Origin of the sequence: Streptomyces sp. NPDC094034 (assembly GCF_040303865.1) — a bacterium.
Taxonomy (GTDB): domain Bacteria; phylum Actinomycetota; class Actinomycetes; order Streptomycetales; family Streptomycetaceae; genus Streptomyces.
Genome location: NZ_JBEOUD010000005.1, coordinates 113,523 through 169,781 on the forward strand (window position 1 = coordinate 113,523; position 56,259 = coordinate 169,781).

The window sequence follows — 56,259 nt, forward strand, 5'->3', positions numbered from 1 at the left end:
TTCCCGGTCAGCAGATCCAGCGCGATGAGCAGCAGGAGCAGTCCGCCGGCGATCATCAACGCCGGTATGGAGACATGCAGGTAGTCCAGGATCTGCTGGCCCAGCAGCCCGAAGACGGCGATCACACCGAAGGCGACGGCCACCGCCTGCCAGGCCATGGCGCGCTGGACCTTGACGGGCCGGCCGGAGGTGAGGGCGAGGAAGATCGGGGTGATCCCGGGAGGGTCCATGATCACGAAGAGCGTGAGGAAGAGGGAGCCGAAGACGGCGAAGTCGAACACAGTGAGACCTAGCGGGACGTAGAGACGAGGGAACAGGACGGTCGCGCACGGGCGCGACGAGGCGCGGTCGCGAACGCGCCCTCGGCATGAGGAAGCCATAGGGCAGCGGACCATTGGGCAGCGGAACGGATACGGCGTCGGTACGGGTACGGCTGGGCTTACGCGCGTCCGCCCGCGCCCGGCACCGGGAACGCGCCCGAGGCACGCCGGGTGATCTCGCCGTAGATCTCCGGGTCGGTGGTACAGGCGCCGAGCTCCACGAACTTACGGCTGCCGTGGTAGTCGCTGGATCCGGTGGTCAGCAGGCCCAGTTCGGCGGCCAGTGCGCGCAGCCGGGCCCGGGTCGGCGCGTCGTGATCCATGTGGTCGACCTCGATGCCGTCGAGACCGGCCGCGGAGAGCCGGGCGATGGCGGACTCGGGCACGACCCGGCCCCGCTTGACGGCCTGCGGATGCGCGAACACGGAGACCCCGCCGGCGGCCTTGACCAGGCGGATCGCCTCGAAGGGATCGAGCTCGTGCTTCTCCGCGTAGGCGCGTCCGCCGTCCGCGAGCCACTCCTGGGTGAAGGCGTCGGAGACGGTCTCGACGACGCCGAGTTCGACGAGGGCGGTGGCGATGTGCGGGCGGCCGAGGGAGGCGTCGCCCGCGATACGCGCCACCTGTTCCCAGGTGATCGGGACGCCCAGCTCCTGGAGTTTGCGGACCATCGTCCGCGCGCGCGGGACGCGGTCGTCCCGTACCAGCTCCCGCTCGCGCAGCAGGTCCGGTTCGTCCGGGTCGAAGAGATACGCCAGCAGATGCAGGCTGATGCCGTCGTACCGGCAGGAGAGCTCGGCGCCCGTGACGAGGGTGAGGTCCCGGTCGAGGCCCGGGAGCGCGGCGATCGCCTCGGCGTGCCCACGGGTGGTGTCGTGATCGGTCAGCGCGATGACGTCGAGCCCGCCGGCGGCGGCGTTGCGCACCAGCTCGGCCGGGGTGTCCGTACCGTCCGAGGCCGTGGAGTGGGTGTGCAGATCGATACGCACGACGCGTCACTCCGGAGGTGGGGCGCGGACAGGGGACGCTCAAAGGATAGCGGCACACCGGGAAGGCACCGGACGCGTCGCACAGGCCCTCGCAGGCCCGGACGAGCGACCCCAACCCCAAGCCCGGCCCGTCAGCCCGCCATCAGAGACCTGGCCCGAGGGACCCGGCCCGAGGACCCGGCCCGAGGGACCTCGACCGAAGACCCGGCCCGAGGACCCGGCCCGCGATGGGCGACCCGTCGGTCAGGAGAGCAGCCGGGGCGACAGGGCTCCGCAGGGCAGCAGCTCCATCTCCGCGCCCACGTCCCGCAGATCGGTCAGCACTACCTCGTCGTAGAGCAACAGCCCCGACTGCTCGGGCCAGACGATGGCCCACAGCCACAGCCCGAGCGCCTCGCCCGCGAAGACCGCCCTGTCCTCCGGGGCGTCGGCGACATGCCAGAGCGGAGTGGGCCTCCCGGCCGCGAGCAGCTTCGTCGGTGGTGGCTTGTCGACGCATATGGCCGGGCCCGGGTCCGGGCCGTCGATCCCCGCGTAGCGCGCGCCGAGCCCCACGCCCAGCTCCTCGGCGACGAGCAGCAGCTCTCCCATGCCGCCGAGCGGCCCCGGCCCTGAGCAGGCGACGGCGGTGGCGCGTCCGCCGCTGCGGTCGTCGCCCGCGTACGCGACGCCGGTGAAGAGCCAGCCGACGGGCAGCGGCCAGGGCATCCACACCGGCACCCGGGCACGGTGCACCACGACGCCAAGGGCCTCGACGCTGGGCGGTATCACGGGCTGCAGCGGGTGCACCGTGCCATGTACATCGCACTGCCAGGAGTCGGCGAAGAGGCCGGGCGCCCTGACTCGGCCACCGCACTTCGGGCAACTGGGTTCGCCCCTCATAGCGCCCCACGCTCCTCCCCGGCCGACGCCGCGTCAAGGACGATCACCCTTCCGGTCAGAGTCCGGACGCCAAGAAACAGATCCGGTCACCATTCATTAGCTTGCCTAACTTATTGGGTGCGCGCTCGGCCGGTGGCGAGCGCGGGCGACCACTTCGTCCGCTGGTTCGCCGCGGCTTCCGGACCGTTCGTACCGTTCCGCAACGGTCCGGAACGGTACGAACGGTCCGGAACAGCCGGTCAGTCCAGGGGCACGGAGGAGCGCAGCGGGTCACGCAGATCCGTGCCCCGCGCGAGCCAGCGCTCCTCAAGCTCCCGCGCGCCCCTGACCCGTTTCCACGCCGCCTCATTGGGCGTCATCGGCAGCAGCGGCAGAAACCGCACCGGCTCCAGCGGCGCGTCCAGCTCCAGATCCGCCACCAGCCCACCGGGCTCACCGACCAGTACGGAGCTGAAGGGCGCCCCCGGCCACAGCGGCTCACCGAGGTCGAGCGAACTGCCGGGCGCCACGATCACGCCCTCGACCTGCGGAGAAGCGGCCAGCACCGCCAGCGGGCGGAGCACCCGATCGGTGTCGGCGAGCCCGGCGCGCAGCGACAGCACCAGCTCGGCCCGCGGCCCCTTCACCGGGTCGGCGAGCAGCGCCGACGGATCGGCCATCGGCTGCGCCGACATCCCGAGCGTGGCGTACCGCACCACATCGGAGCCGCTCTGGGAGTCCAGGAAGCGCAGCACCTCGAAGCGGTCCGTCCCGAGGAACGTCACCGCGGCCCGCGCGTCCGGCTCACCCAGCGCCGTACGGAGCCGGGCCTCGACCTGATCAAGAATTTCTCCCATCCGGCGAGCATAGGTCGCGTAAGGATTGGGCAAGGGACGGAGTTGGCCCCCAGTCTGCTGATAGTCTTGGCCGCTGGTCGGGACAGCACACGCGGAAAGCGTTGGTCTCTTGTCCCGACGACACGTCATCCCCCACGGGGGACCGACCGGAGGAGGTGGGGCTGCGGTGGATCGAAGTCACCCGGCCAGTACCAGCCGCTCTTCCGTACGGACCTCTCGTCCGGTGATCTGACGCCCCGTCCCCCGGGCCCACGGCATCGCGCACGACGGAAGAGCACGTCTCTCAGTACCTGAGCAGTACCTGAGTTCTCTCCCTCTGTCTGTAGCGAACGCCGTCACCGCGACCCCGCGGTGCCGCCCGCTTTGCGGACGTATGCGTCACGTCCCCATTCCGGGCTGCGCCACGCCTCGCCGACGGCCTCTCCGTGAAGGAGCCCGCCATGTCGATGATCCGTGACCTGCGCGCAGCCGTCCGTCCGGCCCTGCGCAAGACCAAGCCCGCGTACAGCAAGTACGACACGTACGACGCCACCCGTGACCCCTCCGCGTCGAGCGCGGTGGTCGACTGCGCGGTCTACCGCGACGGCCGACGGGTCACCGAGAACCCCTGTGTCACCCCGCACGAGGCGATGCTGCGGGTGCGCGACGGCGGCGGCTTCGCCTGGATCGGCCTGCACGAGCCGACCGAGGAGGAATTCGCCGGTATCGCGGCCGAGTTCGGGCTGCACCCGCTGGCGGTGGAGGACGCCGTGCACGCGCACCAGCGGCCCAAGCTGGAGCGGTACGACGACACCCTGTTCACCGTGTTCAAGACCATCCACTACGTCGAGCACGCCGAGCTGACCGCGACCAGCGAGGTGGTCGACACCGGCGAGGTCATGTGCTTCACCGGCCGGGACTTCGTGATCACCGTCCGGCACGGCGGCCAGGGCTCGCTGCGCGCGCTGCGCCACCGGCTGGAGGGCGACGCCGAACTCCTCACCAAAGGGCCCTCGGCCGTGCTGCACTCCATCGCCGACCATGTCGTCGACGGCTATGTCGCGGTCGCGGCGGCCGTCCAGGACGACATCGACGAGGTCGAGATCGATGTGTTCTCGGCGCCGACGAAGGGCAGTCCGCGCGGCTCGGACGCCGGGCGGATCTACCAGCTCAAGCGCGAGGTGCTGGAGTTCAAGCGGGCCGTGTCCCCGCTGCTGCGGCCGATGGAGCTGCTCAGCGAGCGGCCGATGCGGCTGGTCGACCCGGACATCCAGAAGTACTTCCGCGATGTCGCCGACCATCTGGCCCGGGTGCATGAGCAGGTCACCGGCTTCGACGAGCTGCTGAACTCGATCCTCCAGGCGAATCTGGCGCAGGCGACGGTCGCGCAGAACGAGGACATGCGCAAGATCACGTCCTGGGCGGCGATCATCGCCGTACCGACGGCCGTGTGCGGTGTCTACGGCATGAACTTCGACCACATGCCGGAGCTGGGGTGGAAGTACGGCTATCCCATGGTGCTCGCCGCGATCGCCACCATCTGTGTGACGATCCACCGCACCCTCAAGCGGAACGGCTGGCTCTAGTCCCTGGCTCTAGTCTCTGGCTCTAGTCTTCTGAGTCAGGAGAGACCGGCCGCCCTCCCCGGCGGCTGGATAGGCTGCGGGCATGACAGATCCAGACCTCGGGCACGGCCCCGGGCCCGACCTCGGCCAGGTCCTCGTCGAAGAGGCCACCAAGAAGTCGGGCCTCATCTGGGTGCGCGGCTCGGGCCCCGACCGCGCGCTGTGGCACGTATGGCACGAGGGCGCGGCGCTGCTGGTCGGGGACGGCCCCGGGGAGCAGCCACTGCCGGGGCTCGTGGACGGCTCCGCCGCCGAGGTGACCGTACGCAGCAAGGACAAGGGCGGCCGGCTCGTCGCCTGGACGGCGGCCGTCGCGGAGCTGGCGCCGCACTCGGAGGGCTGGGAGACGGCCGTCGCCGAGCTCAAGGGCAAGCGGCTGAACGCGCCCGACGCCGAGGTGATGACGGAGCGCTGGGCGCGCGAGTGCCGGGTGCTGCGGCTGACACCGCGGGCCGCGACCACCGACCTGCCGGACTCCTCGCTGGCGGCGGCGCCGCTGCCGACCGCGGCGACGACCCGTCGGCCGCTGCCCGCCCCGCTCGGCCGCCTGCTGCTCAAGCGCGACAAGGGCCGTGGCAAGGACAGGACCTAGTCGCTGGTGGCCGGGAGGCGGCTGCCGTAGTCGAGGGTCTCGCCCTTGGCCGGCGGCGTCAGTTCGAAGTCGCGGCCCCAGTCGCCGAGCGAGAGCGTCCCCGCGCCGCCCGCACGCACCAGTTGCAGCGGGTAGGGGGTGCCCTCCAGCGAGACGTCCAGCGTCCCGCCGTCGCCCTCACTGCCATTGATCTTGATGGTCCGCACACCGCCGATGCGGTCGCGGGCGCCCTTGTTCAGCTTGCCGTGCAGCGTCAGTATCCCGGCGAGCAGCACCTTCATGTCGGTGAAGCCGCTCAGCTGCTTGTACGAGGGGTCGTCCTCCGGGACCTTCACATACTTGTCCTGGAGCTTGTCGGCGGCCTCGGCGTCCGAACTGCTCGGCTTGGTGGTCTCCTTGCCGTCCTCGCCGCCCGCGTGGCTCCAGAAACCGGCGTCGGCCTTCAGGAAAAGCGCGTCCTCGATGCGCAGCAACTGGAAGGTGCTGTTCTTCGAGGTGACGGTGCCGGTTCCGCCGTTCGTCTTGAGCCGCATATTGAGCTTGAAGGTCTCCCCCTGGGTCACCAGCGTGCCGGAGAGCCTGACCGCGCCGGCGGCGTTCGCCGACGTCCGCGCCTTTCTCTCGATCTCGGTGGCGGAGAGCTTGCCGACCCCGTTCGTGCCCTCGTCCGGGTCTTCACCGCATGCCGTGAGAACCGCGGCCAGCCCCACGCAGAACGCGACGGGGAGAGCGACCCGGCGGGCACGGCCGGACGACAGGAGAACGGACACAGACGCACTGCCTCTCAAACGCGGCTGGGGGTGGCAGACCGCAGCGTACCCGGGCCGGAGGCACGCCTCGACAGGGAGCCGCACCGTCGTCGGAGGAAGGCCGTACGGACGGATCCGTCAGGGCATAGGGCAGCGGTACGGGCTAGCCTGAACCCGTTATCCCGCCGGGCAGAAGGACAACCGAGGGTGAAGGAGGCGCTGGGAAATGGCGGCAGGCGCCCCCCGGATCTTCGTCTCGCACATCGCCGGTGTGGCCGTCTTCGATCCGGCCGGCGACCAGGTGGGCCGGGTCCGCGATCTCGTCGCGATGCTGCGGGTCGGCGGCCGTCCGCCCCGGCTGCTCGGGCTGGTCGTCGAAGTACTCAGCCGGCGCCGGATCTTTCTGCCCATGACCCGGGTGACGGGCGTCGAGTCGGGCCAGGTGATCAGCACGGGCGTGCTCAACATGCGCCGATTCGAGCAGCGGCCCACCGAGCGCCTCGTACTCGGCGAACTGCTCGACCGCCGGGTGCGGCTCGTGGAGAGCGGCGAGGAGGTGATGGTCCTCGATGTCGCCATCCGTCAGCTGCCGGCCCGCCGCGACTGGGAGATCGACAAGGTCTTCGTACGGCGTGGCAGGAAGGGCGGCGCCCTGCGGCGGCGGGGGGAGACCCTGACCGTCGACTGGTCCGCGGTCACGGGCTTCTCGCTGGAGGAGGAGGGCCAGGGCGCGGAGAATCTGGTCGCCACCTTCGAACGGCTGCGCCCGGTCGAAGTCGCCAATGTGCTGCACCATCTGACGCCGAAGCGACGGGGCGAGGTGGCCGTCGCCCTCGATGACGACCGGCTCGCCGATGTGATGGAGGAGCTGCCCGAGGACGACCAGGTGGAGATCCTCGGCAAGCTCAAGGAGGAGCGCGCGGCCGATGTCCTGGAGGCGATGGATCCGGACGACGCGGCCGACCTTCTCTCCGAACTGCCCGAGAGCGACAAGGAGCGGCTGCTCACGCTGATGCGGCCGGACGACGCCGCCGATGTGCGGCGGCTGATGTCGTACGAGGAGCGCACGGCGGGCGGTTTGATGACGACCGACCCGATCGTGCTGCGGCCCGACGCGACGGTGGCGGACGCGCTGGCGCGGGTACGGCTCCCGGACCTCTCCCCCGCGCTCGCGGCGCAGGTCTATGTCTGCCGGCCGCCGGACGAGACGCCGACCGGCAAGTATCTGGGCACGGTGCACTTCCAGCGGCTGCTGCGGGATCCGCCGTACACGCTGGTCAGCTCGATCGTCGACAGCGATCTGCCGCCGCTCGCGCCCGACACCACGCTGCCCGCGATCACCAGCCATCTCGCCGCGTACAACATGGTCTCGGCGCCGGTGGTGGACGAGGGCGGATCGCTGCTCGGCGCCGTGACCGTCGATGACGTACTCGACCACCTGCTGCCCGACGACTGGCGGGAGACCGGTTACCACGGGCTGGACGGGGCGGCCCGTGGTGAATGAGCGGCCCGACAGGGAGGCAGGCCGGGAGCGCGCGCGGACCGGCTCCGGGGCCGGGTCGACCGCGCTGCTGCGAGGTGGCCGGATCAGACTCGACCAGCCGGCCCCGCCGCGGCGCAGACTGCTGCCCGAGTACGATCCCGAGGCTTTCGGGGTGCTTTCGGAGCGTATCGCCCGCTTCTTGGGGACGGGGCGCTTCATCGTCTGGATGACGCTGATCATCATCGTCTGGCTGGTCTGGAACGTCACGGCCCCGCGCGAACTGCGCTTCGACCCCTACCCGTTCATCTTTCTGACGCTGATGCTCTCCCTCCAGGCCTCGTACGCCGCGCCGCTGATCCTGCTGGCGCAGAACCGCCAGGACGACCGGGACCGGGTCACACAGGAGCAGGAGCGCAAGCAGAACGAGCGCTCGATCGCGGACACCGAATATCTGACGCGCGAGATCGCGGCGCTGCGGATCGGTCTGGGCGAGGTCGCCACCCGCGACTGGATCCGGTCGGAGCTCCAGGATCTGGTACGGGACATGACCGAGCAGCGCCCACCGCCCCCGGCGGAAGCCGGGCGCGAGGAAACCGACCGCTGACGGGTTTTCCTGAGCCGGTGTTTTCCTGAGCCGGTACGGATCGCCGTACCATCTCGGTATGGCTACCGACACGTACGGAACCGCCGCTCCCGCGGAAGAAGCGGTGCGCGAAGCGCTTGCGACGGTGAACGACCCCGAGATCCATCGGCCGATCACCGACCTGGGCATGGTCAAATCGGTGGATATCGGTGCGGACGGCGCGGTGGCCGTCACGGTCTATCTGACGGTGTCCGGCTGCCCGATGCGCGACACGATCACCCGCAGCGTGACCGAAGCGGTCGCCCGGGTCGCGGGTGTCACGCGCGTGGACGTCACGCTGGACGTGATGGGCGACGAGCAGCGGCGCGAGCTGGCGGCCTCCCTGCGCGGCGGCACCGCCGAGCGCGAGGTGCCGTTCGCCCAGCCGGGGTCCCTGACCCGGGTGTACGCGGTGGCGTCGGGCAAGGGCGGGGTCGGCAAGTCCTCGGTGACGGTCAACCTGGCCGCCGCGATGGCGGCCGACGGGCTGAAGGTCGGTGTGGTCGACGCGGACATCTACGGGCACAGCGTGCCGCGGATGCTCGGCGCCGACGGCAAGCCCACCCAGGTCGAGAACATGATCATGCCGCCGTCGGCGAACGGGGTGAAGGTGATCTCCATCGGGATGTTCACCCCGGGCAACACGCCGGTCGTCTGGCGCGGCCCGATGCTGCACCGCGCGCTCCAGCAGTTCCTCTCGGACGTCTACTGGGGCGATCTGGATGTGCTGCTGCTCGACCTGCCGCCGGGGACCGGCGATATCGCCATCTCCGTGGCGCAGCTCGTGCCGAACGCCGAGATCCTGGTGGTCACCACCCCGCAGCAGGCCGCGGCCGAGGTCGCCGAGCGGGCCGGTTCCATCGCCGTACAGACCCATCAGAAGATCGTCGGTGTGGTCGAGAACATGTCGGGTCTGCCGTGCCCGCACTGCGACGAGATGATCGACGTCTTCGGCACCGGCGGCGGCAAGCTGGTCGCCGAGGGGCTGACGAGGACGACCGGCGCCGAGGTGCCGGTGCTCGGGGCGATCCCGATCGATGTACGGCTGCGGGAGGGCGGCGACGAGGGCAAGCCCATCGTGCTCTCCGACCCCGACTCGCCGGCCGCCGCCGCGCTGCGCGGGATCGCCGGCAAGCTGGGCAGCCGGCAGCGCGGCCTGTCGGGCATGTCGCTGGGGATCACCCCGCGCAACAAGTTCTGAGCCGGGCCTGACTGCTCGTCGGCTCGCCGCTCCACCGCTCAACCGCTCAACGGGTAAGGGGCGGCCGCCTGTCGCGGCCGCCCCTTAGCTGTTCCGTCGTCCTCCGTCGTCCTCCGTCGTCCTCCGTCGTCCCGTTCAGACGTCGTTCCCGGGGGTTCGGTGGCTTCCAGGGCCTCTAGGGCCTCTAGGGCGCGTACGTCCTGATGTCCTCGATCACCGAGAAGCCGAGGCCATAGGGGCTCATCCCGCGCCCGTACGCCCCGAGATGCACCCCGCGGCGCGTCGACCCGGCCAGCACCCAGCCGAACTCGGACTCGCGGTAGTGGAACGGCGTCGGCTCCGCGTCGACCGGCAGCGAGAGCGCCGTCCACTCCGGCCCGTCCAGATCGTCGGCCAGCTCGAACGCCGCCTCCGTCTGCTGATCCAGCCAGTTGTCACGCAGCGCGTGGTCCAGCTGCGGGGGCCAGGTGAAGGCCAGCAGCCCCGAACCGGCCAGCCAGGCCGCGGAGGAGGCCGTGGTGGCGTCCAGGTGGCCCGTGCCGTCACCGGTGCGCCGTTCGGGGCTCGTGGCCACCGTCACGACCACCGCGAAGCGTTCCCTGGCGGCGGCCGGAGCCTCCGGTCTTATCGACGGCTCTTCACCATGGCCCGTGGCGCCGTGCCGTACCGCTCCGTCCGCCGTCGCGCCGACCTGCATGAGCCAGCGCGGGCCCTTGAAGGCACCGTCCAGTCCGTACCAGGGGAAAGGCGCCCGCAGATAGCCTTCGACCGTACGCAGGGCGGCTGGCACCCCTCCGGCCTTGGCTGAGCCGGCCGCGTCCCGCGTACCTGCCCGACTCGTCGTCTCCATCTGCCGGCGCCTCCTCGATCGTGAGCGTCCGGAGCGGCCCGCCGCCGACGGGCGCCTCACTGCCGGACAGATGGAGGATAGCCACCAGGTCCCGACTCATCGGGTTAGTCATACTCAGGTGGCGTCTGCGTCGAAGGGCGGACGCGCGGGCTGAGCGGGCTTCTCGGGCTTCTTGAGCAGGTCGGGGATGGTGGAGGAGCCCTTAGCGGACGACCCGATCGCAGCGGAGCCATTCGTGGAGACCGGCGTCGCGGGGACATCCGCGTCGGACGCGCTCTCATGACCGTTCACCGCGTCCGCGACCTCGTTCATCTCCTTGCGGAGGTCGAAGCTGCTGCGGATCTCGTTCAGTCCCAGATCGTCGTTGTCCATCAACTGCTTACGGACGAACGTCTTGGGGTTGAGGTCCTCGAATTCGAAGTCCTTGAACTCCGGGCCGAGCTCGGAGCGGATGTCTTCCTTGGCACTCTCGGAGAACTCGCGGACCTTTCTTATGAAACCGGAGACGTCCTGAATGACCTTGGGCAGCTTCTCGGGTCCGAAGACGATCACGGCGAGAACCGCGAGCGCGATCACCTCAAGGGCGCCAATGTCATTGAACACGTGCTGCTCCTCGGGGTGGATCGAAGGTTGGGCGAGGTCCGGGCCGCTCCACGGTACCTGCCGGAACTGTCCGGGCGGTACCTTCTGGTGGCCGTCAGGTGCCGCCCGCGGAGCCGAGAGTCAACTTCATGGTCCGCTCTTTACCTCCGCGGGTCAGCGTCAGCTCCAGCTGGTCGCCTGGGCGGTGGGCGCGGATCTTGATGATCAGCTCCTCGCCGCTGTGCACCCGCCGGCCGTTCACTTCCGTGATGACGTCCCCCGGCTTGATGCCGGCCTTGGCCCCGGGGCCGCCCGCGGTCACCGCGGGACCCCCGTCGGCGTCCTCGTCACCGACCCGGGCGCCGTCGCCCGCATACTCCATGTCGAGGCTGACGCCGATCACGGGGTGCGTGGCCTTCCCCGTGTTGATCAGTTCCTCGGCGACGCGCTTGCCCTGGTTGATCGGTATCGCGAAGCCGAGGCCGATGGAGCCCGACTGGCCGCCGGTGAGGCCGGTGCCGCTGTCCGCGGCGCGGATCGCGCTGTTGATGCCGATGACCCGGGCCCGGGTGTCCACCAGCGGCCCTCCGGAGTTGCCGGGGTTGATCGGGGCGTCGGTCTGGAGCGCGTCCACATAGCTGATGTCGCTGCCGTCGCCCTTCTCACCGCCCGCGGTGATGGGGCGTTGCTTCGCGCTGATGATCCCGGAGGTCACGGTGTTGGACAGATCGAAGGGGGCGCCGATGGCCACGACCGGATCGCCGACCTGGACACTGTCGGAGTTGCCCAGCGGGAGCGGCTTGAGCCCGGATACGCCGGTGACCTTGACGACGGCGAGGTCGTAGCCGGTGTCCTTGCCGATGAGCTCGGCCCTGGCGGTCTGGCCGCCGCTGAACGTGACCGATATCTCGCCGGAGGAGCCGGCCGGATCGACGACATGGTTGTTCGTCAGGATGTGGCCCTGCCGGTCGAGGACGAAGCCCGTGCCGGTGCCCTGCTCGTCGCTGCCGCTGACGTGCAGGGTGACGACGCTGGGCAGTGCACTGGCGGCGATGCCCGCGACGCTGTCGGGGGCGCGGCCGCCGGCCTCCGCGTCGGCCTGCGGGAGTTCGACGGCGGTGAAACCGCCGTTGCGTTCGATGTACGCGCCGACCGCGCCACCGAGAACACAGGCGGCGAGGGCCAGCGCCCCGGCGGCGACGAGCCCGGCCCGCCGGCCGCGCCGCTTGCGCGGCTCGCCGTACTGGGTCAGGGGCTGCTGCCCGGGCGCGTTCCAGGGGTCGTACCGCAGCCACTGCGACGCCTCGGGCAGGCCGGGCGCCTGGCCATGTGCCTGGGAGGGCGGGGGCAGAGGGGACGGCGGGGCCAGGGGCTGATGTCCCGGCTGGTGGTGCGGCGGCTGGTGCGACTGCCGCGGCTGCGCGTGTGGCTGCTGCGGGATATGGACCCCCGGCGGCATCTGGTGCGCGGGCGGCGGCATCGGCGTGCCGTGGGCCGGGGTGGGGCGCTGTACGGGCGGAGCGAGCGCCCAGGGGCCGGGGCCGCCGTAGGGCGGCGTGCTGTACGCGTCGGGCTCGTGCAGCGGCTGCGGACGCCCCTGAGGCACCGGAGCGGCGTCAAAGGGCGCCGAAGGCGGGTCGACGGGCGCCGGAGCCGAGTCAGCGGTCACGGGGGCCGCGTCGACGGGCACCGGAGGCACATCGGCGGGCGCGGGTGTCGTGTCGGCGGGCGCGGGGGCCGGGGCGGCCGCCCCTGACGGTTCGTCAGCGACGGGGGGAAGCTGCGCCGTCACCTCGTCACTCCGCGCCGGCGGCACCCCGGGCCCCTGCGGTATCGCGCCCTCCGCGGAGGGACGGCTCCACCACTTCGCCTTGGGTCCGGTCGGCTTCCCGTCGTCCATGCTCTCCCCGCAACCGCTGTTCCACGCCCGTGACGGGCACCCCTGCCAAGGATTCAATCAGGTTTACGGATTTTCGCGCAGGGGGCCGCTCAGCGCCGGGCGGAAAGCGGTGCGCCGGGCAGTGTCGGCGCGGCCATCTGAGTCGGGTTGGGCGTGGCCGTGGGGCTGATCCCGGACGCCTCGTCGATCTGGAAAGCCGAGCCCGTGGGCTGGATCAGCAGCGCCGGTACCGGACCGGCCAGGGCGCCCGGCGAGTACGGCCGCTCGGAGAGCGTCTGCGTCTGGAACACACCGGGAGGGGCCGCGGGGGTCGGACGCTCGGCGGACCGCGACAGCGCTCCGCCGCCGCTCTGACGCCGGGAGGACTCACCGCCCACAGCGGCGGGGCCCGAAGTGCCGGGGGCCCGCATGGGTGTCACATTGTTGCCCGCGCCCCGGGGCAGGGCATCGGCGGCCGTGCCGAGCGGCATCGTCCCGCCGAGGGCCATCGCGGCGAACGACACCGCGCTGGCGGCGGCGAAGGCGAACCGCTTGCCGCGCCATGGCGACCGCTCGGCCTCCTGGCGTCCGACCTCATGGATCCGGAAGCCGGAGCCGCTGGGCAGTACCGCGGCATGCGCGCCCGCCGGGACATAACCGAAGCCATCGGTGCGGACGCCGAAAACGCCCTCACCAAAGCGCCCCCCGTCGAAGAGCCCCTTTCCGTTGTCGTCATCACCGCCTCCGGAGCCGGGAAGGCCGCCCGGCAGTCCCTGGAGTCTGGCGAGCAGCCCGGCGGAGGGCGGCGGCGGAGCGGACTGGGCGAACACACTCTTCAGCCGGCGCTGGGCATCGGCCTCCGCCTTGCACTTGGCGCAGGTGGCGAGATGGGCCAGCACGCGTTCACGCGCGTCATGGTCCAGTTCTCCGTCCACCAAGGCGGCGAGTCTGTCCCCCAAGTGCTGCTCGGCGGGGGTGGGGCTGGTGCCACTCACGCCGCTCCGCCCTCCCCGGCCACACTCACGAAGGCGCGCTGCTCGGCCCTGGCCTCGGGGGAACGGTGCTGAAGAGCCTTGCGCAGATGCGAACGCCCGCGGTGGATCCGGCTGCGTACGGTGCCGAGCTTGACACCGAGTGTGGCCGCGATCTCCTCGTACGAAAGCCCCTCGATGTCACAGAGCACCACGGCGGCCCGGAATTCGGGCGCGAGGGTGTCCAGCGCCTGCTGGACATCCGCGTCGAAGTGCGTGTCGTGAAAGACCTGCTGCGGCGACGGCTCACGGCTGGGCAGCCGCTCCGCCGCGTCGTCACCGAGCGCGTCGAACCGGATCCGCTGCTTGCGCCGGACCATGTCGAGGAAGAGGTTGGTGGTGATGCGGTGCAGCCAGCCCTCGAAGGTGCCGGGGGTGTAGGTCGACAGCGAGCGGAAGACCCGGACGAAGACCTCTTGGGTCAGGTCCTCGGCGTCGTGCTGATTGCCCGTGAGGCGGTAGGCGAGGCGGTAGACACGTCCGCTGTGCGTGCTGACGATCTCCTCCCAGCTGGGAGGCGTCCACGCCTGCGATTCCGCATCCGATGCGAAGGTCGCGGTAACTGCGGAGTCGGTGGAGCGAGAACGGTCAGCGATGTTGGTCACGGATTTCGGCTTGCCGGCCGACCTGAGAAAGCGCGTCAGCACTCCTCCCCGATCCACAGGCTCAGCCGCACCTCCCCTATCGGCTCTGGTGGTGTCCAGTGGAGCCCCTACCATAGCCACTCCGCCCGTTAGCTCCGGATAAGAATCTTTACGTGAAATTAGGCCCGGTCGCAGGTCTTGATCCAGGTGTTCCCCGCTTCTTCTTAACGCCCGGTCCCATCTGCGGGTTCCCGGGCGCAGCGGATACAGTCACCGTTGCGCCGCCAACGGGGACAAGGAGAGGGTCATTACCGCCAACCGGCAGACGAGCTGGGCGTTCGCCGACGCCTTTGTCGCCGAGGACGAGGCACTGCTCTGGGCCCGGGACCGGGCCCGGGAGGCAGGGCTCCGCTCGGTGTCACCAGGCACCGGCGCCGCGCTGCGTCTGCTCGCTGCCACTCTGGACGCGAAGGCGGTCGCCGAGATCGGCACCGGTACCGGCGTCTCGGGTACGTATCTGCTCCAGGGCATGCGGCCGGACGGCGTCCTGACCACGGTCGACACGGAGCCCGAGCGCCAGCAGTTCGCCCGGCAGGCCTTCCGGGCCGCGGGCTTCGCCGGCAATCGCGCGCGGTTCATCCCCGGCGGTGCCCTGGATGTGCTGCCCCGGCTCGCGGACGGCGGTTACGACCTCGTCTTCTGCGACGGTGACCGGCTGGAGTGCCTCGACTATCTCGCTGAATCGTTGCGGCTGCTGCGCCCCGGCGGCCTGGTCTGTTTCGAGGGCGTCTTCGCGGGCGGCAGGACGGTGGACTCGGCGGCCCAGCCCGCGGAGGTGCTGAGGCTGCGGGAGCTGCTGCGGACCGTACGGGAGAGCCAGGAGCTCCAGTCGACGCTGCTGCCGGTGGGCGACGGCCTGCTCTGCGCGATGCGCCGCGGCTGAGCCCGGGATACGCGGGCTCCCCGGACTGACGGCGGGGGCGGGATCAACAGGACGCCCCGCCGAAGGGGCCACCGTAGAGCACAAGACAGAACGGGCCGCCGGAACTCGGACCGAACAGGACTCTGCCCCGGCACGGACATATCCGTACCGGGGCAGAGTGATGTCTGTCCAGAGGTGACCGAACACCCCGGAGACTGTGAGCGCTCCGCTCAGCCGACGACCTTCTTCAGAGCGTCGCCGAGCGCATCCGCCTCGTCCGGAGTCAGCTCGACCACAAGCCGACCGCCGCCTTCGAGCGGAACGCGCATGACGATGCCCCGCCCCTCCTTGGTCACCTCGAGCGGGCCGTCGCCCGTTCGCGGCTTCATGGCCGCCATGCTCGTTCCCCTTCCTGAAACCAGCTCATCGCAGCCGGCGGCCCCATGACAGGCGCTGTGTCACCGGCATCGAACACATTGCTTCCAGCCCATTATCCCGCATGGCGGGACCCGATGACCAACATCGGACGGCATCGCTTGCGCAACGCGCTCTCGCAAAACCCCTCAATTCGGCGATCCGCCTGCGATACTTCGCCGCCGTGCGCTCCACCGGGGCACGACTTTCTTAGACGCAGGTCACATGCCCGGCGCCGGCGATCTCCGCCATGCTGGGGCCGGACAGGACTGCCCGAGCCGCGAAGGGGACCGATCATGGCCGACACCGTGCTGTACGAGGTGCGCGACGGACTCGCAACGATCACGATCAACCGGCCCGAGGCCATGAACGCGATGAACGTCGCCGCCAAGGTCGCGCTCCGGGACGCGCTGCTGGCCTCCGCCGCCGACCCGGAGGTGCGCAGTGTGCTGCTGACCGCCGCGGGCGACCGGGCGTTCTGCGTCGGGCAGGACCTCAAGGAGCACACCGCGCTGCTCGAAGCGGACCGGGCCGCGGGCACCGGCGACACGATGAGCACCGTACGCGAGCACTACAACCCGATCCTGCGGGCGATCACGGACATGCCCAAGCCGGTGGTGGCGGGCGTCAACGGGGTCGCGGCCGGCGCGGGCCTCGGGTTCGTCCTCGCCGCGGACTACCGGATCGTGGCGGACACGGCCGCGTTCAACACGTCCTTCGCGGGGGTCGCGCTGACCGCGGACTCCGGGGTCTCGTGGACCCTGCCGCGGCTGGTGGGCCGGAGCCGGGCGACGGATCTGCTGCTCTTCCCGCGCTCGGTGCCGGCCACCGAGGCGCGGGAATGGGGTCTGGTGCACCGCCTGGTGCCGGCCGCCGAGCTGGCGGCCGAGTCCGCCGCCGTGGCCCGCGCCCTGGCCTCGGGGCCGACGCTCGCCTACGCGGCGATCAAGGAGTCCCTGGCGTACGGAGCGGCCCACTCGCTGGCCGAGACGCTGGAGAAGGAGGACGAACTCCAGTCCAGGGCGGGCGCCTCGGAGGACCACACCATCGCCGTGCGCGCGTTCCTGGCCAAGGAGAAGCCGCGGTACGTGGGCCGCTAGGTCCTGTCCGGTCGATCTTCGCGGGCCCGCGAAGACCTGGAGAGCGGGGCGCCGGGGACCGTCCGGCCCTTGTCAGCCCCGCGTCGCATCCGCGCGCGGGGCGGTACCGGCGCGCGGGACGCTCTCCCGTACGAAGCAGCCCGCCAGGTGATCGTTCACCAGACCGCACGCCTGCATCAGGGCATAGGCGGTCGTGGGGCCGACAAAGCGGATGCCGGCCTTCTTGAGTGCCTTGGCGAGCGCCGTGGACTCGTCGGTGACCGCCGGTACGTCGGCGCTCGCGAGGGGGGCCGGGCGCTTCGCCGCGTCCGGTGCGTACGACCAGATCAGCGTGTCCAGCTCGCCCGCGGGCCAGTCGGCGAGGACGCGCGCGTTGGCCAGCGTGGCATCGATCTTGGCGCGGTTGCGGATGATGCCCGGGTCGACGAGCAGCCGCTCCCTGTCCGCGTCGGTGAACTCCGCCACCGACGCGATCTTGAACGAGTCGAAGGCGCCGCGAAAGCCCTCGCGCCTGCGCAGGATCGTGATCCAGGACAGCCCGGACTGGAACGCCTCCAGACTCAGTCGCTCGAACAGGGCGTCGTCGCCATGGACCGGGCGGCCCCACTCGGAGTCGTGATACGCGACGTAGTCCTCCGTCGACATGCCCCAGGGGCAGCGCGGCTTCCCGTCGGGGCCCGTCACCACGTCGCCGGTCATCGGTCGGTGTCCTCCCCGGGCTTGCCGAAGAGATCTCCGGGCTTGTCGAAGAGATCTCCCGGCTTGTCGAAGAGGTCTCCCGGCTTGTCGAAGAGGTCTCCGGGCTTCTTGAAGAGATCGGGCGAGGAGACGGCGGTGGCCTGGACCCCGGCCAGCGCCGACTCCAGCTCCGCGATCCGCGCGTCCCGCTCCGCCAGCTCCGCGCCGAGCCGGCCGAGCACCTCGTCCACCTCCGCCATGCGGTAGCCGCGCACCCCGACCGGCAGTCGCAGTGCCTCGACATCGGCGCGGCCGACCGGGCGGGTCAGCGGCAGGGGATCCACCAGCCGTTCGGGAGCGGCCTCCGGCAAAAGCGCGCGGTCGCCGCCGCCGACGACCGCGAGCGTGACCGCGGCGACGACCACGACCATCGCGATGAGCAAGAACAAGAACACGAGCTTCTCCCCGGGCAGGAAAACGTCCGGTGCCGATCGTGCCATGCCCCACTGACAGCCGGGGCCGTCCGCGCTCCGGGTCAGCAGGAGGCTCTAAGGTCGCAGGCGGACGAATACGAGGAGGAACCACGGGATGGGCGGCGGGACTCTGCGGCTTGGACGTCGGGAATTCGATGCGCGCGAGCCGGTGATCATGGCGATCGTCAACCGGACGCCCGATTCCTTCTACGACCGGGGCGCGACCTTCGGCGATCAGCCCGCCCTCGACCGGGTCGAGCGCGCGGTGGCCGAGGGAGCCGCCATCATCGACATCGGCGGGGTGAAGGCGGGCCCCGGCGAGGAGGTCACGGCCGAGGAGGAGGCCCGGCGTACGGTCGGCTTCGTCGCCGAGGTGCGCCGCCGCCATCCCGATGTGGTGATCAGCGTCGACACCTGGCGGCACGACGTCGGCGAGGCGGTCTGCGAGGCGGGCGCGGATCTGCTCAATGACGCGTGGGGCGGGGTGGACCCCCGTCTGGCCGAGGTCGCGGCCCGTTATGACGTGGGGCTGGTCTGTACGCACGCGGGCGGGGCGGAGCCCAGGACCCGGCCGCACCGGATCGCGTACGACGATGTGATGGCGGACATCCTGCGGGTCACGCTCGGGCTCGCCGAGCGGGCCCTGGAGCTGGGCGTCCGCCGGGACCGGATCATGATCGACCCCGGCCATGACTTCGGCAAGAACACCCGCCACTCCCTCGAAGCGACCCGCAGACTGGGCGAGATGACGGAGACGGGCTGGCCGGTGCTGGTCTCACTCTCCAACAAGGACTTCGTCGGCGAGACGCTCGACAAGCCCGTCAAGGAGCGGCTGATCGGCACGCTGGCGACGACCGCCGTCTCGGCGTGGCTCGGGGCCCGGGTCTACCGCGTCCACGAGGTCGCGGAGACGAAGCAGGTCCTCGACATGGTGGCGGCCATCGCGGGCCACCGCCCCCCGGCGGTCGCCCGCCGAGGTCTGGCCTGAGCCGTCGGCGGCCCCCAGGTCAGTTGCGCGTCTCCTTCGTGACGAGCGCGACCGCCTCGTCCACGTCGTCCGTGACATGGAAGAGCAGCAGATCCTTCTCGGACGCCTTGCCCTGGGCCACGACGGTGTCCCGCAGCCAGTCGACGAGCCCGCCCCAGTACGCCGTGCCGAACAGGACGATCGGGAAGCGGGTGACCTTGCGGGTCTGGACCAGGGTGAGCGCCTCGAACAGCTCGTCCAGCGTGCCGAGGCCGCCCGGCAGGACCACGAAGCCCTGCGCGTACTTGACGAACATCGTCTTGCGGACGAAGAAGTAGCGGAAGTTCACGCCGATGTCGACATGGGGGTTGAGCCCCTGCTCGAAGGGCAGCTCGATGCCGAGTCCGACGGAGACGCCCTGGGCCTCGCGCGCGCCCCGGTTCGCCGCCTCCATGGCGCCGGGCCCGCCGCCGGTGATCACCGCGAATCCGGCGTCGACCAGCGCGCCGCCGATCCGGATGCCCGCCTCGTATTCGGCGGAGCCCGCCGGGGTGCGCGCGGAGCCGAACACGCTGATGGCACTGGGCAGTTCGGCGAGGGCGCCGAAGCCCTCCACGAACTCCGACTGGATGCGCATCACCCGCCAGGGATCGGTGTGCACCCATTCCGAGTCGCCCTCGGTGTCCAGCAGCCGCTGGTCGGTCGTGCCCGCCTGTACCTGCCCACGGCGACGGATCACCGGACCGAGCCGCTGTTCCTCCGGCTTGCGCTCTCCGTCAGGCATGCCCATGAGCTGCTCCCTCCGCTGCTGTGCGTTTGTTCTGGGCAAGGGTAGGTCCACGCACGTGACAAACGACGAAATTCCGGCAGTCGATCAGGCCCTGACTCAGTGAGCGCTCCAGCGCTCTGCCCGGCCCTGGTGTGCTTCAGCCGGTGAGCCAGTCGCGGAGACGGTTCTCGCAGTGGGTGATCCGCTCGACCGCCACCCGCTCGTCCCGCTTGTGGGCGAGGAGCGGGTTCCCGGGGCCGTAGTTGACCGCCGGCACCCCGAGCGCACCGAAGCGTGAGACATCCGTCCAGCCGAACTTGGGCCGTGCGGTTCCGCCGACGGCGGCCATGAAGGCGGCCGCGGCGGGATGCGAGAGACCCGGCAGGGCGGCCCCGGAGTGGTCGTCCACTGTGAACTCCGTCACCCCGCAGTCCGCGAAGACCTCGTGGACATGCGCGAGAGCCTCCTCCTCACCGCGATCCGGCGCGTAGCGGTAGTTCACGACGACCGTGCACGCGTCCGGGATGACGTTGTCGGCGACGCCGCCCTCGATCCGTACGGCGTTGAGGCCCTCGCGGTACTCCAGGCCGTCGATGACCGGCCTGCGCGGCTCGTACGCGGCGAGCCGGGCCAGGACCGGCGCGGCGGCGTGAATGGCGTTGGACCCCATCCAGCCACGCGCGGAGTGTGCGCGCTCGCCCGTCATATGGAGGAAGACCCGGAGTGTGCCCTGACAGCCGCCCTCGACCTCGCCGTCGGAGGGCTCCAGCAGGACCGCGAAGTCGCCCTCCAGCCAGTCGGGATGGGCCTCTGCCAGATGTCCGAGACCGTTGAGATGTGCGGCGACCTCCTCGTTGTCATAGAAGATGAAGGTGAGGTCGCGGTTGGGCTCGGGGACGGTCGCCGCGATCCGCAACTGCACGGCGACGCCCGCCTTCATGTCGCTCGTACCGCACCCCCACAGCACCCCGTCGTCATCCAGCCGGGACGGAACGTTGTCGGCGATCGGGACGGTGTCGATGTGCCCCGCGAGGACGATCCGCTCGGCGCGCCCCAGCCGGGTCCGGGCCACCACGTTGTTGCCGTGGCGGTCGACGGTGAGATGGGGCAGCGTCCGCAGCGCCTCTTCGATCGCGTCCGCGAGTGGTTTCTCCTCGCCGCTGACCGAAGGGAAATCGACCAGGCGCGCGGTGAGCGCCGGGGCGTCGAGAGTGAGGTCGAGCACGGTCTCAGACATGGTGGTGACCCTAGACGAGGAGGGGCGAGGTCGCGTCGTCCGCAGGGGAGCGGGGCGTGGGCGTCGGCGCTGTCGGCCGTCCCCCTCTCCAGTACGGTGGCCTCGTGTCCGAGACCGCCTCTCCCCTCCGTCGCGGCCGCCTCACGCGTATCGCGGCCGCCCTCGTCGTGCTGCTGGCCCTGGCCGGGTATGTGGTGGTCCACTACATGAGCGCCGCCGGCGGTCCGCCGCGCTGTCTCGTGCGCGCCACGGACACGTCGGGCGGCGAGGGCTCCACGTACGAGATGACTCCGGAGCAGGCCGAGAACGCCGCGACGATCTCGGCGGTGGGCACGACCCGGGGGCTGCCCGAGCGCGCGGTCACGATCGCGCTGGCCACCGCCCTCCAGGAGTCCGCGCTGCGCAATCTGAACCATGGCGACCGCGACTCGCTCGGTCTGTTCCAGCAGCGGCCCTCGACGGGGTGGGGCACCGAGGCGCAGATCCAGGACCCGGTCTATTCGGCGGGTCAGTTCTACGACCATCTCGTCAAGGTTCCCGGCTACGCACGACTGCCGCTGACCGAGGCGGCCCAGCGCGTGCAGCGCAGCGGCTTCCCGCAGGCGTACGCGAAGCACGAGCCGGACGCCACGCTGCTGGCCGCGGCCCTCACCGGCCGGTCCGCCGCCACGCTGACCTGTACGGCGCCGAGCGGCACCGAGCCCGGGGACCCGGCGAAGGTACGGGCGGCCCTGGTGAGGGACTTCGGGGACGCGGTGCTGCCCGGCGCCGACGTCGTCGGCCGGGCGGGGGCCTCGGGCACGGCGGCCGAGGTGACCGTGCCGGTACCCGCCACGACCGGCGGATCGGCGAACGGCGGCTCCCCCGCGCTGCGCGGCTGGGAGCTGGCGCACTGGGCCGTGGCGCAGTCCACCGCCCTGCGGATCGACGAGGTCCGCTATGCCGGCCGGGTGTGGAGCGCGAAGAACGCGCACACGGCGAACAGGGGCTGGAAGCGGACCGCCTCCTCGGACGCGAGCGCGGGAGCCGGCGCGGATTCGGGCGCGGATTCGGGCCTGATGGAAGTTCGAATCCGCACTGCGCAGTAGTACGGCACCGTCACCCGAACGGGCGAGTCCGCACCGCGCCGCGCCGCATTTCTTCCGATGATTGCGCCGCGCGCCCATGATCCGCCGTTTCCCTTGGGAACAAAGGGGTGAAACGGTTCAGCAGACCCCTCACCACGGGATCGTTTGCCCGTTTTTATCCGCAGCCGATAATGCGACGCATTACCAACTCTTTACCCGCGCTCGCCGCAACCTCCGCCGCCCTTTGAGGGGTTGTCACTACGTCCGATCGACGGACAAGCACTATTTCTCTCCCGCCAAAGGAGCATCATGTCCCTCCCCCTGACCCGTCGGATCGCCCGTGCCGCCCTGCTCGTCGCCGCGGGCGCGGCTCCGGTGATCGGCGCGGCCGGCGCGGCGAACGCGGCCGCCCTCCCGCAGGCCACCGACCTGGGTGCGGTGAGCGCGCTGGACGGCGCCGCCGTGGGCAACGCCGTCGACACCGGCGCCCAGAAGGCGACCGGCGTGGTGGGCGGCGTCGGCGGCGAGGCCGTCAAGCAGGGCGTCCCGGCCGCGGGCAAGGCCGTCGGCAAGGTCGGCAAGACGGCGGCGCCCGCCGTGCAGAAGGCCGCGGGTGACACCGCGGGCAGCGCCGGGCAGCTCCTGGGCGACGCCGCCTCGACCGCCACGGAGGGCGCCGCGCCGACCGGCGCGCTCGGTGGCGGTCTGCCGACCGGCAAGCTGCCGGTGTCGCTGCCGCTCGGCTGACGCCCGCACGCGCGCGTCGCGGCATGACGAGGGGGCCCGGGAAGCAGTCGCTTCCCGGGCCCCCTCGCGTGACCGTCACGCGCGGCTCAGGCGTCGATGCCCAGCCGCTTGACCGCCGCCTCGACGCGCTCGTCGGTGGCCGTCAGCGCCACCCGTACATGCCGGTCCCCGGCGGGGCCGTAGAAGTCGCCGGGCGCGACCAGGATGCCCAGCTCCGCGAGGTGCGCCACGGTGTCCCAGCACGGCTCGTCGCGCGTCGACCACAGGTAGAGGCTCGCCTCGCTGTGGTCGATACGGAAGCCGTGCGTCTCCAGGGCGGTGCGCAGCGCGGCGCGGCGGGCCGCGTACCGCGCCCGCTGTTCCCGTACGTGCGTGTCGTCGCCCAGCGCCGCGACCGTCGCCGCCTGCACCGGCGCGGGGGTCATCATTCCGCCGTGTTTGCGGATCTTCAGCAGCTCGCCCAGGACGGCCTTGTCGCCCGCCAGGAAGGCCGCGCGATAGCCGGCCAGATTGGAGCGCTTGGAGAGCGAGTGGACGGCGACGATCCCGTCGTACGAACCGCCGCAGACGTCCGGGTGCAGCACCGATACGGGATCGGCCTCCCAGCCCAGCTCCAGATAGCACTCGTCGCTGAACAGCAGCACACCGTGCTCGCGCGCCCAGGCGACGATCCGGGTCAGCTCGTCCGGCGCCAGGACAGCTCCGGTCGGGTTCGACGGTGAGTTGAGCCACAGGAGCTTCAGCCCGGCGGGGTCGAGCCGTGCCCCCGCGGCGTCAGCCGCAAATGTTCCCGTGTCGTACGGGACGGGCTCGGCGCCGCAGAGCCGCGCGCCCACCTCGTACGTCGGGTACGCGAGCCGGGGGAAGGCGACGCGGTCACCCGCGCCGAGGCCGAGCTGTGTCGGCAGCCAGGCCACCAGCTCCTTGGAGCCGACCACCGGCAGCACATGCTCGTGCGTCACACCGCGCGCGCCGAGGCGCCGCTCCACCCATCCGGTCAGCGCGTCCCGCAGCGCGGTCGTGCCCCACACCGTCGGATACCCGGGAGAGTCGGCGGCCTCGATCAGGGCCCGCTGGATCAGCGCCGGCACGGGGTCGACGGGGGTGCCGACGGACAGGTCCACGATCCCGTCCGGATGGGCCGCCGCCGTGGCCTTGAAGGGCTCCAGCTTGTCCCAGGGAAAGACGGGAAGACGCGAAGAGACTGCGGACACGTGCTCACTCTTTCTCGTACGGCTTCTCGTACGGTTTCTGCTTCTCGTACGGCTTTCTCGTACGGATTCTCGTCGCCTCCCCCCTGCCGGCGCGCGCTGGGCGCGCGGACGCGCGGGCGAAACGCCGCGGTCCCGTACGGCGGCGGGCCGTACGGGACCGGGGGCGCGCTGTCAGCCGTTCTGGGGCGGCAGCGCGGCGATGAAGGGATGGTCCCGCTCGATCAGACCGAGCTTGGAAGCGCCACCGGGCGAACCGAGCTCGTCGAAGAACTCGACGTTCGCCTTGTAGTAGTCCTTCCACTCCTCCGGGGTGTCGTCCTCGTAGAAGATGGCCTCGACCGGGCAGACCGGCTCACAGGCTCCACAGTCGACGCATTCGTCCGGGTGGATGTACAAGGACCTGGAGCCCTCGTAGATGCAGTCGACCGGGCACTCCTCGATGCACGCCTTGTCCTTGACGTCGACACAAGGCTGCGCGATGACGTAGGTCACGCTGTCGTTCCTCCTCGATAGGGCGCGGCGGGCCGATCTGCGGCTCCGTCCACGGGCGCGCGGGAGCGCGGCGTCGTCGATGCCCGCATCTAGTATCTCCGTTCTTGGGCGCGATCCGAACAGGAGGGGCGTACAGAGCTGTGGAATTCACTGCGGGCGGACGGTTCGAGGTCCGCCTTACACCGGCTGACGTGGGCAAACGCGTATCAGTCAGACAGTTGACCGGCAGTGGGGCCGCTGGTGAGAAGTTCACGGACACGGTGGGCGTTCTCACATCCTGGGACGGGGATGTGCTGCTGATCACACGGCGCACCGGCGAGAGCGTCCGTGTCCCCGAGGCCGCTCTGGTCGCGGGCAAGGTGGTGCCGGCGGCACCGCCCAGACGTCGGGGCCCCGCGGCGTCGTTCGAGGAGCTGGCCGGGGTCTGTGCGCGGTCCTGGCAGCCGGTGGAGAGCGAGCCGCTGGGAGAGTGGCTGCTCAGAGCGGCCTCGGGCTTCACCAGGCGGGCGAATTCCGTGCTGCCCCTGGGTGATCCCGGGGTGGGGCCCGACGAGGCGCTGACGCGCGTACGACGGTGGTACGAGGCGCGGGGGCTGCCCCCGTACGTACAGGCCGCGACCGGCGCGGAGGGCACCCAGGAACGGCTGTGCGCGGAGCTGGAGCGGCGCGGCTGGCGGCCGGAGGTGACGGCCGAGGTGCGGATCGCCGCGCTCGCGCCGCTCGGGGACCGTGACGCCGATGTGTCCGAGGTCGTGCTCGGCCGGGGCGTCGGCGAGGCGTGGCTCCGGCGTTACCAGCGGTCCGGTGTGCCAGGACCCCATGTGCTGCACGTACTGAACAGCGGGCCTTCGGTGTGGTTCGCCACCGTGCCCGGGGATCGGGGCGAGGACGGGGAGCCCGGCACACCGGCCGCGATCGGCCGGTGTGTGGTGGACGGACGGTGGGCGGGGTTCATGGCGGTGGAGGTCGACCCGGCCCGCCGCCGCCAGGGGCTGGCCACAGCCGTGATGACCGCGCTCGCCCGGCGCGCCCTGGAGGAGGGCGCGTCCGCGGCCTGGCTCCAGGTCGAGTCGGACAACGTCGGCGCGCGGGCCATGTACGAGGCGATGGGTTTCGCCGTCCACCACCACTACCACCACTTCCGAGCGCGCTGAGCGGGTACGAGGCCGATATGCGACCGGAATCCGAGGACGTGGGCCGGTGGTTCGCCGAGGAGGCCCGCGCGGACCGTCCCGACCTGGCCACGCTCTGTCTGCTGGTGGGAGCGGAGGCCGATCCCGCCCTGGGCGAGGCCGGTATCGCCGCGGCCCAGGCCGAGCTGGACCGGCTGGCGGGACTGCTGCCCTTCGGGGTCCTCGGCGCGCGCGCCTGGGCGGTCGCGCTGGCGGAGCTGCTGGGTGAGCGGTGCGGTTTCGAGGGCACTCCGGCGGAGTACCGGCGGCTGGACTCGTCGCTGCTGCCCGTGGTGCTGCGGCGCAGACGGGGGCTGCCCATCCTGCTCTCGGTGGTGTGGATCGAGGTCGCGCGACGGGCGGGCGCGCCGGTGTACGGCGTGGCCCTGCCCGGCCATTTCGTGGTCGGTTTCGGCGACCCGGAGGAGCGCGTCCTCGCCGATCCCTTCGGCGGCGGCCGGCTGCTGACGGGCGCGGAGGCGGCGCTGCTGGTGACCGGCGCGACGGGCGAGGCGCTCGAACCGGCCATGCTCGCCCCCGCCGACCCGCTCGGCATCGTCCTGCGCGTACTGAACAACATCCGTGCCTGGGCCGCGACCCGCCCGGAGCACACCGATGTGTCGCTGTGGGCGGTCGAGCTGTCCCTGCTGCTGCCCTCGCATCCGGCCAGACTGCGTTACGACCGCGCCCAGTTGCTCGTACAGCGCGGGGAGTTCCGGCGGGGGGCGGCCGAGATGGACGAGTACGCGCGGGTGGTGGACGCGGTGGAGCCGTCGACGGCGGAGGCGATCCGGCGCAAGGCGCGGGCGGCGCGGGCGATGCTCAACTGACGTCCGGCGACCCGGCTCGGCGGTTTCGTGGGTCGTGAGCCGTGTCCCGGGGACGACATCCGTCGTCCCCGGGACACGGCAATGCCTGAGCGACAGCCGGACAGGACCCAGGCCCTCTTGGCCGAGGTTCAGACCTGGCTGGGGTTCAGACCTGGCTGGGGTTCAGACCTAGCTGGGGTTCAGATTGATCGTCTGGGTGCGCTCGGCGAGTGTCTTGCCGCGCAGCGCCGTCTGCATGGCCTGCGCCACATCGGCGGAGGAGACGGGGTACTGCTTACCGTCACCCTTCGTGATCGTGATGCCGTCGAAGACGCCTTCCAGCAGCTGGTCGATTGCGGTCCTGTTGTAGACCTCGACAAGCTTTCCGTCGACAGCCTTCATGGAGAGGATCTTGGGCAGCGACTTCGCGGGACCGAACTGGATCTGCTTGTCGCCCGCCTTGATGGTGACCAGGTCGGACATCGCGGGCTTGGCGAACTCGTCCATCGCCCGGTCCAGCTCAGGCTGACCGACCGTCGGCTCGCGGGAGACAACGGGCAGTTCCACGTTGTTGATCTTGCCCGTCTGCACCTGGGCGCGGTAAGCGTCCCGGGCCGAGATGATCGAGTGGTTCACGTCGAGCGACGTGCCCGCCTTGCCCGGTACGGCGATGGCCTTGCCCGGCTCGAACTTGATCGTTCCCTCGCTCGCCGAACCCGAGACACCCGCCAGATCGGTGAGCGCGGCGGTCAGCTTCTCCTCGTCGACGGGGATCACCGGCTGGGCGACCCGGGCGCGGCCGAAGAGCGAGCCGATCACCGACACCGGGTTGTAGTCGCTGCCGGCCGCGGCGCGGACGGTGGCCTGGCTGTCGAAGCTGAGTCCCGCCTTGTCCGGAGCCAGCTCCTCCGTCTTGCCGCCGATGCTGAGTCGCAGCGGCTCCTCGGCCCGCGGGCCGAGGGTGGCTTCGAGCTTGTTGACCGCCTGGGCGCGGGTGCCGCCGATGTCGACGCCGAGGACCGTGGTGCCCTTCGGCACATCCGAGCGGTTCATCAGCAGGCCGGCGCCGTAGAGACCGCCCGCGGCCACGACGACCATGGCGGCGAGGAGCGTGAGCTTGGAGCGGCCCTTCTTCTTGGCGGGCGCGGCCGGCGGGGTGGTGGTACGCGCCGGGGCCGTGCCCGAGGGCGGGACGCCCTGTGCGGAGCCGACCGGGCCGGGGAAGTCCGGGGCCGAGAAGTCGTGGTCCTGGCCGAGGGCGCCGGGGCCGTCGGGCCTGGGGCCGAGGCCGGTGCCCGGACCGCCCCCAGGACCCGAGCCGGGGACGGGCGCGCGGCGCTCCGCTGGCACCACGGGGATGCCGCTGGTGAGCGTGTCCCCGGAGACATGGCCGCCGGGTCCTGGCTCGGGCGCGGGGTGCTGCGGTGTCAGTACGGCGGTGTCGTCGGACATCCGCGGCGGACCGACCTGGCCCAGGGCCGACGGCGGAGTGCTGAGGGCCGACGGCGGGGTGCCGAGCGACGCGCCGCCGGTGGCCGGCCCGCTGGTCGGACCGCTGGGCCCGGCGCCGGGAGGCCGGATACCGAGCGGGGGCGTGGTGGGACCGGAGGACGCGAAGTCCGTACCGGAACCCCGGGACGCGAAGTCCGTACCGGAACCGCCCGGCGCGAAGTCCGTACCGGAACCGCGGGACGTGAAGTCCGTACCGGAACCGCCCGGCGCGAAGTCCGTACCGGAACCGCGGGACGTGAAGTCCGTACCGGAACCGCCGGACGTGAAGCCGTCGGGGCCCGCGCCCTGGGGTCCGGAGCCCGTGACCCCGGCGCCGGACGCGAGGTCGCTGAGCGCGCTACGGGGAGCGCCGCCGTTCTGCGACTGCCCGCCGCCCGGGTAGTACGGCGACTCCGAGGAGCCGCGATCGGCAGGCCGCGGCGCGGTGCCCGCGACGGCGGCGGCGCCCGCGCCCAGACCGGCGCTCATGCCCGCGGCCGTACCGGTACCCGACGTCGCCGACTTGCGTGGCGCGAACCAGTCGCTCGTGGATCTGTCCTCGGCCCCCGGTTCCTCCGCCGGCTCGGCCTGTCCGCCCGGTCCGGAGTCGGCTGCGTCCTGGGGCACATCGGGCCTGGGGATGCCGCCCGTACGCTCGGCGACCGGGACACCCCGGCCGTCGGTGCTGTCGCCGTCGCCCATGGGCGTACGCATCACGACGGGCGGGATCGGCCGCGAACCCGGGATGTTGATCCGGATACGCGTGGTCAGTGTGGTCTCGGTCTTGGGCTCGTCCGGCTTCGGGACGGGTGAGGTTTCCGTCTCCGCCGGAGCGTCCTGCTGGGGGTGCAGCGACGGATACTGGCGGGATCCGTACGGCGGTGTCCCCGAGGGGTACGCGGCTCCGCCGCGCCCCTGGGGCCCGGAGGACGAACTGTCAGTTTCACGACTCAAAGCAGGTTCTCCCGGTTGGCTCCGCCGCCCGTTCTTACTGGTACGAAACTGTTCAGGTTCCCCATGCCGGAGGCGGGGGGAAGGCCCGGAGCGCGCACCACCATACTGGCCCCGGCCGACAGACACCCGACGAGCATGTGAAGCGATGCTCCGCCGACCGTACGGACGTGGTCAATTCAGCAGCAGCCGGGCGCGTCACTTCTCAAGTCGGCCGGACTTCGGGCCCGGTTGCGGCAACCGCGACATCGTGGCACACATCACAGCCACCAACATGCCGCCCAGGAGGTAGACGAGCGGTCCGATGCCCGCGGCGTAGACCGCGTCACCCTCCGGGCGGCCCAGACTCAGGAAGACGGCCGCGAGGATCCAGCCTGCCGCGGGTGCCCCGACGCCCAGTTGCGTGCCGGTGAGGAACAGCCCGCCGAAGAAGAGCCCGGCGGTGGCGAGCAGGGCGAGCAGCAATCCGCCGGGCACCCAGCCGCCCTGGACGAGTGAACCTGCCGCGCTGACGAGCACGCCGAGAACGAACAGCGAGAGATATGTGGCGATACGTCCGGGTCTGGGGCGACTCGTGAACATACCGCCGGACTGCCCCTGCCCACTCATCCGTTCGCCCCGTTCACTCTGTTCTTCACGTTCGCGCCGTTCCCCATGTTCGCGCCGTTCGCGGCGTTCGCGCCGTCATCACTGGCTACGCCCGCGAAGAGATCGTTCTCACGTTCACCGTCGGGCGCCCCCGACGTGCCCTGCGTCAACTGGTAGTACTCGGCGGCGAAGATCGGCTGTCCCAGATCGTTGGAGAGCGCGAAGAAGGGTCCGTCCACGGCGATTTGAGTGGCATGGGCGCGCATCGCCGCCGCCTTGCGCTCCCGGTACGGCTCGCCGTCGATCGCGGCGGTGATCTCCGTGTCGTCGATCACGCCCGGAATGTCCTCGATCGCGGCGACACCGGGGAAGTCGGCACCCGCCGCCCGCAGCCGGGCGAACCCCTCTTCGGCGACGGAGCGCGGTACGCGGTTCCAGTAGATCTTGTGGATGGCGTGCGGAGCGCCGAGGCCGGGCCGGAAGGCGGGCTCGGCGGCCAGTACGGCACCGCGCATGGCGACACGATGGGCCTGGATGTGGTCGGGGTGGCCGTAACCGCCGTTGGGGTCGTAGGTCACCAGCACCTGCGGACGCACCTCACGGATCACCTCGACGAGGCAGCCGGCGGCGTCGTCGACGGGGGCGCGCCAGAAGGCTCCCTCGCGGTCGTTCTGTTCCAGGCCCATCATCCCGGAGTCCCGGAATCTGCCGGGGCCGCCGAGGAAGCGGTGGTCGGTGACGCCCAGTTCCCTCATCGCCGCCGCGAGTTCACCGACGCGATGGGCGCCGAGGCGGTCCTCGCGGTCGGCCGCCAGATGCGCCAGCTCGGGTGGGATGACCTCTCCCTCCTCACCGAGGGTGCAGGTCACCAACGTGACCAGGGCGCCCTCGGCCGCGTACCTGGCCATGGTGGCGCCGTTGTTGATCGACTCGTCGTCCGGGTGCGCGTGCACCAGCAGCAGACGGCGGGCGGGTAGATCGGTCATGGGGACAGCCTACGAGCCGGCACCCGAAACCCCTCGGCCAGTGGGCGACGACGACGGCCGAGGGGCTGCGGGCAGTGGACGGTGCCGGACATGGCCGGACTTCAGGGCACCTTCAGAGCAGGGTGAAGTTGGCCGAAAGAGAGCGGAAGATGACTAGAACTTGATCCCGCCGATCATCCCTGCCACGTTCGTGGTCAGTTCGCTGATGGTGGGAGCGATGGATGAACTGGCGATGTAGAAGCCGAGCAACATGCAGACCACCGCGTGTCCGGCCTTCAGTCCGGATTTCCGGACCAGCAGGAAGACGACGATCGCCAGCAGCACCACCGCCGAAATCGAGAGTGCCACGGCGGTTCACCTCCATAAATATTCAGTCGGAAAATCGCAGCAAGCATGTGCCCGGCGGATTCATACCCACCTAACGCTACGGATCATAACTATCCGTGCGGACGCATTGATCGGTGCACGGCAGCACACTGGGGGCGCACGGCCATCGCCCAGTAGGTTCGTTCCATGACCTTGAGGCAGCAGCTCTCGTTCCCGCGCCAGCACGCCAGGACCCAGCGCTTCACGCTCGGCGCCCCACGCGCGTTCACCGTGTCTCCCGATGGTGCGCGGGTGACCTTCCTGCGCTCCTCCTCGGGCACGGACCGGGTGAACAGCCTCTGGGTACTGGATCTTGAGGACTCCGCCGGCGGTGCCGAGGGCGGATCCGGCGAGGGCCCTGAGCGGATCGCCGCCGATCCGGCCGTGCTCCTGGGCGGCGCCGTCGAGCGGCTCTCCCCCGAGGAGCGGGCCCGGCGCGAGCGGAGCCGCGAGGGCTCGGGAGGCATCGTCGGCTACGCGCTGGACGGCGCGGGGCAGTTGGCGGCGTTCGCGCTCTCCGGGCGGCTGTTCACGGCCGAACTGCTCGCCGGGACGACCCGCGAACTGCCCGTACGGGGACCGGTGATCGACCCGCGGCCCTCGCCGGACGGACGCCATGTCGCGTACGTGGCCGACGGCGCCCTCCGCGTGATCACCGCCGACGGGGAGCGGGACCGTGAGCTGGCGGGGCGCTCCGCGACCGAGGGCGAGGACATCACCTACGGCCTGGCGGAGTTCATCGCCGCCGAGGAGATGAGCCGCACCCGTGGCTACTGGTGGTCCCCCGAGTCCGACCGGCTGCTGGTCGCGCGGGTCGACACGACGCGGGTGCGGCGCTGGTGGATCTCCGACCCGGCGCACCCGGAGCGGGAGCCCGTGCGGGTCGCCTACCCGGCGGCCGGCACCCCCAACGCGGACGTACGGCTGTATCTCGTCGGCCTGGAGGGATCCGGCGGGGCCGAGGGCGCGACGGCGCCGGACGGGCCCGGAGGGGCGGCTACGGAGGTCGTCTGGGACCGCGCGCGCTACCCGTATCTGGCGCGGGTGCACTGGTCGGCCGCGGGCGTGCCCCTGCTGCTCGTACAGAGCCGTGATCAGCGCGGCCAGCTGTATCTGGCGGTGGACACGGCGACCGGCGCGACCACGACCGTGCACCGGGACGAGGACCCCGCCTGGCTGGAGCTCTTCGCCGAGCTGCCCGCCTGGGCGCCGGACGGGCGGCTGGTGCGGATCGCCGACGAGGGCGGCGCACGGGTCCTGATGGTCGGCGACCGGCCGCTGACCGGGCCGCAGTTGCATGTCAGGGCCGTGCTCGACATCGGCGAGCACGATGTCCTCGTCTCGGCGTCGGCCGGCGAGGCGGCGGCGGATCCCGAGATCGGCGAGATCCATGTGTACCGGGTCAGCGAACTGGGCGTCGAACGGCTCTCGGAGGGCGCGGGGGTGCACTCCGCCGTACGTACCGGCGAGGTGACCGTGCTGGTGTCCGCCGGGCTGGACTCCTCCGGGGCGTCCGCGCGGGTGCTCAGGGACGGCAAGCGGCTGGCGACGCTCGCCTCGCACCCCGAGCGGCCGGTGCTCACCGCGCGGCCGCGGCTCACCGAGGCGGGCGCGCACCGGATTCCCTGCGCCGTGCTGCTCCCGAGCGGCTACGAGGAGTCGGACGGCCCGCTTCCGGTTCTGCTCGACCCCTACGGGGGCCCGCACGGACAGCGCGTGGTGGCCGCGCAGAACGCGTATCTCACCTCGCAGTGGTTCGCCGACCAGGGGTTCGCGGTGATCGTCGCCGACGGCCGTGGCACCCCGGGCCGTTCGCCGGCCTGGGAGAAGGCCGTCAAGCAGAATCTGCTGCTCAGCCTGGACGACCAGATCGAGGCGCTGCACGCCCTCGCCGAGCGGTTCCCGCTCGATCTGGGACGCGTCGCGATGCGCGGCTGGTCCTTCGGCGGCTATCTCGCCGGGCTCGCGGTCCTGCGCCGCCCGGATGTCTTCCACGCGGCGGTCTCCGGCGCTCCGGTCACCGATCTGCGGCTCTACGACACCCACTACCAGGAGCGGTACTTCGGCGGGGGCCCGCAGGACGTGCCCGAGGTCTACGCCGCCCACTCACTGGTCACGGACGACGGGCTGTCGGCGCCGGAGAGTCCGGCACGGCCCCTGATGATCATCCATGGGCTGGCCGACGACAATGTGGTGGTGGCACACACCCTCAGGCTCTCCGGGGCCCTGCTCGCGGCGGGACGCCCCCATGAAGTGCTGCCCCTGACTGGTGTGACCCATATGACGCCACAGGAGGAAGTGGCCGAGAACCTGCTGCTGCTCCAGGTCGACTTCCTCAAGAGGTCGCTGGGCCTGGGCTGAGCCTCAGAAGGCCGCCGGGGCCGCGCCGAGCGCGGGCAACCGGCCGGGACCCTGGGAGTCCCGGCCGGTCTACGGCACCCGCACGGCCGTACGCTGTCCAGCCTGACGCGTTCGTATATCGGTGACGGGTCCGCCAAGTTGCTTGCGTGTTAACGAAATTGATATGTTTTATCGCCTTTCGCCCCTCGAATCCCGACCCTCCCGAGCTCAGGACGGCACGATCCGCCGCTCCTCCGCGAAGTGGCACGCGGAGGGGTGCGCCGCGGGCCCCTGCCGCCCCCGGAAGGCCTCCGGGACCGTCAGTCCGGGTTCCTCCACCACACACCGCTCACGCGCCTTCCAGCAGCGCGTACGGAACCGGCAGCCGGACGGCGGGTTCGCCGGGGACGGCACATCGCCGGTCAGGATGATCCGGTCGCGGTGCTCGCGTGCCGAGGGGTCCGGCAGCGGCACCGCCGAGAGCAGGGCCTGGGTGTACGGATGCGTGGGGTGCTCGTAGATCTCCGTGTCCGGGCCGATCTCGGCCAGCCGCCCCAGATACATCACGCCGACCCGGTCGGAGATGTGGCGGACGATCGACAGATCGTGGGCGATGAAGACATACGAGAGGCCGAACTCGTCCTGGAGCCGCTCCATCAGATTGATGACCTGCGCCTGCACGGAGACATCGAGGGCCGAGACCGGCTCGTCGGCCACGATGATCTCGGGCCGGAGCGCCAGCCCGCGGGCGATGCCGATGCGCTGGCGCTGGCCGCCGGAGAACTGGTGCGGATAGCGGTTGATGTACTCCGGGTTGAGGCCGACGACATCCAGCAGCTCCCGGACCCTGCGCCGCCGGTCGCCCTTGGGCGCCGCCTCGGGGTGGATCTCGTACGGTTCCCCGATGATGTCGCCCACGGTCATCCGGGGGTTGAGCGAGGTGTAGGGGTCCTGGAACACCATCTGGATGTTGCGGCGGACCGCCTTCAGCGCGCGGCCCGACAGCCGGGTGATGTCCTCGCCCTTGTACCGGATCACGCCGGACGTCGGCCGCTCCAGGTTCACCAGCGTTTTCGCGACGGTCGACTTGCCGCAGCCCGACTCCCCCACGATGCCGAGGGTCTCGCCGGGAGCCAGCGAGAAGGAGACCCCGTCGACCGCCCGTACCGCCCCGATCCGCTTCTTGAACAGGATGCCGCGGGTCAGCGGATAGTGCTTGACCAGCTCCCGCACTTCCAGGATGGGCTCAGCCATGGAGCGTCTCCTTCCAGAAGTAGCAGGCGCTGCGCCGTCCCCCGGCCGCCCCCGGCACATCCGCCACCTCGAAGAGCGGCGGCACCTCCGTACGGCACACGCCCTGCGCCATCGGACAGCGGGGGTTGAAGGCGCAGCCGGGTGGGATACGCAGCAGATTCGGCGGCAGGCCCTTGATCGCGTACAGCTCCCTGCCCTTCCGGTCCAGCCGCGGGATCGACCGGAGCAGACCGCGGGTGTACGGATGGGCGGGCGCCCGGTAGATCTCGTGCACCGGCGCGGTCTCCACGATCCGGCCCGCGTACATCACCGCGATCCGGTCGGCGACATCGGCGACCACTCCGAGGTCATGGGTGATCAGGATCAGCCCCATGTTCAGCTCGCGCCGCAGCTCGGCGAGGAGATCCATCACCTGGGCCTGGACGGTCACATCGAGCGCGGTGGTCGGCTCGTCGGCGATGATCAGCGAGGGCTCCAGTGCGAGCGCCATCGCGATCATGATGCGCTGGCGCATGCCGCCGGAGAACTGGTGCGGATAATCATCGACCCGCTCGGCGGCCGCCGGGATCCTGACCCGGTCCATCAGCTCGACGGCCTTCGCCCGCGCCTGTTTACGGGACATCCCCCGGTGCACGATGAACATCTCGCCGAGCTGGGCGCCCACGGTCAGCACGGGGTTGAGCGAGGAGAGCGCGTCCTGGAAGATCATCGCCATCTCGGCGCCCCGGATCCCGCGGCGCCGCTCCTCCTTGAGCTTCAGCAGATCCCGTCCCTGGAACAGCACTTCACCGCCGGTGATCCGGCCGGGCGGCGTATCGAGGATCCCCATGACCGCCTGCGCGGTGACGGACTTCCCGGAGCCCGATTCGCCCAGCACGGCCAGGGTCTCGCCGGCGTCGACCGAGTAGCTGACGCCGTTGACGGCCCTGGCGACCCCGTCGCGGGTGTGGAACTCCACCTGTAGATCGCGCACTTCGAGCAACATGGGACGGGCTCCTCAGCGCAGCTTGGGGTCGAGGGCGTCGCGTACCGCGTCGCCGAGCATGATGAACGCGAGCACGGTGATGGCCAGCGCGCCGGCCGGCCAGAGCAGCATGTGCGGGGAGTTGCGGATATAGGGCGAGGCGTCGGAGATGTCGATCCCCCAGGAGACGGTCGGCGGTTTGAGGCCCACGCCGAGATACGAGAGGGTCGCCTCCAGCGCGATGAACGTACCGAGCGCGATCGTGGCCACGACGATCACGGGCGCGATGGCGTTGGGCAGGATGTGCCGCAGCATCATCCGGGGGTTGGAGGCGCCGAGCGCCCGCGCCGCCAGGACGAAGTCGTTCTGTTTGACGGTGATGACGGAGCCGCGCGCGATCCGCGAGATCTGCGGCCAGCCGAGCAGCACCATGAAGCCGATCACCGGCCAGACGGTGGAGCTGGTCACCACGGACAGCAGCACCAGACCGCCGAGGACCACCGGGATGCCGAAGAAGATATCGGTGATCCGGGAGAGGATCGCGTCCCAGAACCCGCCGAAGAAGCCGGCCAGACCGCCGAGGACCGAGCCGACGACCGCGACCCCGAGGCTGGCGAGGACGCCGACGACCACCGAGGTCCTGGCGCCGTAGACGGTACGGGTGTAGACGTCGCAGCCCTGCCCGTTGAAGCCGAAGGGATGGCCGGGCCGGGAGCCGTCCTGAGCCCTGGCGAGATCGCAGGAGAGCGGGTTGCCCGCGGTGATCAGCGACGGCCGGATCGAGATGATCACCAGAAAGACGATGACCAGCGCCGAGAGGACGAAGACGGGGTTACGGCGCAGATCGCGCCAGGCGTCCGACCAGAGGCTGCGCGGCCGGCCCGTGGATTCACCTCCCGCGCCCCTGTCGGAGCCGCCGTCTGGGCCGGCCGGGCGCTGTTCCAGCGTGGCTCCCTCACTGGTGGCGAGGTCCATCCCGCCGCCCGCGCCGGTCGCCGCGATGGCTCCGCCGTGGTCGCCGGTGGGTGGGGACTGCGGCTCAGGCATAGCGGATCCTCGGGTCGAGAACGGCGTAGAGGAGGTCGATCAGCAGATTCGCCACCAGGAAGACGATGACCAGCACGGTCACGAAGCCGACGACGGTCTGGGTGTTCTGGCGCAGGATGCCCTGGTAGAGCTGGAATCCGACGCCGTGGATATTGAAGATCCGCTCGGTGACGATCGCGCCGCCCATCAGCGCGCCGATGTCCGTACCGATGAAGGTGACCACCGGGATCAGCGAGTTGCGCAGCAGATGACGAGTGATCACGCGGTGCCGGGGCAGGCCCTTGGCGACGGCGGTACGGACATAGTCGGAGCGGGCGTTCTCGGCGATCGAGGTCCGGGTCAGCCGGGTGACATAGGCCAGGGAGACGGACGCGAGCACCAGCCCCGGCAGGATCAGCTCGTCCAGCGGGGCCGCGGGAGAGACCGACGGCCGGATGAGATGCCAGTTCACACCGAACACCAGTTGCGCCAGCAGACCGGTGACAAAGGTCGGTACGGCGATGACCACCAGCGTCAGCAGCAGGACGGAGGTGTCGACCGGGCGGCCCCGGCGCAGCCCGGTGAGCACGCCGAAGGCGATGCCGATGATGATCTCGAAGACGATGGCCACGATCGTCAGCCGGATGGTGACCGGGAAGGCCGAGGCCATCAGGTCGATGACCTTCTGCCCGTTGAAGGCGGTGCCGAAGTCGCCGGAGAAGACATGTCCCATGTAGGTGAGGTACTGCCGCCACACCGGCTGATCGAGGCCGAACTCCTGGCGCAGCCGTGCCTCGGTGGCGGGATCGCACTGCCGCTCCCCGCAGAGACCGGCGATGGGGTCGCCCATCACGTTGACCATCAGGAAGATCAGCAGGGTGGCGCCGATGAAGACGGGGATCATCTGCAACAGACGCCGGATCACATAACGTCCCATGGGGGCTCCGGGGTTCGTGGGAGGGCGCGGGCGGCCCCGGGCGTCAGCTGACCCTGATCTCGTTGTAGACCGGGACGCTGAAGGGGTTCAGTGCGACATGGGAGACACGGTCCGAGTAGCCGGCGCTGCCGTTCTGGTACCAGAGCGGGATGGCCGCCATCCGGTCCCGTACGACACCCTCGGCCCGCTGGAACGTGCGGATGGCCGACTTGGTGTCCGCGTCGGCGTTGGCCTCGTCGATGAGCCGGTCGAACCGGGGGTCGCTCCACTTGCCGTCGTTGGACGAGGCGTTGGTGTAGTAGAGCGGCTGAAGGAAGTTCTGGATCAGCGGGTAGTCCATCTGCCAGCCCGCCCGGAACGGCCCCCGCAGCTTCCGCCCGCCGATGCGGTTGCGGAAGTCGGCGAAGGTGCCGACCGGGCTGCCGACACATGCCTTGTCGTTGCCCAGCGCGTTGTTGATGCTGTTGCAGACCGCGTCGACCCACTCCTTATGGGAGCCCGTGTCGGCGTTGTAGGTGATGGTCAGCCGACCGTGCGGGATGCCGCCGCCCCGCTTGATCAGCTTCCTCGCCGCAGGGGCGTCGTACGTGCAGGCCCGGCCACAGAGCCCGGGCAGAAAGCCGCCGTCCGCGCCGAGGACCGGGGAGGTCCAGTCGGTCGCCGGGGTGCGGGTCTTGCGGAAGATCATGTCGGTGATCTGTCCGCGGTTGATCGCCATGGACAGCCCGGTGCGTACCTTGACGGCCCCCTCGGTGTTCCACTCCTTGTCGTAGTACGGGAAGGCGAGGGTCTGGATGATGCCGGCCGGGCTGTTGATGTACCGGCCGCTGAGGTCGGAGCGCACGTTCTTGAGCTGTGCGGCGGGGACGTCGTCGACCAGATCGAGGTTTCCGGCGACCAGATCGGTGTACGCGGTGTTGCTGTCGGTGTAGACCACGAGATCCACACCGCCGTTGCGCGGCCGGTCGGCGCCCGGGTACCCCTGCCAGGTGCGCAGGGACATCTGGGAGCCCTTGGTGTAGTTCTCCACCGTGTACGGGCCGTTGCCGACGGGCTTGGCGAGCCAGCCTGCGTGGTCGTCGTAGAACGCCCTGGGCAGCGGGGCGAACGCCGCGTATCCCAGGGTGTCCGGCCAGGTGGAGAAGCGCTGCGACAGCTTGACGGTGAACGTCCGGGGCCCGGTGACCTTCAGCCCCGACAGCGTTCGCGCGGTGGGGTGTCCCGACTCCGGGTGGACCTTGTCGTATCCGTCGATGTACTGGAAGAAGTAGGCGTTCTTCTGGTTGTTGTCGAGGTACGCCCCGTAGTTCCAGGCGTCCACGAAGGACTTCGCGGTGACCTTCTCGCCGTCGCTGAAGGTCCAGCCGTCCTTGACGGTGACCGTGAAGTGGGTCGAGTCCGTCGTGTCGATCTTCTCGGCGAGGGCGTTCTCGGCCTTGCCGGTCTTCGGGTTGTACCGCTTGAGCCCCCGGAAGACCATGTCGAGGACCTTGCCGCCCTGGACCTCATTTGTGTTCGCGGGCTCCAGCGGATTCTGCGGATCACCCCAGGAGGAACGCACCACACCGTTGGGACCACCGATGACGTCGGACGCCCCGCCACAGCCCGACGCGGTGAGGACGACAGCCACCGCGCAGGCGACCCGTCCGGTGTGTGCGGGTCCTCGCATGAAGTGTCTCCCTCATCAGACGCACCTATTTGCCCCCGAATACACCCCCTACAGTGATGAGTCGCGTCGTGATGGCGGCCGTAGGCGCGGTCCCGGAACGCGAACGCCCCATCGGAACCACTCGCCCGGGTCACACCGGAAGAGTGACCTCCCAGGTGTCCACGGCGAAGTGCACCCGCATGCCGTTGTCCTCGTACAGCCTCAGCGCGCCCGTGGCGTTCCGCGTATCCACCCCGAGCCCCCGGCCACGGGCCTCCCTTTCCGGTGGGGGCACCTCTCGCGCAACGGCTTTTCCCCCGGCAGGCCGGATGTCGCGCGCGGCTCTCGCGTGCGAGGGTGACCCCATGACCGAGCCCGGGGTGACGCGACTGCTCGACCGATTCATGGCGGATGTCTCCGCCGCCGTGCCACTCGTCGCCCTGTGGGCGCACGGTTCGCTGGCCTTCGGGGATTTCCGGCCCGGCCGCAGCGATCTCGATCTGGTGGCCCTCGTCGGCGCCGAACCGACGGACGCACAGCGGGCGCGGCTGCGCGCACTGCATCAACAGCTGTTCGCCGAGGCGCCGTTCGCCGACAAGCTGCACTGCACCTACCTGCCCCGGCAGGGCGCCGAGGACGCCGGGCGGGCTCATCCGACCTGGGCGCTCGGCGAGTGGTTCGAGCGGCCGGTGAGCCCGGTGGGCCGACGTGAACTGACCACCGGCGCACTGGTGTTGACGGGACCCTCCCCTGTCGGCGAGCTGCCCGGGGTGAGCGACCGGGAGCTGACGGACTTCATCCGCCGCGATCTGCGCGACTACTGGCTGCCCGTGACCGCCAAGCCGGAGCTCTGGGTCCATGACGCCTGGGTGGACGCGGCCATGCTGACGTTCGCGCGCGCCTCAGTGACGTTGCGCGACGGCCGGCTGGTCACCAAGCGGGAGGCGCTGGAGGAGCTGCGTGCCCTGGGCGCGCCCGCGGCGGTCACCGAGGACATCCACCGACGCCGGTACGGGACGGCGGACGGTCCGGGCACCGAGGAGTGGCTCCGCCGGCGCGGGGAGCTGGCGCGCGTGTTCGTCCGCGCCGGGATCGAGGCGACGACGGAGTCATCCGCAGCACCGCACCGGCGGCCGGAACCCGCGTAATACCGGCCCCCGGGCCGGGGCCCCCACGTCACGCACGGAGGCCCGCGGCCGAGGCGTTCCTCGGGCGCGGGCCCCGTCCACGACTGATCGTCGGCTCAGTCGTTCAGTTCCTTCTCGATGGCCACCAGCGCCGGGTCGAGTACGACATCCTCCTCGCGCGCCACGGTCGTCGGCTCCTCCGGGAAGTGGCAGGCCGTCAGATGACCGGCCGCGCTGCCCGAGATTTGCAGCAGCGGCGGCTCTTCGGTGGCGCACTTGTCCTGCGCCTTCCAGCAGCGGGTGCGGAACCGGCAGCCGGACGGCGGCATGATCGGCGAGGGTACGTCGCCGGCCAGCCGGATCCGTTCCTTCTTGTCGATGTCGATGTCCGCCTCGGGCACCGCGGAGAGCAGCGCGTGGGTGTACGGGTGGCGGGGGCGGTTGTACAGCGAGTCGCGGTCCGCGACCTCCACCACCTTGCCCAGGTACATCACCGCGACGCGCTCCGAGAAGTGCCGCACGATCGCCAGGTCATGGGCGATGAAGACGAAGGCGATCCCCAGGTCGCGCTGGAGTTCCTGGAGCAGATTGACGACCTGCGCCTGGATGGAGACGTCGAGCGCCGAGACCGGCTCGTCGGCCACGATCAGCTTCGGCTCCAGCGCGAGCGCGCGGGCGACGCCGATGCGCTGGCGCTGGCCGCCGGAGAACTCGTGCGGGAAGCGGTTGTAGTGCTCCGGGTTGAGACCGACGATCTCCAGCAGTTCACGCACCCGGGCCTCACGGCCGCCGGCGGGCTTGATGCCGTTGATCTCCATCGGGCTGGAGATGATCGTGCCGACGGTCTGCCGCGGGTTCAGCGAGGCGTACGGGTCCTGGAAGATCATCTGGATCTCGGACCGGATCGGCGCCAGCTGCTTGCGGTTGGCCCGGGTGATGTCCCTGCCGTTGTAGGTGATCGTGCCGCCGGTCGGCTCCAGCAGCCGGGTCATCAGCCGGCCCGTGGTCGACTTGCCACAGCCCGACTCACCGACCAGGCCCAGGCTCTCGCCCGGGTAGACGCTCAGGGACACCCCGTCGACGGCCTGGACCGCGCCGACCCGCCGTTTGATGGGGAAGCCGCCGAAGATCGGGAAGTGCTTGGTCAGGCCCTTCACTTCGAGCAAGGGCTCGGTCGACGGGTCGCGCTGCGGCGGAACCGCGTCCGCGACGGTGGTGTTGGTGTTGTTCTCGCTCATGGTCATAGCCCCAGTCGCTGGTACATCAGCCCAGCCGGGGCTGAATCTTCTCGATGAAAACCTGCTGCTTGCGGTCCGCCGGCAGATGGCACGCGGAGCCACGTCCCTCGGGCAGCAGCGGGCGCTCGTGCGTGCAGCGGCCACCGTCGACCAGGTCGACGTAGTCGCACCGCGGATTGAACGCGCAGCCGGAGGGCGGGTTCAACAGGCTGGGCGGAGCGCCCGGGATGGGCCGCAGCGGCTCACTCACATCGGAGGAGAGTCGCGGCATCGAGCCGAGCAGGCCCCAGGTGTACGGGTGCTCCGGCTGCTTGAGGACCTCACGGACGGAGCCGCGCTCCACGGCCCGGCCCGCGTACATCACCAGCAGGTCGTCGGCGACATTGGCGACCACGCCGAGGTCATGGGTGATCAGGATGATCGCGGAGCCGAACTCCTGCTGGAGATCCTTGAGCAGGTCGAGGATCTGCGCCTGGACGGTGACGTCCAGAGCCGTGGTCGGCTCGTCGGCGATCAGCAGCTCGGGGTTGCACACCAGCGACATGGCGATCATGGCGCGCTGCCGCATACCGCCGGAGAACTGGTGCGGGTAGTCGTCGACCCGGTTCTTGGGGTCGGGGATACCGACCTTGCCCAGCATCTCGATGGCCCGCGCGCGGGCCTCCTTCTTACTGGCGCCGGTGTGCTTCATGAAGGGTTCGGCGATCTGCCGGCCGACGGTGTAGTACGGCGACAGGGCGGTCAGCGCGTCCTGGAAGATCATCGCCATCTTGTTGCCGCGGAGCCTTTCGAGCTCCTTGGGCGAGACATCCGTGAGGTCCTGGCCGTCCAGCAGGATCTCACCGGTGATCTCGGTGGACTGCGGGTTGTGCAGCCCCAGGATGGACAGGTTGGTCACGGACTTGCCGGAGCCCGACTCCCCGACGATGCCGAGCGTCTTGCCGCGCGCCAAGTCGAAGGAGAGCCCGTCCACGGCCTTGACGATGCCGTCCTCGGTGGAGAAGTGGACGCGCAGGTCGCGCACCGACAGGAACGCGTCCGGCTCGGTCGGGGCCGGGGCGTCCTCGGTCTTGGTGAGTGTGGTCACGGTCGTTCTCCTAGGACAGACGCACGCGCGGGTCGATAAGGGCGTACATCGCGTCCACGATGACGTTGAACAGAAGGATGAAGGCGGCGCTGACGATCATCACGCCCATGGTCAGCGGCAGGTCCTTGTTGAGGACCGAGTCACGGGCGAGCAGACCGATACCCGGCAGCCCGAAGGTGATCTCCGTGACCATCGCCCCGCCGAACAGCGCGCCGAGGTCCATACCGAGAATGGTGACGATGGGGATGAGCGAGCCGCGCCACGCGTAGCGGAAGAAGACGTAGCGGCTGGTCATGCCCTTGGCACGGGCCGCTCTGACGTGTTCTTCCTGAAGCTGCTCGATCATGGTCGACCGTGACATACGGGTGTAGTTGGCGGTGAAGATCACCGACATAACGAACCAGGGGATCAGCAGGCCCATGAACCAGGCGCTCGGGCTCTCCGTGATGGGGACCCACTTCGGCTTGTCGAGCCATCCGGTGCTGTAGACGAAGAGTCCCAGGACGACCGGGCCGAGGAAGTAGATCTGGAGGGAGCTGAGCACCAGCGAGGCGGAGCTGAACGCCTTGTCGGTGGCGGTGCCCTTCTTCCACGCGGCCATCATGCCGGCGCCCAGGCCGACGATCAGGAAGACGATGAGGCCGCCGATGGAGAGGGAGAGCGTCAGCGGGAACCGGTCGACGATGGTGTCCCAGACCAGCTGCTGGTTGTTGAAGGAGATTCCGAAGCAGGGCGCCGCGCAGTGCCCGACCGCGAAGTCCCGGCCGGCGAAGATACCGACCATGAAGTCCCAGAACTGCACCGGCACCGGCTTGTCGAGGCCGAGGTTCTGGTGAATGACCGCCAGCGCGTCCGGAGTGCAGTTCTTGCCACACGCGAGCAGAGCCGGGTCCTGCGGGATGGCGAAGAACATGAAGAACGTGACGGCACTGATCAGAAAGAGGGTCAGGACTGCGCCGAACGTCCGGCGAAGGAGGAATTGAAGCATGGCTGGTCGCTGCTCTCAGGACGGCGGCTGTGAGGAGGGGGTCGAGAGGAGAGGATCGGCGGCCCGGAGGTGCGCGCTCCGCCGTGCGCGCACCTCCGGGTCCTGCCTACGCGGTGCTTACTTCTTCAGGAACAGACGCGTGACGTCGACGTAGCTGGAGTCCGCCGAGTAGCGGATACCACCGACGTTGGAGCCGAAGATCTGGAACACCTTGGTGAAGTAGATCGGCGCGGCCGGGTTGATCCGCTCCACGATGTCGTGGTGGAGCGCCGTCCAGGCCTTCTGGGCCTCGGCCGGGTCCGTGATCTTCAGGATGCGGGCGATCTCGGCGTTGACCTTGGGGTCGTTGATGTGCGAGTAGATCGACGAGCCGTCCTGCAGCTGCGTACCGTCGTACAGCGGCGGGAAGACCGTGGAGGCGGACGGCCAGTCCTGGCCCCAGCCGGTCATGTAGAGGTCGAGACCGTTGTCGACCTTGCCGACCTGCTCGTACCAGGTGGCGGAGTCGATCTCCTTCTTGACGACCTCAAGGCCGATGGCCTTCAGACGGTCGGCGATGACGACGGCCTGCTGCTGGCGGACCGGGGTGTTGCCGTACGCGTAGACGACCTTCTGGCCCTCGGCGCCGGCTTCCTTGATCAGCGACTTGGCCTTCTCAAGGTCACCGTTCGGCTTCTTCAGCTTGCCGAAGGGGTCGTAGCCCTTCTCGTAACCCGGGGTGGTCGGGGACATCAGACCGGTCGCGGTCTCACCGCCGTACGCACCACCGTCGAGCTTGTAGATCTGCGCGCTCGGCAGGGCGTAGGTGATGGCGTCGCGGACCTTCTTGTCCTTCATCCGGTCCAGGTTGAAGTTCAGCTGCCACACGTAGGGCGCGTAGCCCTGGATCGTGCGCTTCATCGCTTCGGGGTCTTCGACGACGTTGCGGACCTGGTTGGTGGAGACCTGGCCCGTGAACATCACGGTGTTCTTGGCCTCGCCGCGGTCGGCCAGCAGGGTCTTGGTCTGGTCGTCGTCGTCGTGGTTGTACTCGATGTTGAAGCCGTCGACGTACTGGTGCCGGACCGAGTCGCTGTTCGGGTCCCAGTTCGTGTTCTTGACGAGCTTCATCGACTTGCCCGGCTTGAACTCCGCGATCTTGTACGGGCCGGTCGCGACCGGGGCCGTGTCGTACTTCTCCTTGGTGTCCGTCTTCGCGGGCACCACCGAGTAGCCGGGCATCGCGAGCGCCTGCGGCAGGTCGGGCTGCGCGTCCTTGAACTTGAAGACGACCGTCTTGGCGTCGGGGGTCTCCAGGACCGAGTCGGGCAGGTGCTTGCCCTTGTACGGACCGTCGGGCAGCGCCTTGCGGTACGTCGTGCCCGTGCCGGACAGCCACTGCTGGACGTAGGTCGGGCCGTCCGTGATGAACGGGGCGTACATCCGCTCGATGGTGTGGCGGATGTCGGCGGAGGTGATCGCGCCGCCGTTCTGGTCCTTCAGCCCGTCCTTGAGCGTGAAGGTCCAGGTCTTGCCGCCGTCCGTCGCCTTGCCGGAGTCGGTGGCCAGGTCGCCGACGAGGGTCTGCTTGCCCTCGTCGTCCTCCTGGTACTGCGTCAGACCGCGCTGGAGCAGGCGGCTGAGCAGCTTGCCGTCACTGACGTAGATCTGGGCCGGGTCCAGGTGGGAGAAGTCGGACTCCTGGAAGACCGTCATGGTCCCGCCGGGCTTGGCCCCGGGGACCGCCTCGGCCGGACCGGTGGAGGCCTTCGCGTCGCCGTAGGTGACGGCCGCCGACTGCTTGGCGGCGTCCTCCTGCGTCTTGCTCTTGTCCTTGCTGTCACCGCTGCTGTCGTTGCCGCCACAGGCGGTCAGCGCGAGCGAGCCGGCCGCCAGGGCGACGACGACAGCACGTGTCTTGCGCGTGCCAAAGATGCTCATGGTGATGAGTACCTATCTGTCAGTAGTGATCCAACTGTGCTGCCTGGCGCATCCGGCATGGACCGGCGCCCGGGTGGCAGCTGTCCCCTCAGCTGAACGTCAGCGTCCGGACTTCGGGTCGAAGGCATCCCGGACCGAGTCGCCCAGGAGGTTGAACGCCACGACGAAAATGACCATGGCGACACCCGGGAAGACCATGTAGGCGGGGTCCTGCTCGTAGATGTCCGCGCCTGTGGCGAACATCCGGCCCCAGTCCGGGGTGGGTTCGACGAAGCCGACACCCACGAAGGAGAGGAAGGCCACCGAGAGGATGGTGGACGGAAGCAGCAGCGTGGCCTGCACCAGGATCGGTGTGACCAGATTCGGCAGCAGTTCCTTGCGGATGATGCGCCAGGGTGAAGCACCCGCGATCTTGGCGGCCTCCACGAACTCCCGCTCGCGCAGGGAGAGGGTGGCGGCGCGGATCAACCGGGACAGGCCCATCCAGCCCAGGAACGAGAGCACCGCGATGATCGCTCCGGCACGGAGGGCCGTGGGAGTCTCCTCGTCCGGACGTACGAAGGCGGCGACGACCACCGGCATCGAGGCGATGAAGAACAACTGGCTGGGGAAACCCAGCAGGAAGTCCGTCAGCCGGCCCAGCCAGTAGTCGACCTTGCCGCCGTAGTAACCACCCACGAGCCCGATCAGCACACCCACGACGACCATCAGGATGGTTGCCGCCAGGGCGGTGTAGATCGAGGTGCGCATGCCGTAGATCAGCTGCATGAACACATCGCGGCCAAGGTTGGGCTCGATCCCGAACCAGTGGTCGGCGGAGACCCCGCCGAAGGTGCCGGTCGGCATGTTGAACTCGTCGAGCAGATCAAGACTGTCCTGGCCGTACAGGGTGTACGCGTCCTTGCCGTACACCATCTTGATCACTGGCGCGAGGAGCGCGATCACGAAGAAGAAGATGACGACGACGGCGGCGACGACCCCGGTACGGTCACGCTTGAAGCGGCGCCACATCAACTGCCCGGGAGAGAGCCCGGCCAGCGTCTTGGCCTCCTGGGTCCCGTCCTTCGACCCGCCCTTGGCGTCGGGAACGGGGGACGCCTCGGCGCCCTCGGTCTGTACTGGACTTGTCACGATCGCTCGTCCCCCGTGGGGATCACTACCGCGCGCCCGACCCATTTGGTGCTGATTGCACCACGCATGGGGTCCTCCTCATGAGTCCACTTGTCACAACAAGAAGGGCACTGTCTACGCGCGCTGACACCGCTGACAACACGTGTTTTCAAGTAACCCCGAAGTGTGCTCGTGAGCCCACGCCCCCCACAGCGCATGACCCATTGACCCGAGCTCAATGGCCAACTATTAAGTACGACCGGGCCGTAAACCACACTTAAAGGGTCTCGTTTTGGCAACATCGACACCCGCTGGCCGCCCGAAATCCGGACAAAGTTATCCCAGGCAGACACCCGCGAAACGGACCGTTAACACACCATCCGGTGACCACCGGCCGATAATCGGACGCTGCCCGCAAAAACGAACTTGACGTCAAGCCGCCGCGAAGTCGGCGGAAATCGTCGGGCTCCGGAGCGGCGGAACGGGCGACGGCCCGGCCGCCGCGCATTCGCGGTGGCCGGGCCGTCGTACCGTCCGGGCGGCGGGCGTCGTCACGCCCGCCCCCGTCGCGTCAGGCGTGCTTGGCGCGCGAGGCGGTACGGCCGCGCTGCTTCTGGTCCAGGACGACCTTGCGGATCCGGACCGTCTCCGGGGTGACCTCGATGCACTCGTCGTCGCGGCAGAACTCCAGGGACTGCTCCAGGGAGAGCTTCCGCGCCGGCACCACGTTCTCCGTGGTGTCCGCGGAGGCGGCGCGCATGTTGGTGAGCTTCTTCTCCTTGGTGATGTTCACGTCCATGTCGTCGGCGCGGGAGTTCTCACCGACGATCATGCCCTCGTACACCTCGGTGCCGGCCTCGGTGAAGATGACACCGCGCTCCTGGAGGTTGACCATCGCGAACGGCGTCACCGAGCCCGAACGGTCCGCCACCAGCGAGCCGTTGTGACGGGTGCGCAGCTCGCCGAACCACGGCTCGTGGCCCTCGAAGATCGAGTGGGCGATGCCCGTACCACGCGTCTGGGTCAGGAACTCCGTACGGAAGCCGATGAGTCCGCGTGACGGAACGATCCACTCCATCCGGATCCAGCCCGAACCGTGGTTGGTCATGGTCTCCATACGGCCCTTGCGGGTCGCCATCAGCTGTGTGATGGCGCCGAGGTGCTCCTCGGGGGAGTCGATCGTCATGCGCTCGATCGGCTCGTGCGTCTTGCCGTCGACCTGCTTGGTGACCACCTCGGGCTTGCCGACGGTCAGTTCGAAGCCCTCGCGGCGCATCTGCTCGACGAGGATCGCCAGCGCCAGCTCGCCGCGGCCCTGGACCTCCCAGGCGTCGGGGCGCTCGGTGTCCAGGACACGGAGCGAGACGTTACCGATCAGTTCACGGTCGAGACGGTCCTTGACCTGGCGGGCGGTGACCTTGTGGCCCTTGCCGCCCTTGCCGACCAGCGGCGAGGTGTTCGTACCGATGGTCATCGAGATCGCCGGCTCGTCGACCGTGATCAGCGGCAGCGCGATCGGGTTCTCCGGGTCGGCCAGGGTCTCGCCGATCATGATGTCCGGGATACCGGCGATGGCGCAGATGTCACCGGGACCGGCCTTCTCGGCCGGCTTGCGGGTGAGCGCCTCGGTCATCAGCAGCTCGGTGATACGGACGTTGGACTTCGTACCGTCACGCTTGATCCAGGTGACGGTCTGGCCCTTCTTCAGCTCGCCCTGCTCGACGCGGCACAGCGCGATACGGCCGAGGAAGTTGTCGGCGTCCAGGTTGGTGACATGCGCCTGGAGCGGCGCCTCCTCGTCGTACTCCGGAGCCGGTACGTGCGACAGGATCGTGCTGAAGAACGGCTCCAGGCTGTCGCTGTCGGCCGGGACCGTACCGTCCTCCGGCTTGGTCAGCGAGGCGACGCCGTCCCGCGCGCAGGCGTAGACGATCGGGAACTCGATCTGCTCCTCGGTCGCGTCCAGGTCCAGGAAGAGGTCGTACGTCTCGTCGACGACCTCGGCGATCCGGGAGTCCGGGCGGTCCGTCTTGTTGATACAGAGGATGACCGGCATCTTCGCCTGGAGCGCCTTGCGGAGCACGAAGCGGGTCTGCGGAAGCGGGCCTTCCGAGGCGTCGACGAGAAGCACGACGGCGTCGACCATCGACAGCCCGCGCTCCACCTCGCCGCCGAAGTCGGCGTGGCCCGGGGTGTCGATGATGTTGATCGTGATGGGGTCGCCACCCGACTTCGGGTGGTACTTCACGGCCGTGTTCTTGGCCAGGATCGTGATGCCCTTCTCACGCTCCAGGTCGTTCGAGTCCATCATCCGGTCGTCGAGGTGCTCGGCGGCGTGCGCGGCGAAGGCACCGGCCTGCTTCAGCATGGCGTCGACCAGAGTGGTCTTGCCATGGTCGACGTGGGCGACGATGGCGACGTTACGGATGTCGTGGCGCGTGGGCATGCTGGCTGGCGCTTCTCTCGATCGTGGGATGCGGCGTTGTGGTACCTCGTACGCCCGCCGGGCGGACACGCCACGGCTCCTCCCATGGTACGGGGCCGAGGCGTCGCGGGCTTCCCAGCCCGATCGGAGAGGCCGAAATCACGGTGTGCGGGCGCTGTACGGGCGCCGTGCCGACGCTGTACGGGCGCTGTGCTCGGGGCTGTGCGGACGGCTGTGCTCGGGGCTGTGCGGTGGCACCTGGGGAGGTGCGGGAGGACGCGGAGCTGCCCGGGTCAAGGGGCAGAAACGAGCTTGCCCGCCGGAGAGGCCGGCGGGCAAGCGAATTGATGGGGTTCTGAGCTTTCGATACCGCTCTGACCTGCGGTTTCGAAAAATGGACCGTTTTTTCTTCTCTCGATCTTCGCCAGACGTACGTGTACGTTGGCGCTTTCGTCGCCGGTTCTTCGCTACTTCTTCTTCGAGTCCGGGCCGGCGGCCCCGCCCTCCCGGAATCCGACGTCCTGGTAGCGAGGGGTCTGGAAGCCGAAGGCTCCCGCGTTCACCACCGTCGGCTTCACCGCGACCAGCTGCGGACGCTGGTAGAGCGGGATGGATCCCGCCGCGGCCCAGATGCGGGCGTCGGCCTGCCTGACCAGATCGCGGGACTTGCCCTCGTTCAGCTCGGCGGCGGCGCTGGCGAAGAGCTGGTCGATGTGGTCCGTACCGACGCGGGTGTAGTTCTGCTCCACCAGCAGCGAACCGTCGCTGGCGGGCACGGGCTTGGCGTAGATCGGCCGGCCGTCGGTCGCCGGGAAGGCGCTGGCGGGCCAGGAGTAGAGCGCCAGATCGTAGTGGCCCGAGGCGATGTGGTCCTTGAAGTACTCCTCGTCCGCGACCTTGGTGATCTCCGTACCGACACCGATACGGTCGAGCATCCGCGAGATCCGCTCGCCGACGGCGCGCAGCGACTCGGCGCCCGCGCCGGCGGGCAGTACGAAGCGCAGGCTGAGCGGCTTCCCGTCCTTGCCGAGCGGGCCGCTCGGGACGGTCGGGACGGAGGAGGACGGGGAGGGCGAGGGGGAGGCGGCGGCCGTGCCACGCGGGGCGTAGGCGCCCGCCACACCACCCGGCTTCTTGTCGGAGTCGTCCACGGCGACGGCCTGGCGGAGCAGCACGGCGCCCTGGAGGCGGGCGACGGACGCGGGGGCGAGGACATGCGTGGCGGGGGCGGACCCGGGACGGGGGGCCGCCTCGCCGGGCTTGTCGTCACCGGCATGCGTGGCGTCACCGGCATGCGTGGCGGGGGCGGACTCCGGACGGGGGGCCGCCTCGCCGGGCTTCTCGTCACCGACGATGTACAGGCCCTCGTCGGAGGGGACGTCGGCCGCGTCCTTGTCGTCGCCCTCGTCGCTCTTCTTCTTGGCCGCGTCCTTGTCGTCCTCTTCGTCGCTCTTCTTCTTGGCCGCGTCCTTGTCGTCGCCCTTGTCGCCCTTCTTCTTCTCCTCGGCGGCGACCTTCTCCTCGTACTTCCGCTTCTGCTCCTCGGCCTTCTTCTTCTCGGCCTCTTCGGTCTTGGCGTCGGGCCGCTTCGCCTGGGCCGCCGCCTCGGCCTCCTCCTCGGTCAGCTCCTCGTCGCCCTCCTCGCCCTCCTCGGCCCTCTTCTGCTGGGCCTTGCTGCCGGCCTTGGCGGCGGCGACCTTCTTCTTCGCCCCGTCCGGCGTCCAGCCGGCGTCGGCCAGCAGCGCCTGTGCCTCAAGGGTGTCCTGCTTGCCGAGCGCCTCGCTGGCGTCCGAGTACGCCTTCTGTCCCATCAGCGCCAGATGGCTGCCGGGCGGCTTCGCCGGCAGTCCGAGCGGCTTGAGCACCGTGTCGGCCAGCTCCTGGCGGTTGATCGCGCGGGCCACCGCCCGCCGCACCCGCTCATCCGCGAGCGGTCCCGACTCGCCGTTCAGCGCGAGCTGGGTGAACGCGGGCTCCAGCGATTTCCGGACCTCCCAGCCGGTCAGCCCCTTCTGCTCCCGCGCGTACCGCGCGATGGACTCCGCCTTCCGCTTGCGCGCCTCCATCGCCTCCTCGGCCGCTTCCTCGTCGGAGCCGTTGGCCAGCGCCCAGGACCGGAGCGCGGAGCCCGGGGTGATGGCGATGCCAGGACCATGGGTGAGCGGCTGCGGCTGCCCGCCGCCGGCCTCGCCGTCCTTCTCCGCCTGCTTCTCCGCGTCCTTCTCCGCCAGCGCCATGCGCTTCACCACGCCGCTGTCGATCTCGACGATGTCGACCTTGCGGGCGGCGAGCGCCGCCGCGCTCTCGCCCCTGGGCACCGTGCGCATGACCAGCTGGTCGAGTTTGGCGGGCTCTCCCCACCAGTGGGGGTTACGGGCGAGCGTGGTCTCCTTGGCCTTGCGGTCCACCTTCTTGACCGTGAAGGGACCGGCCGTCACCTTCAGGGTCTTCCTGGCGCCGTCGTTGAACGCGTTGGGCGTCCCCATCACGTCCTTGGGGTAGAGCGGGCTGAACAGCGATTCCCAGTCGGCGTACGGCTTGTTGAAGGTGACCCTGACCTCAAGGTTGTTGGCGCCGCGCTCGATCTTCTCGATCCGCTCGTACCCGGCGTTGCGTGCGGTCCAGTACGCGGAGTCCTTGCCGCGCAGCGCACGCCACTGCGCCACGAAGTCCGGCGCCCCGATCTCCCGGCCGTTGCTCCACACCGCCTGCTGGTTGAGCTTGTAGAGCACGACCTGCTTGGGCTCGCGCTCGACGATCTTGGCGGATTCCAGATAGTCGGGGTTCCGCTGGGGCCGGCCGCTTTTGTCAAGTGTGAAGAGGGCGGGCAGCACGGCACCGGCGATCCGGCTCGTCGCCGCGTCCGCGTCGGCCTGGTAGCTGTTGAGGGTCGCGGGCATGGTGTCGACCGCCCAGCGCATGGTGCCGCCCTGGGCGACACCGTCACGCTTCACGGCCGCGATGTCCGGGGCGGCGGCGGCCGAGGGCTCGCTTCCCTCCTCCTCCGAGCTGCACGCGGACAGGGCCCCCAGGGCGAGTACACCGGTGGTGAGAAGCGCGACGGAGCGGAGGGTTCGGGAGCGGAGCGTTCGGGAGCATGTCCTCCCGCGTGGGGCGCCGACGTGGGACATGGCTTGTACCTCTTCGTCCTGTTTGTGGAATTTAGAGATGATCACACCTATTTGCCCACTCACTGAAGGGGACCGCGAGTCAGCGGCGGCGCAGACACGGCGTGATGTGCGAACAAACCCACCCATGCGGCGCAACGCGCCCGGACCCGGCGCTCGGCGGTCGGACCCGGCGGTCAGCGGTCGAACGCGGCGCTCGGAGGTCGGACCCGGCGCTCGGAGGTCGAACGCGGCGCCCGGAGGCCGGACCCGGCGCTCGGCGCCCGGACCCGGCGGTCGGTTGGCTCAAAGCAGCCCCGAGACACACCGGCTCGGCAGAAAACTAGTGACCTACGACTTCCCAACCAGGGATGTGACGCGGAACACTCTCAGGCGCACGGAACGCACACGGAACACACTCAGGCGCACACAGAGAGCCGTCCGAGGGGTGACCCTCGCGATCCCCGCATGCCACCCGAGACCGTGGAAGTGAGGGCAACTCATGTCCCTGCAAGACGATGTGGCGGCGGTCAGGCGCTGCCTGGACGACTTGGTCCGGACGGTCGGACGGCTGGAGCAGAATCTCGCGCTCCTGCGTGAGAACGAGTCCCGACCCCAGCCGGCCGGCCGCGTCGACGACCTGGTGACCATCCCCGACACCCCGTACAACAGCGCGCTGTGGACGGACTCGGACGACGAGGGCCTGGGCGTACGCGACCGGCGAGCTCCCTAGCGACCCAGACGTCAGGAGTCCTCGTTGGCCACCGGTACCGAACCCCCCGCCGTCGGTACGGGCGCATCCGTCGATACGGGCGCGTCCGGCAGTACCGGCGCACCCGGCAGTACGGGCGCATCCGGCGGTACGGGCGTGCACAGCCCCTCGCGCGCCGCCATCGCGCCCCGCCATCTGCGGACGGACCGCTGGTGGCTGGCGCCCGCCGTGACCGCCGTCGGACTGTTCGCCTTCATCGTGTACTCGACCTGGCGCGCGTTCGCGAACAGCGACTACTACGCGGCGCCGTATGTCTCACCGTTCTACTCGCCCTGCCTGGCGGAGAACTGCGCGCCGATGCGGAACGGCCCCAACTGGGAGATCTTCGGCAGCTGGTGGGGGCTGTCCCCGGCGCTGCTGATCCTGATCTTCCCGCTGGGTTTCCGGCTGACCTGCTACTACTACCGCAAGGCGTATTACCGCGGCTTCTGGGCCTCGCCGCCCGCCTGCGCCGTCGCCGAGCCCCACGCGAAGTACACCGGTGAGACCCGCTTCCCGCTGATCCTCCAGAACATCCACCGGTACTTCTTCTACGCGGCCGTGCCGGTCGCCGGCATCCTCACGTACGACGCCGTGCTCACCTTCCGGGACGAGGAGTACGCCTGGGGACATATGGGGCTCGGCTCGCTGATCTTCCTCGCCAATACCGTGCTGATCTGGGCCTACACGCTCTCGTGCCACTCCTGCCGGCACATCATCGGCGGCCGGCTGCGGCACTTCTCGAAGCATCCGGTGCGCTACCGGCTGTGGGGCTGGGCGGGGAAACTCAACAACCGCCATATGCAGCTCGCCTGGGCCTCGCTGATCAGCGTCGCCCTCTGCGACTTCTACGTCTATCTGCTGGCCACCGGAGCCTTCGACGACCCCCGCCTCTTCTGATGATCCGCGCCTCTTTTAGGGAGAGCCATCCGATATGACGCAACTCGAACGCCGGCAGTGGGACGTCGTGGTGGTGGGTGCGGGGGGAGCGGGCCTGCGCGCCGCCATCGAGGCGCGCGAGCGGGGCGCTCGTACCGCCGTCATCTGCAAGTCCCTCTTCGGCAAGGCCCATACGGTGATGGCCGAGGGCGGGATCGCCGCCTCCATGGGCAATGTGAACTCCGGTGACAACTGGCGGGTGCACTTCCGCGACACCCTGCGCGGCGGCAAGTTCCTCAACCAGTGGCGGATGGCCGAGCTGCACGCCCAGGAGGCGCCGGACCGCGTCTGGGAGCTGGAGACCTGGGGCGCGCTGTTCGACCGTACGCCCGACGGAAAGATCTCCCAGCGCAACTTCGGCGGGCACGAGTACCCGCGCCTCGCCCATGTCGGCGACCGTACGGGTCTGGAGCTCATTCGCACGCTCCAGCAGAAGATCGTCGCGTTGCAGCAGGAGGACTTCCGCGAGTACGGGGACTACGAGGCGCGGCTCAAGGTCTACCAGGAGTGCACGGTCACCCGGATCCTGAAGGACGGCGACTCGGGAGAGGACGGCGGCGGCCGGGTCGCGGGGGCGTTCTGTTACGAGCGGGAGTCCGGCCGGTTCTTCGTGCTGGAGGCCCCGTCCGTCGTGCTCGCCACGGGCGGCATCGGCAAGTCCTTCAAGGTGACCTCGAACTCCTGGGAGTACACCGGTGACGGCCACGCGCTGGCGCTGCTCGCGGGCGCCCCGCTCCTGAACATGGAGTTCGTACAGTTCCACCCGACCGGCATGGTCTGGCCGCCCTCGGTCAAGGGCATCCTGGTCACCGAATCGGTACGCGGCGACGGCGGGGTGCTGCGCAATTCCGAGGGCAAGCGGTTCATGTTCGACTACATCCCGGATGTCTTCAAGGAGAAGTACGCGGAGTCGGAGGACGAGGGCGACCGCTGGTACGAGGACCCGGACCACAACCGGCGTCCCCCCGAACTGCTCCCCCGCGACGAAGTGGCCCGCGCCATCAACTCCGAGGTCAAGGCGGGCCGCGGCTCTCCGCACGGCGGTGTCTTCCTCGATGTCTCGACGCGGATGCCCGCCGAGGTGGTCCGGCGCCGGCTGCCCTCGATGTACCACCAGTTCAAGGAGCTGGCGGATGTCGACATCACCGCGGAGGCCATGGAGGTCGGCCCCACCTGCCACTACGTGATGGGCGGAATCGCCGTCGACTCGGAGACCGCCGCCACGCCCGGGGTCGCGGGGCTGTACGCGGCGGGCGAGGTCGCGGGCGGAATGCACGGTTCCAACCGACTCGGCGGGAACTCCCTCTCCGATCTGCTGGTCTTCGGCAGGCGGGCGGGGCTGCACGCCGCGGCGTACGCGGCCGGGCTCGACGTACGCCCGGCCCTGGACGAGGGGCAGATCGACGCGGCGGCGGAGGAGGCGCTGCGGCCGTTCAGCGCGGGTGTGGCCGAGACGTCGTCGCGGGGTGGTACGGGGGACGTGGGGGATGTGGGTGGCGCGGGTGGTACGGGGGGCGCGGGGGACGTGGGTGGCGCGGGGGACGTGGGTGACCGGCCCGCGGAAAATCCGTACACCCTCCATCAAGAGCTCCAGCAGACAATGAACGACCTGGTCGGCATCATCCGGCGCGAGACGGAGATGGAGCAGGCGCTGGAGAAGCTGGCCGAGCTGCGCGTACGGGCGGGCCGGGCCGGGGTCGAGGGCCACCGCCAGTTCAACCCCGGCTGGCACCTCGCACTCGACCTGCGGAACATGCTGCTGGTCAGCGAATGCGTGGCACGGGCGGCCCTGGAACGTACCGAGAGCCGGGGCGGCCACACCCGGGAGGACTGGCCCGGCATGGACGCCGACTGGCGCCGGATCAATCTGTACTGCCGGCTCGCCGGTACGGAGGAGGGCGCGGCCACCGATCCCGCGGCCGGCCGGATCGCGCTCACGCGCCGGACGACCGAGCCCATACGTCCCGATCTGCTCGCCCTGTTCGAGAAGGAAGAGCTGGTCAAGTACCTCGCCGAAGAGGAGCTTCACGAGTGAGTGCGAGTACGGGTACGAGCGCGAGCACGGGTGCAGGCGCGAGCACGGGCGCGGGTGCAGGCGCGGGTGCAGGCGCAGGCGCGAGCGCGTCGACGGCATACGAGGCGAAGTTCCGGGTCTGGCGGGGCGACGCAGACGGCGGCGAGCTGACGGACTTCGCCGTCGAGGTCAACGACGGGGAGGTGGTCCTCGACATCATCCACCGGCTCCAGGCGACCCAGGCGGCGGATCTGGCGGTGCGCTGGAACTGCAAGGCGGGCAAGTGCGGTTCGTGCAGCGCGGAGATCAATGGCCGGCCGCGGCTGATGTGCATGACCCGGATGTCCGTCTTCTCGCGCGAGGAGACGATCACGGTCACCCCGCTGCGGGCCTTCCCGGTGATCCGGGATCTGGTGACGGACGTGTCGTTCAATTACGCGAAGGCGCGGGAGGTGCCGTCGTTCGTACCGCCGCCGGGGGTGGCCGCCGGTGAGTACCGGATGCAGCAGGTGGATGTCGACCGCTCGCAGGAGTTCCGTAAGTGCATCGAGTGCTTCCTGTGCCAGGACACCTGCCATGTGGTGCGCGACCACGAGGAGAACAAGACCGCGTTCGCCGGGCCGCGCTTTCTGATGCGGGTGGCCGAGCTGGACATGCATCCGCTGGACGCGGCCGACGAATCGGGGCTCGACCGGAAGAAGACCGCCCAGGACGAGCACGGCCTCGGCTACTGCAAC

The 56,259-nt window shown here is 70.0% G+C and carries 50 protein-coding genes and 2 pseudogenes (2 of these 52 running past the window's edge); 18 read left to right on the forward strand and 34 right to left on the reverse strand.

All coding sequences use genetic code 11. The features are described from left to right. The 4 genes from ABTZ59_RS07260 to ABTZ59_RS07275 form a co-directional block, all read right to left on the reverse strand. Positions 1-281, reverse strand: the 5' end (the start) of a protein-coding gene (locus ABTZ59_RS07260) for a MarC family protein (protein ID WP_351392041.1). The gene continues 325 nt to the left of window position 1, outside the view; only the first 281 of its 606 coding nucleotides appear in the window; it begins with the start codon at positions 279-281; the stop codon falls past the left edge of the window. A 158-nt stretch (positions 282-439) separates the two neighbouring features. Continuing rightward, complete coding sequence (locus ABTZ59_RS07265) at positions 440-1,309, reverse strand: PHP domain-containing protein (protein WP_351392044.1); 870 nt, start codon at positions 1,307-1,309, stop codon at positions 440-442. Between the two features lie 243 nt (positions 1,310-1,552). Beyond that, a complete protein-coding gene (locus tag ABTZ59_RS07270) occupies positions 1,553-2,191 on the reverse strand; it encodes a DUF6758 family protein (protein WP_249947939.1) in 639 nt (212 codons plus the stop codon). 239 nt (positions 2,192-2,430) lie between these two features. After that, positions 2,431-3,027, reverse strand: coding sequence for a suppressor of fused domain protein (locus ABTZ59_RS07275; RefSeq protein ID WP_351392048.1), 597 nt, complete (start codon positions 3,025-3,027; stop codon positions 2,431-2,433). A 440-nt stretch (positions 3,028-3,467) separates the two neighbouring features. Here ABTZ59_RS07275 and ABTZ59_RS07280 point away from each other — a divergent pair, with 440 nt between their 5' ends. Further along, positions 3,468-4,592, forward strand: coding sequence for a magnesium and cobalt transport protein CorA (locus ABTZ59_RS07280; RefSeq protein WP_351392051.1), 1,125 nt, complete (start codon positions 3,468-3,470; stop codon positions 4,590-4,592). An 82-nt stretch (positions 4,593-4,674) separates the two neighbouring features. Beyond that, positions 4,675-5,223 (forward strand): hypothetical protein, encoded by a 549-nt coding sequence (locus ABTZ59_RS07285; protein ID WP_351392054.1) that lies wholly within the window; start codon positions 4,675-4,677, stop codon positions 5,221-5,223. Here ABTZ59_RS07285 and ABTZ59_RS07290 read toward each other — a convergent pair. Beyond that, positions 5,220-5,993 (reverse strand): hypothetical protein, encoded by a 774-nt coding sequence (locus ABTZ59_RS07290; RefSeq protein ID WP_351392057.1) that lies wholly within the window; start codon positions 5,991-5,993, stop codon positions 5,220-5,222. The genes ABTZ59_RS07285 and ABTZ59_RS07290 overlap by 4 nt on opposite strands. A 205-nt stretch (positions 5,994-6,198) precedes the next feature. Here ABTZ59_RS07290 and ABTZ59_RS07295 point away from each other — a divergent pair, with 205 nt between their 5' ends. The 3 genes from ABTZ59_RS07295 to ABTZ59_RS07305 are packed head-to-tail and all read left to right on the forward strand — an operon-like array spanning position 6,199 to position 9,278. After that, a complete protein-coding gene (locus ABTZ59_RS07295; protein WP_249947944.1) occupies positions 6,199-7,476 on the forward strand; it encodes a magnesium transporter MgtE N-terminal domain-containing protein in 1,278 nt (425 codons plus the stop codon). Further along, positions 7,466-8,059 (forward strand): DUF1003 domain-containing protein, encoded by a 594-nt coding sequence (locus ABTZ59_RS07300; protein WP_503002277.1) that lies wholly within the window; start codon positions 7,466-7,468, stop codon positions 8,057-8,059. Before ABTZ59_RS07295 ends, ABTZ59_RS07300 begins: the two co-directional genes overlap by 11 nt. A gap of 58 nt (positions 8,060-8,117) precedes the next feature. Further along, positions 8,118-9,278 carry an Mrp/NBP35 family ATP-binding protein gene (locus ABTZ59_RS07305; RefSeq protein WP_351392062.1) on the forward strand — a complete coding sequence of 387 codons (1,161 nt, stop codon included), beginning with the start codon at positions 8,118-8,120 and terminating at the stop codon, positions 9,276-9,278. Positions 9,279-9,462: 184 nt separating this feature from the next. Here ABTZ59_RS07305 and ABTZ59_RS07310 read toward each other — a convergent pair whose 3' ends face one another. The 5 genes from ABTZ59_RS07310 to sigE form a co-directional block, all read right to left on the reverse strand. Next, positions 9,463-10,128, reverse strand: coding sequence for a hypothetical protein (locus ABTZ59_RS07310; RefSeq protein ID WP_351392065.1), 666 nt, complete (start codon positions 10,126-10,128; stop codon positions 9,463-9,465). A 114-nt stretch (positions 10,129-10,242) separates the two neighbouring features. Beyond that, on the reverse strand, positions 10,243-10,731 hold the full coding sequence (locus ABTZ59_RS07315; protein ID WP_351392068.1) for a sec-independent translocase: 489 nt from the start codon (positions 10,729-10,731) through the stop codon (positions 10,243-10,245). A gap of 94 nt (positions 10,732-10,825) precedes the next feature. Then, complete coding sequence (locus ABTZ59_RS07320) at positions 10,826-12,610, reverse strand: S1C family serine protease (RefSeq protein WP_351392071.1); 1,785 nt, start codon at positions 12,608-12,610, stop codon at positions 10,826-10,828. An 89-nt stretch (positions 12,611-12,699) separates the two neighbouring features. Beyond that, complete coding sequence (locus ABTZ59_RS07325) at positions 12,700-13,584, reverse strand: anti-sigma factor family protein (RefSeq protein ID WP_351392073.1); 885 nt, start codon at positions 13,582-13,584, stop codon at positions 12,700-12,702. Then, complete coding sequence (sigE, locus tag ABTZ59_RS07330) at positions 13,581-14,339, reverse strand: RNA polymerase sigma factor SigE (protein WP_249947951.1); 759 nt, start codon at positions 14,337-14,339, stop codon at positions 13,581-13,583. Before sigE ends, ABTZ59_RS07325 begins: the two co-directional genes overlap by 4 nt. Before the next feature lie 141 nt (positions 14,340-14,480). Here sigE and ABTZ59_RS07335 point away from each other — a divergent pair. Next, a pseudogene (locus ABTZ59_RS07335) lies at positions 14,481-15,147 on the forward strand (O-methyltransferase). Positions 15,148-15,356: 209 nt separating this feature from the next. On the opposite strand, the gene ABTZ59_RS07340 reads toward ABTZ59_RS07335, so the two are convergent. Further along, positions 15,357-15,524, reverse strand: a complete 168-nt coding sequence (locus ABTZ59_RS07340) for a DUF3117 domain-containing protein (RefSeq protein ID WP_003966491.1) — start codon at positions 15,522-15,524, stop codon at positions 15,357-15,359. A 312-nt stretch (positions 15,525-15,836) separates the two neighbouring features. Here ABTZ59_RS07340 and chcB point away from each other — a divergent pair, with 312 nt between their 5' ends. Continuing rightward, positions 15,837-16,640, forward strand: coding sequence for a 2-cyclohexenylcarbonyl CoA isomerase (chcB, locus tag ABTZ59_RS07345; RefSeq protein WP_351392078.1), 804 nt, complete (start codon positions 15,837-15,839; stop codon positions 16,638-16,640). A 72-nt stretch (positions 16,641-16,712) separates the two neighbouring features. Here the strand turns inward: chcB and ABTZ59_RS07350 are convergent, their stop codons facing one another. Together ABTZ59_RS07350 and ABTZ59_RS07355 are read right to left on the reverse strand one after the other, a co-directional pair. Beyond that, a complete protein-coding gene (locus ABTZ59_RS07350) occupies positions 16,713-17,339 on the reverse strand; it encodes a DNA-3-methyladenine glycosylase I (protein WP_351392081.1) in 627 nt (208 codons plus the stop codon). Beyond that, positions 17,336-17,818, reverse strand: coding sequence for a DivIVA domain-containing protein (locus tag ABTZ59_RS07355; protein ID WP_503002281.1), 483 nt, complete (start codon positions 17,816-17,818; stop codon positions 17,336-17,338). The genes ABTZ59_RS07350 and ABTZ59_RS07355 overlap by 4 nt, the downstream gene beginning before the upstream one ends. 88 nt (positions 17,819-17,906) lie before the next feature. Here ABTZ59_RS07355 and folP point away from each other — a divergent pair, with 88 nt between their 5' ends. After that, a complete protein-coding gene (gene folP / locus ABTZ59_RS07360) occupies positions 17,907-18,779 on the forward strand; it encodes a dihydropteroate synthase (RefSeq protein ID WP_351392087.1) in 873 nt (290 codons plus the stop codon). Positions 18,780-18,798: 19 nt separating this feature from the next. Here the strand turns inward: folP and ABTZ59_RS07365 are convergent, their stop codons facing one another. After that, the gene (locus ABTZ59_RS07365) at positions 18,799-19,548 is read right to left on the reverse strand and encodes an LOG family protein (RefSeq protein WP_249947955.1); all 750 of its coding nucleotides are present in this window, start codon (positions 19,546-19,548) and stop codon (positions 18,799-18,801) included. Positions 19,549-19,684: 136 nt separating this feature from the next. Next, positions 19,685-20,764 (reverse strand): succinyl-diaminopimelate desuccinylase, encoded by a 1,080-nt coding sequence (dapE, locus tag ABTZ59_RS07370; protein WP_351392090.1) that lies wholly within the window; start codon positions 20,762-20,764, stop codon positions 19,685-19,687. A gap of 104 nt (positions 20,765-20,868) precedes the next feature. Here dapE and ABTZ59_RS07375 point away from each other — a divergent pair, with 104 nt between their 5' ends. Then, positions 20,869-21,852, forward strand: a complete 984-nt coding sequence (locus tag ABTZ59_RS07375) for a hypothetical protein (RefSeq protein ID WP_351392093.1) — start codon at positions 20,869-20,871, stop codon at positions 21,850-21,852. A 288-nt stretch (positions 21,853-22,140) separates the two neighbouring features. Next, positions 22,141-22,578 (forward strand): ATP-binding protein, encoded by a 438-nt coding sequence (locus tag ABTZ59_RS07380; protein WP_351392096.1) that lies wholly within the window; start codon positions 22,141-22,143, stop codon positions 22,576-22,578. A gap of 86 nt (positions 22,579-22,664) precedes the next feature. Here the strand turns inward: ABTZ59_RS07380 and dapC are convergent, their stop codons facing one another. Both dapC and fdxA read right to left on the reverse strand, forming a co-directional pair. Further along, the gene (gene dapC, locus ABTZ59_RS07385; protein WP_351392098.1) at positions 22,665-23,792 is read right to left on the reverse strand and encodes a succinyldiaminopimelate transaminase; all 1,128 of its coding nucleotides are present in this window, start codon (positions 23,790-23,792) and stop codon (positions 22,665-22,667) included. A 171-nt stretch (positions 23,793-23,963) separates the two neighbouring features. Next, complete coding sequence (gene fdxA, locus ABTZ59_RS07390; protein WP_003985062.1) at positions 23,964-24,284, reverse strand: ferredoxin; 321 nt, start codon at positions 24,282-24,284, stop codon at positions 23,964-23,966. Between the two features lie 140 nt (positions 24,285-24,424). Here fdxA and ABTZ59_RS07395 point away from each other — a divergent pair, with 140 nt between their 5' ends. After that, the gene (locus tag ABTZ59_RS07395; RefSeq protein ID WP_351392103.1) at positions 24,425-25,438 is read left to right on the forward strand and encodes a GNAT family N-acetyltransferase; all 1,014 of its coding nucleotides are present in this window, start codon (positions 24,425-24,427) and stop codon (positions 25,436-25,438) included. 17 nt (positions 25,439-25,455) lie between these two features. Next, positions 25,456-26,286, forward strand: coding sequence for a transglutaminase family protein (locus tag ABTZ59_RS07400; protein WP_351392106.1), 831 nt, complete (start codon positions 25,456-25,458; stop codon positions 26,284-26,286). Positions 26,287-26,454: 168 nt separating this feature from the next. Here ABTZ59_RS07400 and ABTZ59_RS07405 read toward each other — a convergent pair whose 3' ends face one another. The 4 genes from ABTZ59_RS07405 to ABTZ59_RS07420 all read right to left on the reverse strand — a co-directional run bounded on the left by ABTZ59_RS07405 (position 26,455) and on the right by ABTZ59_RS07420 (position 30,629). Next, positions 26,455-28,710: a hypothetical protein gene (locus ABTZ59_RS07405; protein WP_351392109.1), complete on the reverse strand. Its 2,256-nt coding sequence runs from the start codon at positions 28,708-28,710 to the stop codon at positions 26,455-26,457. Positions 28,711-28,905: 195 nt separating this feature from the next. Beyond that, positions 28,906-29,289, reverse strand: a complete 384-nt coding sequence (locus ABTZ59_RS07410) for a DUF6113 family protein (protein WP_351392112.1) — start codon at positions 29,287-29,289, stop codon at positions 28,906-28,908. A 23-nt stretch (positions 29,290-29,312) separates the two neighbouring features. Continuing rightward, on the reverse strand, positions 29,313-30,281 hold the full coding sequence (gene mshB / locus ABTZ59_RS07415) for an N-acetyl-1-D-myo-inositol-2-amino-2-deoxy-alpha-D-glucopyranoside deacetylase (protein ID WP_351392114.1): 969 nt from the start codon (positions 30,279-30,281) through the stop codon (positions 29,313-29,315). Between the two features lie 153 nt (positions 30,282-30,434). Next, positions 30,435-30,629, reverse strand: coding sequence for a hypothetical protein (locus ABTZ59_RS07420; protein WP_030352924.1), 195 nt, complete (start codon positions 30,627-30,629; stop codon positions 30,435-30,437). Between the two features lie 165 nt (positions 30,630-30,794). On the opposite strand from ABTZ59_RS07420, the gene ABTZ59_RS07425 reads away from it, so the two are divergent. Then, on the forward strand, positions 30,795-33,008 hold the full coding sequence (locus ABTZ59_RS07425; protein ID WP_351392117.1) for a prolyl oligopeptidase family serine peptidase: 2,214 nt from the start codon (positions 30,795-30,797) through the stop codon (positions 33,006-33,008). A 207-nt stretch (positions 33,009-33,215) separates the two neighbouring features. On the opposite strand, the gene ABTZ59_RS07430 is transcribed toward ABTZ59_RS07425, so the two are convergent. From ABTZ59_RS07430 to ABTZ59_RS07455, 6 genes and pseudogenes are all read right to left on the reverse strand, one after another. Further along, a complete protein-coding gene (locus tag ABTZ59_RS07430; protein ID WP_351392119.1) occupies positions 33,216-34,241 on the reverse strand; it encodes an ABC transporter ATP-binding protein in 1,026 nt (341 codons plus the stop codon). Beyond that, the gene (locus tag ABTZ59_RS07435; RefSeq protein WP_351392122.1) at positions 34,234-35,226 is read right to left on the reverse strand and encodes an ABC transporter ATP-binding protein; all 993 of its coding nucleotides are present in this window, start codon (positions 35,224-35,226) and stop codon (positions 34,234-34,236) included. Before ABTZ59_RS07435 ends, ABTZ59_RS07430 begins: the two co-directional genes overlap by 8 nt. Positions 35,227-35,238: 12 nt before the next feature. Continuing rightward, positions 35,239-36,252: an ABC transporter permease gene (locus ABTZ59_RS07440; protein WP_351392125.1), complete on the reverse strand. Its 1,014-nt coding sequence runs from the start codon at positions 36,250-36,252 to the stop codon at positions 35,239-35,241. After that, entirely contained in the window at positions 36,245-37,168 is a 924-nt protein-coding gene (locus ABTZ59_RS07445; protein WP_351392127.1) for an ABC transporter permease, read from the reverse strand. Before ABTZ59_RS07445 ends, ABTZ59_RS07440 begins: the two co-directional genes overlap by 8 nt. A 43-nt stretch (positions 37,169-37,211) precedes the next feature. Continuing rightward, the gene (locus ABTZ59_RS07450; protein ID WP_351392130.1) at positions 37,212-38,837 is read right to left on the reverse strand and encodes a peptide ABC transporter substrate-binding protein; all 1,626 of its coding nucleotides are present in this window, start codon (positions 38,835-38,837) and stop codon (positions 37,212-37,214) included. Between the two features lie 130 nt (positions 38,838-38,967). Then, positions 38,968-39,090, reverse strand: a pseudogene (locus tag ABTZ59_RS07455) (GNAT family N-acetyltransferase); the annotation flags it as partial. 91 nt (positions 39,091-39,181) lie between these two features. Here ABTZ59_RS07455 and ABTZ59_RS07460 point away from each other — a divergent pair. Then, complete coding sequence (locus ABTZ59_RS07460; protein WP_351392133.1) at positions 39,182-39,964, forward strand: hypothetical protein; 783 nt, start codon at positions 39,182-39,184, stop codon at positions 39,962-39,964. Between the two features lie 95 nt (positions 39,965-40,059). Here the strand turns inward: ABTZ59_RS07460 and ABTZ59_RS07465 are convergent, their stop codons facing one another. The 7 genes from ABTZ59_RS07465 to ABTZ59_RS07495 form a co-directional block, all read right to left on the reverse strand. Next, positions 40,060-41,181, reverse strand: a complete 1,122-nt coding sequence (locus ABTZ59_RS07465) for an ABC transporter ATP-binding protein (RefSeq protein WP_351392137.1) — start codon at positions 41,179-41,181, stop codon at positions 40,060-40,062. Positions 41,182-41,206: 25 nt separating this feature from the next. Beyond that, a complete protein-coding gene (locus tag ABTZ59_RS07470; RefSeq protein WP_351392140.1) occupies positions 41,207-42,268 on the reverse strand; it encodes an ABC transporter ATP-binding protein in 1,062 nt (353 codons plus the stop codon). Between the two features lie 10 nt (positions 42,269-42,278). Continuing rightward, the gene (locus ABTZ59_RS07475) at positions 42,279-43,256 is read right to left on the reverse strand and encodes an ABC transporter permease (RefSeq protein WP_351392143.1); all 978 of its coding nucleotides are present in this window, start codon (positions 43,254-43,256) and stop codon (positions 42,279-42,281) included. A gap of 117 nt (positions 43,257-43,373) precedes the next feature. After that, on the reverse strand, positions 43,374-45,176 hold the full coding sequence (locus tag ABTZ59_RS07480) for an ABC transporter substrate-binding protein (protein WP_351392146.1): 1,803 nt from the start codon (positions 45,174-45,176) through the stop codon (positions 43,374-43,376). A gap of 99 nt (positions 45,177-45,275) precedes the next feature. Further along, positions 45,276-46,307, reverse strand: coding sequence for an ABC transporter permease (locus ABTZ59_RS07485; RefSeq protein WP_351392149.1), 1,032 nt, complete (start codon positions 46,305-46,307; stop codon positions 45,276-45,278). 550 nt (positions 46,308-46,857) lie between these two features. Further along, entirely contained in the window at positions 46,858-48,732 is a 1,875-nt protein-coding gene (gene typA, locus ABTZ59_RS07490; protein WP_351392151.1) for a translational GTPase TypA, read from the reverse strand. Between the two features lie 446 nt (positions 48,733-49,178). Next, positions 49,179-51,842: an ABC transporter substrate-binding protein gene (locus tag ABTZ59_RS07495; protein WP_351392154.1), complete on the reverse strand. Its 2,664-nt coding sequence runs from the start codon at positions 51,840-51,842 to the stop codon at positions 49,179-49,181. Positions 51,843-52,320: 478 nt separating this feature from the next. On the opposite strand from ABTZ59_RS07495, the gene ABTZ59_RS07500 reads away from it, so the two are divergent. The 4 genes in view from ABTZ59_RS07500 to ABTZ59_RS07515 are tightly spaced (at most 34 nt apart) and all read left to right on the forward strand, a layout consistent with a single transcriptional unit that may run on beyond the window. Continuing rightward, entirely contained in the window at positions 52,321-52,551 is a 231-nt protein-coding gene (locus ABTZ59_RS07500) for an Rv0250c family protein (protein WP_249947982.1), read from the forward strand. A 24-nt stretch (positions 52,552-52,575) separates the two neighbouring features. Continuing rightward, on the forward strand, positions 52,576-53,469 hold the full coding sequence (sdhC, locus tag ABTZ59_RS07505; protein ID WP_503002294.1) for a succinate dehydrogenase subunit SdhC: 894 nt from the start codon (positions 52,576-52,578) through the stop codon (positions 53,467-53,469). A 34-nt stretch (positions 53,470-53,503) separates the two neighbouring features. After that, positions 53,504-55,543: a fumarate reductase/succinate dehydrogenase flavoprotein subunit gene (locus ABTZ59_RS07510; protein WP_351392158.1), complete on the forward strand. Its 2,040-nt coding sequence runs from the start codon at positions 53,504-53,506 to the stop codon at positions 55,541-55,543. Continuing rightward, on the forward strand, positions 55,540-56,259 hold the 5' portion of the coding sequence (locus ABTZ59_RS07515; RefSeq protein WP_351392161.1) for a succinate dehydrogenase/fumarate reductase iron-sulfur subunit. 144 nt of this gene lie beyond the right edge of the window; only the first 720 of its 864 coding nucleotides appear in the window; its start codon is at positions 55,540-55,542; its stop codon lies off the right edge, out of view. Before ABTZ59_RS07510 ends, ABTZ59_RS07515 begins: the two co-directional genes overlap by 4 nt.

What these genes read in the sequence shown, in the direction of transcription:
- ABTZ59_RS07270 (WP_249947939.1), bottom strand. Translation starts at nt 2,191, where the DNA reads ATGAGGGGCGAACCCAGTTGCCCGAAGTGCGGTGGCCGAGTCAGGGCG.
- ABTZ59_RS07275 (WP_351392048.1), bottom strand. Translation starts at nt 3,027, where the DNA reads ATGGGAGAAATTCTTGATCAGGTCGAGGCCCGGCTCCGTACGGCGCTG.
- ABTZ59_RS07280 (WP_351392051.1), top strand. Translation starts at nt 3,468, where the DNA reads ATGTCGATGATCCGTGACCTGCGCGCAGCCGTCCGTCCGGCCCTGCGC.
- ABTZ59_RS07285 (WP_351392054.1), top strand. Translation starts at nt 4,675, where the DNA reads ATGACAGATCCAGACCTCGGGCACGGCCCCGGGCCCGACCTCGGCCAG.
- ABTZ59_RS07295 (WP_249947944.1), top strand. Translation starts at nt 6,199, where the DNA reads ATGGCGGCAGGCGCCCCCCGGATCTTCGTCTCGCACATCGCCGGTGTG.
- ABTZ59_RS07305 (WP_351392062.1), top strand. Translation starts at nt 8,118, where the DNA reads ATGGCTACCGACACGTACGGAACCGCCGCTCCCGCGGAAGAAGCGGTG.
- ABTZ59_RS07310 (WP_351392065.1), bottom strand. Translation starts at nt 10,128, where the DNA reads ATGGAGACGACGAGTCGGGCAGGTACGCGGGACGCGGCCGGCTCAGCC.
- ABTZ59_RS07320 (WP_351392071.1), bottom strand. Translation starts at nt 12,610, where the DNA reads ATGGACGACGGGAAGCCGACCGGACCCAAGGCGAAGTGGTGGAGCCGT.
- sigE (WP_249947951.1), bottom strand. Translation starts at nt 14,339, where the DNA reads ATGGTAGGGGCTCCACTGGACACCACCAGAGCCGATAGGGGAGGTGCG.
- ABTZ59_RS07340 (WP_003966491.1), bottom strand. Translation starts at nt 15,524, where the DNA reads ATGGCGGCCATGAAGCCGCGAACGGGCGACGGCCCGCTCGAGGTGACC.
- chcB (WP_351392078.1), top strand. Translation starts at nt 15,837, where the DNA reads ATGGCCGACACCGTGCTGTACGAGGTGCGCGACGGACTCGCAACGATC.
- ABTZ59_RS07350 (WP_351392081.1), bottom strand. Translation starts at nt 17,339, where the DNA reads ATGACCGGCGACGTGGTGACGGGCCCCGACGGGAAGCCGCGCTGCCCC.
- ABTZ59_RS07355 (WP_503002281.1), bottom strand. Translation starts at nt 17,818, where the DNA reads ATGGCACGATCGGCACCGGACGTTTTCCTGCCCGGGGAGAAGCTCGTG.
- folP (WP_351392087.1), top strand. Translation starts at nt 17,907, where the DNA reads ATGGGCGGCGGGACTCTGCGGCTTGGACGTCGGGAATTCGATGCGCGC.
- ABTZ59_RS07365 (WP_249947955.1), bottom strand. Translation starts at nt 19,548, where the DNA reads ATGGGCATGCCTGACGGAGAGCGCAAGCCGGAGGAACAGCGGCTCGGT.
- dapE (WP_351392090.1), bottom strand. Translation starts at nt 20,764, where the DNA reads ATGTCTGAGACCGTGCTCGACCTCACTCTCGACGCCCCGGCGCTCACC.
- ABTZ59_RS07380 (WP_351392096.1), top strand. Translation starts at nt 22,141, where the DNA reads ATGTCCCTCCCCCTGACCCGTCGGATCGCCCGTGCCGCCCTGCTCGTC.
- ABTZ59_RS07400 (WP_351392106.1), top strand. Translation starts at nt 25,456, where the DNA reads ATGCGACCGGAATCCGAGGACGTGGGCCGGTGGTTCGCCGAGGAGGCC.
- ABTZ59_RS07410 (WP_351392112.1), bottom strand. Translation starts at nt 29,289, where the DNA reads ATGTTCACGAGTCGCCCCAGACCCGGACGTATCGCCACATATCTCTCG.
- mshB (WP_351392114.1), bottom strand. Translation starts at nt 30,281, where the DNA reads ATGACCGATCTACCCGCCCGCCGTCTGCTGCTGGTGCACGCGCACCCG.
- ABTZ59_RS07425 (WP_351392117.1), top strand. Translation starts at nt 30,795, where the DNA reads ATGACCTTGAGGCAGCAGCTCTCGTTCCCGCGCCAGCACGCCAGGACC.
- ABTZ59_RS07430 (WP_351392119.1), bottom strand. Translation starts at nt 34,241, where the DNA reads ATGGCTGAGCCCATCCTGGAAGTGCGGGAGCTGGTCAAGCACTATCCG.
- ABTZ59_RS07435 (WP_351392122.1), bottom strand. Translation starts at nt 35,226, where the DNA reads ATGTTGCTCGAAGTGCGCGATCTACAGGTGGAGTTCCACACCCGCGAC.
- ABTZ59_RS07440 (WP_351392125.1), bottom strand. Translation starts at nt 36,252, where the DNA reads ATGCCTGAGCCGCAGTCCCCACCCACCGGCGACCACGGCGGAGCCATC.
- ABTZ59_RS07445 (WP_351392127.1), bottom strand. Translation starts at nt 37,168, where the DNA reads ATGGGACGTTATGTGATCCGGCGTCTGTTGCAGATGATCCCCGTCTTC.
- ABTZ59_RS07450 (WP_351392130.1), bottom strand. Translation starts at nt 38,837, where the DNA reads ATGCGAGGACCCGCACACACCGGACGGGTCGCCTGCGCGGTGGCTGTC.
- ABTZ59_RS07460 (WP_351392133.1), top strand. Translation starts at nt 39,182, where the DNA reads ATGACCGAGCCCGGGGTGACGCGACTGCTCGACCGATTCATGGCGGAT.
- ABTZ59_RS07465 (WP_351392137.1), bottom strand. Translation starts at nt 41,181, where the DNA reads ATGAGCGAGAACAACACCAACACCACCGTCGCGGACGCGGTTCCGCCG.
- ABTZ59_RS07475 (WP_351392143.1), bottom strand. Translation starts at nt 43,256, where the DNA reads ATGCTTCAATTCCTCCTTCGCCGGACGTTCGGCGCAGTCCTGACCCTC.
- ABTZ59_RS07480 (WP_351392146.1), bottom strand. Translation starts at nt 45,176, where the DNA reads ATGAGCATCTTTGGCACGCGCAAGACACGTGCTGTCGTCGTCGCCCTG.
- typA (WP_351392151.1), bottom strand. Translation starts at nt 48,732, where the DNA reads ATGCCCACGCGCCACGACATCCGTAACGTCGCCATCGTCGCCCACGTC.
- ABTZ59_RS07495 (WP_351392154.1), bottom strand. Translation starts at nt 51,842, where the DNA reads ATGTCCCACGTCGGCGCCCCACGCGGGAGGACATGCTCCCGAACGCTC.
- ABTZ59_RS07500 (WP_249947982.1), top strand. Translation starts at nt 52,321, where the DNA reads ATGTCCCTGCAAGACGATGTGGCGGCGGTCAGGCGCTGCCTGGACGAC.
- ABTZ59_RS07510 (WP_351392158.1), top strand. Translation starts at nt 53,504, where the DNA reads ATGACGCAACTCGAACGCCGGCAGTGGGACGTCGTGGTGGTGGGTGCG.